Raw genomic sequence first — 57,671 nt, forward strand, 5'->3', positions numbered from 1 at the left:
TACGGGGATTCTCACGCTTACACCTTGTTAACGAAACGCCCCGTTCTCAGAGCCAGCCATCTTCTTCTGCTTCACCGTACACTTTCGAAAATCTACTTTTCTCCACTAAATTCCCATACAAACAAACGCTGTCACATCAACATCCCAGCAAATGACTCTCCTTTAATCTTCACGATTCTGTTAGGATCCGTTTCCTTAATCACTTCTGCCAATCTTCGCATCTCTTTCATCCCTGGCGTCTGTGTCTTCGGCAATTCATACTGCACATCCATTTTCCGATACGTATCTGTCCCTAATTTATGATACGGCAGAAGTTCGATATCCTTTACTTTTGTAAGAGGCTTTAAGAACTCCGCCGTTTTCCTGCCATTTTCCTCACTTAGATTTACGCCCGGAACAGTAGGAATACGAATATGAATATATCCCTGATATTCTTCTTGGAGTCTTAACAAGTTGCTCTTGATCAATTCATTTGACACTCCGGTATAATACTGATGCTTCTCATCATCATATACTTTAAAATCAACATACATCGTCGAGAGAAACGGAAGCAGTAGACGAATCTTCGTCTCATAGTCTCCATACAGACTTGTCTCAATCGCTGTCTGCATCCCTTCCAGCATACATTCTTTCAATATTTCTGCCGCAAATTCGCTCTGCATCAGTACTTCACCGCCGCTTATGGTCACCCCTCCTCCAGAATGGAAGAAAAAGATAGAATCTTTACAAACCTCTTTTACCACCTCTGATACGGTCATATCTTTTCCATATCCGGTTGCGCAATGGGAATAACGATACTGAGATTCTGGCGTAGAACACCATTTACATTTCAAAGGGCATCCTTTTAAAAATACAACTGCCCTTAACCCCTCTCCATCATGAATCGAAGTTTTCTCTATTCTCAAAACCTTTCCTGTCAGTTCGCTCATTCCCATTCCCTCCAGTTATATTAGCCACAGCTGCATCCATATAAGGATTTCTGCTCTGTTCTTCCAATGATTTCGTCCTGAACATCTTTTCCAAGTTCAGTAAAGTATGCTGTATATCCAGCCACCCGCACCAGTAGTCCACGATAATCCTTCGGATTCTTCTGAGCTGCAATCAGAGTCTCTCTATTGATTACATTAAACTGTACATGGAATACACCCAGTGAACACATACTCTTTAACAGTGCCATCATCTGCTGGATTCCATTCTCGCTGTTCAGCATCTCAGGTTCAACCTTCATATTCAAGAGTGTTCCCTGTACGAATCGATCGTGCGGAATCTTGGATACAGATTTTAATACCGCTCCCGGTCCTTGCGTATCCGTTCCGCCATTTGGCGATACACCATCTGCCAATGGTTTCCATGCATTTCTTCCATATGGGAGCGCTCCAACTTCAAGACCAAACGGTGTATTTCCGGAAACAGGAAGAATACCAGGTGTCATCGTTCCGAACTTACTCTTATAACTCTCTATCTCATCAGCAATGAATGTATACATTTCTCCGATCATCTCATCAACTGAATCATCATCATTTCCGTATTTCGGTGCATCCCTACACAACTGCTGAATAAATTCATAACCCTCAAAATCCGAATTCAATGCATCTACAAGCTGCTGCATTGTTATCTTCTTTTCGTCATAAACAAGATTCTTTACTGCTGCCATACTGTTGATCAGATCGGCAACGCCAATCAATATAATTCCATTACCTGTATTATATTTTGCACCACCCCATGCATAATCACTACAATTCTCAATACAATCACGGAATGACAGAGACAAAGCCGGCACAACACGATCCATGCACACATTGTCAATTACATGGCTTCCTTTTACCACTGCACGTACTGCGTAGCAAAGCTGCTTTTTTACTGCTTCTTTGAATTCTTCATAAGTCTTAAAACTTGTCGGATCGCCAGTCTCAACAGAAACTTTTCTTCCGCTCTTTCGATGAACGCCATTCGTCATTACGAATTCAATCATGCCACCAAGATTGATATCTGCAAGAGCTGTGTACTGGCGAAGTCTTCCTTCTAAGTTTGTCTCAACACATCCGCAAGGATTCCAATCCAGTGCATCGCGAAGTGGAATTCCTTTGTTCATCACCATACGGATACCAATATCATCATTGTGGAATGCCGGGAAGCCTGTGCCAAGACGAATCAGTTCCACAACTTTGCGCAGGAACTTATTGGGATTCTTTGCCAAGGAATACCTTACAGACAGAGACGGCTGATATAACTGCACATCCATCGTTGCCTGAAGGATCAGGTATGACAAATCGTTAACCGCATCCATTCCTGCAGTTGTTACTCCTCCAACGCAGACATTCTGGAACATCGGATAACCTGCAGCAAATTCTGCGGTAACAGCATCCTGGAACAGACACGGCTCCGAGAATTTGATCCACAGGCAGTCCAGAAGTTCCTGTGCCTCTTCTTCTGTCAAGATGCCTTTCTCGATGTCTGCCTTGTAATACGGATATAAATACTGATCCATACGGCCAGGATTGTAACTTGCAGCATTCTGCTCCATAAAGATACAAATCTGATAGATATACAGAGACTGTAATACTTCACGGAAAGAACGCGCCGGATATCTTGGAACACGGTGGCATGCCTCTGCAATATCCAAAAGTTCCTGTCTTCTCACCTCATCCTGTTCTTCCGCTGCAAGACGCTCTGCTTCCACCGCATATCTCTCTGCCAGTTCACAGATTCCTTCTGCGCTTATCAAAAGCGCATTCAGATAATCCTCTTTTTCAATATCACCTGGAACTGTTGCGTCAAGTGTTGCTTTTTTCTTACGGATTGTCTCACAGATGCTCTCGATCCCTTCCTCAATTATCTGGCGATAACCGGCAGTCGTCTCTCCCCAACCACGTACAGCCTTTCTGTTGATATACACCTGCCCAGTGTCTCGAAGATCACGGCAGTCATCCGGAATCTGTTTTAACCATGCTTCGTAAGTAGATCTTCCCTGCCAGAACGGCTTTATCTCCTTAAGAAACATCTGTCTGTCTTCTTCACGAAGTTTAAATGGATCATATTTACGGTCATTAATTGTATCAATCTCATCATCCAGGATGCTCCAGCATGTATCAACACAAAGAATACCTCCTCGCATTTTACTTCCGGAACATCCTACAATCAATTCCTTATCCCATATCTTGACTGTCTTTTCACGGCACTGCTTGCGGAATGCTTTTGCTTTCTGAATGCAAAGCGGTTCGCCAGTTGTCTCTCTAAAACTCTCTGTCATGATGCGTGCATTTTCCAGATCCATCTCCGGAATCGTATGTACCACACGGTCTTTCATAAACTGAATTCGATCCATAAAATTAGCGCCCATTATTAAACCTCCTACTATCAATTTCATTTCTTTATTGATATTAGTTTAACAATAAACGCTGTTCCCTGCTATAAAAGACTTAACCAAAACTATAATAATCTTAACATTTTTTATTGCGAAATTCATTGGGTGTCATTTTTGTCTTTTTCTTAAAATACTGGATAAAATGGCTGGTATCGTTGAATCCACACTGAAGAGCAATCTCCGTGACAGGCATTCCCGTGTAATTTAACATCTCCATCGCCCTCGAAATGCGGTATTCAAGAAGATATTGGTTCGGACTCTCTCGAATCAATTCTTTGAAACATCGGCAGCACTCACCTTCACTAACGTTCACTTCTGCTGCAATATCTTTCAGAAGTATGTTATTCATATAATTTTCATGAATGTAGGACAGCATCTTCTGCATACGCTCCTGCTTACGGACATATCCTTTTGAAGGGTTTTTTAACTGATCCTGTGCATTATTAATCAAGATCATCCAGATTGTAACCAGTTTCTGTGATACTTTATATTCATACATAGGCTCTCTCTTAAGGAGAATCTCCTGTAACTCCCAAAGTTCATCTAAGATTTTTTTCTGCCACTCAATTTCTTTCCGAAAAACAATTGCCGGAAATCGATAATTATTGGTATATGGCATTACATAATCTCTCTCCATACGGCTGCCCACAAAAAAACCAAGAAGTTTATCCGGAAAATTGATACTGATATATCTTCCATCCTCCGGCAGTTCACTAGTAATATGCAGCAGATTCCGATTGATGAATATCGCCTGCCCCTCTTCCAATATATACATCTTGCCATCTACCTGCATAACAACAGAGCCATTCGTTACAAGCGTGAACTGTAATTCTTCATGCCAGTGAAGATCCATATGTCCCCTGCCTTTCGGAACAATCTTATCCTTTGTAACAATATACATCCCCACAGGAAATGAAGTATCATCATAACGATTAATTTCATGTAATGGTTTAGTTTTCATAAAACTCCTGTCTTTAAAAGAACATCAAAAGTATTGAGTTCGTTCCATACACATTGTTCCCATTGTTAACACTCAAGCGCCCAATAATATATTAACAATGGATATCAAAAAAGAGTATAAGAAACTTAAGAAAAAAGCAGGAAACATACCGTTTCCTGCCTTTTTCTTAATGCGGAAGATGGGACTTGAACCCACACAAGCGCAATGCTTACAAGATCCTTAGTCTTGCTCGTCTGCCAGTTCCGACACTTCCGCATGACGTCTTTATCAACCGTCCGAAAATTATAATACTACATAGACCTACAAATGTCAACATCTATTTTTATTTTTTTAAAATTACTTTTTTTATGTAACGGAAGGTCTTCTCTTCTCCTTCTTCTGCCAGCATCTTAAGCAAAAAATGCAGAAGCCTGGCTGTCTCAGGATGTATCATCTTCCCCAGTTTTCCCGCACCCTTCTCATAATATTCCAGCGGATGCGTATCCTTATAATTACTTCCCTGGTAGGTCTTAGATGCTGCGACACGGTCCATGAACATCTCTATCACGTACTTCTTAGGCATCTTAAGCCCTATAATGCCCTCTTTTGGATTCACGCTGTAATCAATCCAATATTCATAATGATGCTTGTTCCTGCCCTTATGATGCAGCCACGCCTTCGAATATCCCGTAGCCTCACGCTCTGCATTATTAGGGCTTCTGGTTCCTTGATAATACTTACAGCCCACCAGGAACTCTGTGGGTGTATATTTTGACAGATCATGCAAGAGCCCCTGCTTATAAAGCCCAACCTTAAAACATTCTTTCATAACCAGTAATTTGTGATGATTAATCGTCTTCAAATGCTCTAACGCTTTCATAACCTTCTACTTCTCTTTCTCATAATTCTCTACATCAGACACCTGCTAATTCCATATAACACCAGCAGATGTGCCGGATAAAAAACGTAAAAGAAATACTTCATCCTTCTCCCGCGTTCTCCATTATACAATGCAATCGGAATCATAGCCAGCGCGCCATATCCCTGCACACTCCCATTCCAAAGCAGATTCCATACTGCTCCGCCTGCCATCTTGGGTAAAAAATACTGCCGGAATACATAGAAGACGCTAATCAGCAGAATCCCTTTGAAACTATAATCCGTCCGCAGCAGATTCGCAAGCCACATCACCAAAAGCACTTCTATCAACTTCTCCGGCCAGTCACCGCCCTTCTCCAGAACATACATCATAACAACGCCTAGCAGCAGTGTAAAAAAAACATTCTGATACTCGAATTCCAGAATCCTGCCGTGAAATGCCAGATCATAAGGTATCTCAGATATCACGGCAAAGATTCCAAGTCTCAGCATATACTGATAGATATCATGCGTATGAACAAAGCCTTCTACCAACAAAAAACAGAATATAGGAAAAGACAGCCTTCCAAGATAACGCCATATCATTTCTCCAGGGTAGATGATCGCGCCAGTATGGTCTATCACCATTGTAATAATCGCGATCCATTTTAACTGATACGATGTAAGACCCGCCCTCCGTAATACCTGTTCCATCTTCCTACCTGCCCACAATCACCATAATCGTTCTTGCCTTTACTTCTACGAGTCTCTGACTCTCAAGAAGTTCTTCTTCTTTCAGAACTCCTTCCTCCGTAGATGCAATCTTATACCACTTCTTTTTCTTAGACAATGCCGGCAAAGCGAATGTATGATCTACCCAATGCATATTGTAAGCCACAAAACAGTCTTCACCATCTACAGCCATCCCGCTGTAATAAACTCCCAACTGCCTGCTTGCAATCTCAGAAGGCACCCGCCATGCACTCTCACCATGATAAGATACATCCGGCACACCGCATTTCATCTGATTCATTCCCTGCATCTCTTCTTCTGGCCAGAAGACAGGATAGTTCTTCCTTATAGCGATCAGAGACTTCACAAACTCCCACTGTTCTTTTCTTCTGTCCAGTCTCCTCCAGTCAACCCATCCGGTAGGATTATCCTGGCAATAGACGTTATTATTGCCATCTTGCGTATTCGCGAATTCATCGCCTGCCAGAAGACACGGAGTCCCTTGTGCCAGAAGAAGCAAAAGGTAAGCATTGCGCATCTGCTGATTACGCAGTGCAACTACAGCCTTCTTTCTGGATGGACCTTCCGCCCCGCAATTCCAACTGAAATTATAATCAGGACCATCCTGATTGTTCTCGCCATTCGTCTCATTATGTTTCCCGTCATAGGACACCAGATCACAGAGCGTGAATCCATTTTGATTCGTGATATAATTAAATATTCCTTCCCTCCTGGAATTATGACGAAGCCAGTATATCACTTCGCCGATCATTCCTTCATCTCCCTTCAGGAAACGGCGCATAACCGTCTGGAATCCAGTCTGATGAACCATAAGTTTCGTCTTCTTCAGGATAGGATCTGCATAGATTCCATCCATCGGGGCAATCAGAGGATTCAGGATGAATCCATCGATATGATACTCCATCCGATAATACCTTAAACATTCCTCGATCATCTGTTTCGGAGTTTCTCCGGTAAACGGCATCTCAAGCACAACTTCTATCCCTGCCTGATGGCAGGATTTTACCATATCCTTTAGTTCTCTTACCGCATCTTTTGACTTCGCATAAGATGCTTTCGGCGCAAAAAAGTATCCTTCTCCATATCCCCAGTAATTCCGATACCTTAAGTTCTCTTCAAAATCATAAACCGGCATGCAGTGAATCTGGTTAATCCCCAGATCCTGAAGATACGTAAGTTTCTCTATCACTCCGCGAAACGTTCCTTTATTCCTTACTTTTGACGACGGATGTTTTGTAAAGCCACGGACATGCAGACTATACGCAATCACACTGTGATAAGGAAGTTCCAATGGCTTATCCCCTTCCCAGTCGTACTCCTTGTCATACAGAATTCCCCTTACTTCGGACTTTGATGCATCACGCTCTTCTCCCCAGATCTCCCGTCCTGTCAGCGCTTTCGCGTAAGGATCTATAACAATCTCATCGTCAATCTGATAGTTATACTCATAATCCGATGGCGTAATGTCTTCCAGTGTAAGATACCGCACCTCGCCAATCTCCTGTTTCATCTCATAAGTCATACACGGCTCATTCTCGCCTGCACGGTATAGTAATAACTGACATTCTTTTCTCTGTGGAACTGCAGTTGAAAAATTCACCACATTTCCTTCAATCGTAACTCCTAACGGTAAGGGCCGCCCCGCTCTTTCTCTCATGCCTTATCCTTCCTGTTGTCTGTATATTGTACACGTTACACCCTACATCCAACTATTCTGTTGTTCATATCTTATTGCCATCCGTCTACGCCATACATATCAACGTTGTCTTTATTAATCATGAATACTTCTTCATAAGTTTCTTTTTCGTAGTCCTTGCCATCTAACATATCCACCGCAACCTGCACCGCTGTCTTGCCTATATTAATCGGAGACTGCGCCGCCGTCCCGGCAATCTGGCACTCTGGCTTTCTTAACTCCTTCTTAATGTCCGGCGAACCATCCACCCCATAGATAATCACCTTGTCAAGTCCTTCCAGATTCACTGCCGTCTTAGCCGCAACCGCCAACTGGTCATTCCCGCACATAATCGCCATGACATCCGGGTACTTCTCTACAATTCCTTTGGCCGCCTCCAGCGCCTTCTCAAACTCTCCATTGGTATCCTCTCTTGCAACAACTTCAAACCCTTTTTCCGCCTTGGCAATCGCCTCTTCAAACCCTGTGATTCGCTCGTTGATAGAATTCTGCGTCGGACATTCAAGGATTGCCACCTTGCCACCTTCCGGGCATCTCTCTATTAAGTCTTCCCCACAGATGTATCCCGCATTCTCATTATCGGAACCAATATAGGCATCTACATAGTCCATCTCTTTTACCTGGGAATCGACATTGATAATCTTCACCTCTGCCTCCTTAAGTGCCTCCAGAGACGGAGTGATCGCCTCCCAGTCTACCGGGCATAAGAATATGGCATCTATTCCTTCCTCAATCAATTCCTGAATCTGCGTCGCCTGCAGTTCAGGATCAGAGGCCGGATCCTTAGTGATCAGCCTGTATTCATCCTTATCCAGCGCTTCCTTTATCGCTGCCTCTAATGTGATAAAATAAGGATTCTCCATATCCATTCCGCTGAATCCAAATACATATGTATCATCATCTTCTTCTGCGTCTTCGCCATCTTCTGATTCTTCTTTTACTGCATTATCCTCTGGTGTCCCTACATTCTTCTTGCAAGCAGACAATGCGAAAATACAGACAAACAGTAATGCTAATACCCTTAGCATTCTCTTTCTCATCATAATAGCCTTCCTCCTTATGCGCATATTTGCATACACATCTTTATTTTACAACATTTTTACGCATTTGGCTACTCTTTTCATTTTCCTGCCCATTCTATCAAAACATTCTTGCATTTTCCGGGGTCCTTTGGTACAGTTATTATATCTTGTATAATAAAGGAGATCAGTAATATGGATGAATACATGACAGTCGAACTGACACTCGACAATGATGAAGTTGTTGAATGCGCCATCCTCACTCTCTTCGAGGCAGACGGCAAAGAATACATCGCCCTGCTCCCTCTGAACGAGAATGGAGAGACAGAAGACGGCGATGTATACCTCTACCGCTACCTGGAGAATGAAGCGGGCGAACCTGAACTTGCCAACATTGATGATGATGACGAGTACGAGGTTGCCGCAGATGCATTCGATGAGTGGATGGATACCCAGGAATTCGAGGAGTTAGACGGCGAGGAATAATTCTTCAACAAAACGGGAAGGACTTAGGTCTTTTCCGTTTTTTTCTTTTACATAACTGATAATCAGCCTGCTCTTGGCTCTGGTCATCGCCACATAGAACAGACGCCGTTCCTCCTCTAACTCCTCCTCCGTCTTTGCTTTCTTATAAGGGATGCTTCCTTCGTTGCCTGCGATGATGAATACCAGTTCATACTCAAGCCCCTTTGCTCCATGTATAGTCATAAGTGCTACACCTTCTTTACTGCTGCTTCCTGCTTTCTGCTGCTCAAGCATAGCTTTATAATTCTCTACATGGACGAACCATTCTGCAATCGTCTGGTATTCTTTGGAATTCTGCTGAATCTCTTCTAACACTGCCATAAGCTCCTCTAGTGGAATCTTCCGGAACGCCGCATATTCTCTTAAGAATTCATCATACCCCATACTCTTTCTGATATACTGGATCGCCGCATAAGGCGTCTTATCCTTAATCATCTTCATATCCCATTCCAACTGATCGATCCTGTCCATCATCCAGTCCTTATCACAGTAAAAGTTGCGTAATGACTCATAGGATATCCTGCCATCTTTCATACTGTCACGGCTAATATATCTCTTCGGCCTGTTTGCAATCTGAAGAAAATATTTCCGCTCATACTCTCCCTGTGACAGATGAAAGTAACTGCTGATATCCGTTCCGATAAAATGGTCATAAATATTATTCAGATGCTCCTTCATGGTAAATGGAATCTGATATTCCGTCATCATCTCTGACAATGCTCTTGCATCCAGGTTCGTCCGGTACAATACCGCCATCTGCTCGTACGGGATACCACGGTCTGCATATTCCCGGACTGTCTCAAGGATATATTTACTTTCTTCTACCGGATCTCTGACTTCCTGTACGTGAATCGTCTCCCCCGGCTTCTTCTTCGCAACAATCTCTTTCTCATAGCGCTCCTGATTATGACTGATGACCCGCAGCGCACCGTTAACAATGTGTGCATTCGAACGGTAATTCACATTCAGAAGAATCTGTTTTGCCTGCGGATAATCCTTCGCGAATTCCATCATAATTCCGGGCTTCGCCCCACGGAATCCGTAGATGGACTGATCATCATCCCCAACAATAAAGAGATTATCCTGCGGTGCTGCCAGCATACGCACCACATCATACTGTGCCTGATTCACATCCTGGAATTCATCCACCAGAATATACCGGAATTTTTGCTGCCACTTTTCCAGGATATCCGATCTTCGTCTGAACAGATCCCTGCACATGATAAGCATATCTTCAAAATCAATCTTTCTTAATCTTCTTTTCTCTTCTTCATAAGTCTGGTACAGTTCCCGAAACCTGCCGGCCACGTAGCGAGTTGATTCATAATCTCCGATATCATAGCAATTATTCTTCACATTGCCAATCTCAATTGCCAGTTCCTGAAGATAATCTCTTTCATCATCAACTGACGGCAGTTCCTCCCAATCCATACGGGAGGCTGCCTGCTTAATGAGTCCGTATTTTTCTTCTTCTGACAACAGATTAGACTGATTCAGACTATATGCCCATTTCAAGATTCCATAATAGATCCCATGAAAAGTACCAAACGTCACGGGCAACCCCGCACGTCCCATAATCTGCCGGAATCTGTTCTTCATCTCATTCGCAGCATACTTTGTAAAGGTAATGACCAGAATCTCTTCTGGTCTTACCTTATACTTTGTAATCAGATATTCTATTCTTTTCGCTATGGTAAGAGTTTTCCCGGAACCGGGACCGGCAAGGACCATACAAGGTCCATCCTTGTGGGCGACTGCCTCAGCCTGAGCCTGATTTAAACCTACGAGACCTGCCACCGGCAGACCCTTACGGATGCTTTGGCAACTCATAAGATTCCCCTTATCTACTTAATAATTCAATACCTTTTCTGATTCTTCTAAGAGATTCCTCTTTGCCAAGGATCTCCATAATCTCTGTTGCGCCTCCAGGTGTGTTCTGCTTTCCTGACACAGCGGTTCTTACCGGCCACATCACATAACCAGTCTTGAATCCCTTCTCATCCACATAGCCCTTCAGCACGGCAAAAAGCGCATCATTGCTATAATCTTCCTGTGCCTCAAGAAGCGGCAATACATCTTTCAGAACCTCCAGGGACTTCTCCTCATTGGTCTTCATCTTCTTATGGCAATACATTGCTGTATCATACTCCGGCAGTTCCTCGAAGAAATCAATCTGCTCTGCGATATCCGGGAAAATCTCGATTCTGGTCTTCACTAATGCCGCAATCTTCTTAAGATCATAATTCTTCGTTACTACTTTCCGGATATACGGCTCCGCCATCTCGTAGAACTTGTCCGCATCCATTGCCTTAAAGTATTCTCCATTCATCCATTTTAACTTCACAATATCAAATACGGCCGGAGACTTACTCATATGACGGTAATCGAACTCTTTTACCAGTTCCTCTAAAGAGAAGATTTCCTGATTGCCAGTCGGGCACCAGCCCAGCAGTGCCACATAGTTTACAACTGCTTCCGTAATGAAGCCCTGATCAATCAGATCTTCGTAAGAAGAATGGCCGCAACGCTTGCTTAACTTCTTATGATTCTCATCTGTAATCAGAGGGCAGTGCACATAAGTTGGCACTTCCCACCCAAAAGCCTCATAGATCTTATTGTATTTCGGCGCAGAAGAAAGATACTCATTTCCACGCACCACATGGGTAATTCCCATCAAGTGATCATCGATTACATTGGCAAAATTATAAGTTGGGTATCCGTCGGATTTGATCAGGATCAGATCCTCCAACTCTGCATTCGGCACCGTAATATCTCCATAGATATCATCATGGAAGGTTGTAGTTCCTTCTGTCGGCATATTAAAGCGGATTACATACGGCTTGCCCGCTGCCAGATTCGCTTCAACCTCTTCTTTGCTCAGTCCCAGACAGTGCTTGTCGTAGACCACGATCTCCGTCTTGCCATCCTCAGAAACGCTGCTTCTTAAGGACTCCAGCCTCTCCTTATCACAGAAACAATAATAAGCATCCCCCTGCTCGATTAACTGCTTCGCATATTTCAGATAGAGGCCGGAAGCATTACGCTCACTCTGTACATATGGACCAACTCCGCCATCCTTGTCCGGTCCTTCATCATGAACCAATCCTGTTTCTTCTAATGTATGATAAATGATTTCTAATGCGCCTTCTACAAAACGTTCCTGATCTGTATCCTCAATTCTAAGCATAAAATCCCCATCTTCATGTTTCGCAACCAGATAGGCATAAAGCGCAGTTCTCAAGTTCCCCACATGCATTCTGCCGGTAGGACTTGGTGCAAATCTTGTTCTTACTTTACTCATGACTAATCTCCTACTTCCTTTCGTAATTTCTCTATTGCCAACTTATTGTAGCACAATCCATTTATTTCTATCAACCATTTCTGCTCTTTCTTAACTCTTATTCTTCTTAAGCCGCAGTCTTCTCAGATGATTCAGCCGGAATCGCTGCCTCCAGTACCGCAATTGGAAGAACTCTCTTGGAATTGATACGATGCATACAATTCCAAGTACAATCGCAAATGCAACCTTAACAGCACCCATTCCCCGCACGACCGCCTCTGACAACTGATTGGTCACCAGATAATATGCCGTATAGTATACTCCCGCTCCCGGCACCATCGGCAGGATGCCAGCCACAAGGAATATGGTAATCGGACATTTTAGCCGGACGGTCAGCATTCTGGATATGAGGACCACCACCAAGGTACCAAAGAAAGATGCTACCGCCGCCGAAGTATGTACTTCTGCCACACGATACACGAACCATCCGGCAGCACCGGTAAATCCGCAGCTAAGATAGAACCTTCTCGGTACATTGAACAGTATTGCATATCCCACCGTTCCCAGAAAAGCATAGACAATCTGCAGAAAAAGGCTCACAGTAAAGAAATCCGCTAACCGCTCCATCATAATACCAGACCTCCTCCCATATTATTATAGATGCTTAACGTCAGACCTACTCCGATGGCAATGTAGACGAACACAAGCAGTGCATCGATCATCCGGACTGTTCCGGACAGGAAATCACTGTCTGCAATATCCCGAATTGCATTGACGAATGCCAGTCCCGGTACCAGCGGCATGATCGCACCGACGATCATCCCCCCTAGTTGGATACCGTGAAGCCCCGGAATGCGCAGGATCACGATTGCCAAGGCAGTCATGATTGCACCACCTACAATATTAACGATCATCTTGGACATCTTGTGTCTCTGTGCGATCAGTACCCATATGTACAGAAAACATCCGATGAAGAATGCCATCACGCTTTCTAACAGATTCGCCCCCAGCAGATACCCATAACATCCACTGCTAAGCCCCGCCGCAAGAATCTGAAAATATCCTTTTTGCTGCGGCATCTTCTCAATCTCTTTTAATCTCTTGGATGCCTCTTCCATACTGATATGTCCTGCAGATATCTCTCTTGATAAATCATTCACTTCTGCTACGATTCCAAGATGCGAGCCGGATAAGGGAACTTGTTTTACCTTCGTATATGCTTTCTCCGTACCATGCTCTGCCGTAACAAAGATAGCATGACTTAACGTAAACGTATCCACATACTCTACATGGAAACGATTGCAGATTCTGGTAATCGTCTCCTCCACACGGAATATCTCGGCGCCGCTCTTCAAGAGTATTCTTCCTGCCTCCAGCGCAAAATCCACTACCTTCTTTATATCTACCTCTGATTCCAGATGTTTCTTCAGATAGATCATATCCCGAAGCCTGATTCCGTCCTCGTAGATCGGCTCTCTGTAATGATCCGTGAAAAAGTTTGCGACAATGTGTGAATTCACAAACCCACACTTCTCATAGAATTCAATCGTCTTCGTACAATTCCCTGTTCCCACATACATGATATCGCAACTGTTACTGTAATGCTCGCACAGATAATTGATCATATACTTTGCATAACCCTTTCCACGATCCTCCATTCGGGTTGCCAGGTTCTTTAGTTCACACTTACGATTGTTCAACAGCTTCACCACACAGATCGTTCTGATCTCACAGTCATCAATTAAGACAAACAGCTCGCCGTCATCCAGATAGCGCTCAATCATATCCTCCTGAGGGTCAGCTATTAGCAGCATATCCATATATTTTTGTTTGTTTTCTGTTATCTGTTGAATCTTCATATTCTATCCCTTCAAAGCCATAATCTTATTTATTATAACACCAGATTTTTCAAAATTATAGAGGCTTTGTAAAAATTTTGAGGACAGCACCTCGGATTTCCATCCAAAGCACTGTCCTCTTTTCGTAAATTCTCCTATTCATATTCCATGCCTGCCATCGGTCTCCCATTCGGATAGGCAAATATCCCGCCTGATTTGGTATATAAGATTCCATCGCGACTGCAATAGGACGGATTATCAGCAGCAACCTCGATATAAAACAAAGATACAAATCTATCGAATACGCCTGGCTCAATATCACTTATATTAGCCGGAATATAGATTTCTGTCGTCTCTTCACCCAGTCCATCCAACGCTCCCTTAACAATTCCAATACACTTCTCATCTGTAGGAATCACCAATATGCCATCCGTTGCCGAAACTTTATCTGTATAGCCTGTAATATATCCATCCGCATTGCATATGAATCCAGATATCTCCAACTGTTCTTCACCTGCTGCTCCTGCTTCGTCTGCTGCTCCCTCTGCTCCGACTGCGGCAGAAGCATCCTCATTCGGCAGCGCAATCATCTCATCCTTCCCCAGTTCTTCAAGTGAATCCGCTACTGCTCCTCCAGGTATATTCGCTGCCGCCAGTTCAGACACAGCCACTGACAGATGAATGCTTTCCTCTATCTTCTCCGACAATATATTCCGGGCATGATCAACTGTCATCTTCACTGAAGCACAGACATTCTTCATATGTATTCCGGCATTCGGTCTGGTCACGGGATGCTTTGATGTAATACTTGTTGGCACTTCTTCATAACTGTTTACTTGATTCAGACCATAGACATATAGTCCCAGGCAACATACCGCTAAAAGAATTCCACTTAAGATCCTCCTCCATGGCACAACAATTTCTATGTCTATCATTGGCATTTTTAACACTTCATCCATAACCATCCCCCATTTCTCAGCCCATTATATAGTTCCCCTTAGGCAAAACAAAGTGGCATCATGACACCCGATACCACCTTCTAATCCCCTATGAAATCTAACAATAATCTGACATGCTTCTTTCCACCTGAACCGCAGCAATCGCTCCGTCAGCCGTTGCTGTCACCACCTGTCTCAGGCTCTTTACGCGGATATCGCCAGCCGCATACACCCCTGCAATATTCGTATGCATATCTTCATCCGTCAGAATATATCCTCTCTCATCCATCTCAACTATGCCTTCGAAGAGCCGTGAATTCGGAATACTTCCAATGAACCCAAACACTCCGAATATGCCGTCCTTCGCATCTGCCTCGATCTGTCTGGTCTCACCTGTCTTAACATTCTTAACAACCATTCCTTTAAGAAGCCCCTCTCCATAGAGTTCTTCTACCACGGTGTCCCACAAGAACTCAATCTTAGGATTCGCGAATGCCTTCTCCTGTATTGATCTTGCAGCACGCAGTTCATCACGCCTATGGATGATCGTCACCTTCCTTGCGAATCTGGTAAGATACAATGCCTCTTCCACTGCCGAATCTCCACCGCCAACCACATATACCTCAAGACCTCTGAAGAAATTCGCATCACAGGTTGCACAATAAGAGACACCCCTGCCTACGAATTCTGCTTCTCCTTTGCATCCGATTGGTCTTGCATGCGCGCCTGTTGCTATGATCACATTTTTTGCCCTGTATTCTTCTTTCTCCCCAACCAGTACTTTTATCTCATCCTCAAGATGTACTTCTTTGATCGAATCAACAACACGTTTTGCCCCAAACCTTTCCGCCTGTTGTACCATCCGGGCAACCAGAGACGGTCCCGTCTCATCCTCTAACATCTGTCCCGGATAATTCTCAAGTTCTGCTGTAGATGCAATCTGCCCTCCGGTCTGTCCTTTTTCAATCATCAGTACAGACAGCCTGCTCCTTCCGGCATATAGCCCAGCCGTCAATCCTGCCGGACCTGTCCCAAGTACAATCACATCATATAGTTCCGCCATCTGCCTACCTCCTTATGCCATACACTTTAATAAGGACAATATGGCACACTGGCGTGTGCCTATCGTCCTTTTTATTCTATACATTAATCTCTGCTTTTACACCTAAGATATCTTTTTGTTCTTCTAACATTGGATAGACTACATTCTTCAGATATGCGTCTACCTGTACCGCTGCACGTCCTGTGTACTTGGATGGATCCATAGTCTTCTGAAGTTCTTCCTCAGTTAAGTTAAACGCAGGATCATTCGCAATCAATTCTAACAAATTATTGTCCAATCCCTTCTCTTTTACATTACGTCCGGCTTCCATAGACAGTTCACGGATTCTCTCATGAAGTTCCTGCCGGTCTCCACCAGCCTTCACTGCATCCATCATGATATTCTCAGTTGCCATAAACGGAAGTTCTGACATGAGACGTTTCTCAATAACCTTCGGATATACAACCAGGCCATCTACTACATTCAGGCACAGATCCAGGATACCATCGATTGCCAGGAATCCTTCCGGTACGCTGAGGCGCTTATTCGCAGAATCATCCAGCGTTCTCTCGAACCACTGGGTTGCAGAAGTAATCGCAGGATTTAGCGCATCGATCATCACATATCTGGACAAAGATGCTATACGCTCACTTCTCATCGGATTTCTCTTATATGCCATTGCAGAAGATCCGATCTGGCTCTTCTCGAATGGTTCTTCCACTTCTTTCAGATGCTGAAGGAGACGGATATCGTTCGAAAACTTATGAGCGCTTGCCGCAATTCCCGCAAGCACATTCAATACTCTCGTGTCTACTTTACGGGAATAGGTCTGTCCGGATACCGGATAGCATGCTTTGAATCCCATCTTCTCGGCAATCATCGGATCAATCTTATCAATCGTCTCCTGGTCACCATCGAATAATTCCAGGAAACTTGCCTGTGTTCCTGTTGTTCCTTTAGATCCAAGCAGTTTCAGGCTTCCTTTCACATATTCCAGATCTTCCAGATCCATCATGAATTCCTGCATCCAAAGCGTTGCACGCTTTCCAACTGTTGTAGGTTGTGCCGGCTGGAAATGTGTGAACGCAAGCGTTGGAAGATTCTTATGCTCGTCTGCGAATTTCGCCAGTTCTGCGATAACGTTGATCAGTTTCTTTCTTACAATCTCTAATGCCTCAGACATCAGGATCATATCCGTATTATCTCCTACATAGCAGGAAGTTGCGCCGAGATGAATGATTCCCTTGGCTTTCGGACACTGCTGTCCATACGCATATACATGAGACATAACGTCATGGCGCACCTGTTTTTCTCTTTCTTTTGCAACCTCATAGTTAATGTCGTCTGCATGTGCCTTTAACTCTTCAATCTGCTCATCTGTAATTGGCAGCCCTAATTCTTTCTCTGTCTCCGCAAGAGCAATCCACAATCTTCTCCAGGTACGGAACTTCTTGTCCGGTGAAAAGATATACTGCATCTCCTTACTTGCATAGCGCTCGGAAAGAGGGCTCTGGTATCTGTCATTTGTCATATTTATTTCTCCTTTTTTTATTTTTAAAGTAGCAAGTGTTCTATTCGAAGGCCTGGGATACGTCTTTTCCGGGAACCTTGGTTGGATACTCTCCCGTGAAACATGCATCGCAATATCCCAGATCTCCCACCATGTCCTTCAACTTCTCAACTTCCATATATCCCAGAGAATCCGCGCCGATCATCTTGCGTATCTCCTCCGTTGTATGTGAATGGGCAATCAGCTGCTCATTCGAAGGCACATCCGTTCCAAAATAGCACGGATACAAGAACGGTGGCGAACTGATTCTTACATGTACTTCTTTGGCTCCCGCTTTCTTCAGCATCTTAATGATATTCGCACAGGTAGTTCCGCGTACAATCGAATCATCCACCATAACGATTCTCTTATCCTTCACCACTTCATCAATTACATTCAGCTTAATCTTAACGCTGCTCTCCCTCTGGCTCTGCTTCGGCTTAATAAATGTTCTTCCCACATAACTGTTCTTATGGAACGCCATACCGTAAGGAATGCCCGACTGCTCAGAGTATCCTTTTGCCGCGACCAGACCGGAATCCGGCACGCCTACCACCAAATCTGCCTCCACAGGATAGGATTCTGCCAATGCCTTTCCCGCGATGATTCTGGAATGATATACATTCACATTATCAAGCGTACTGTCGGTTCTCGCAAAATAAATATATTCAAAGATACATCTTGCCTGCTTCTTCGGGCTGATCGCCATCGAAAGATCTGACTTGATTCCATGCTTTGTAATGCTTACAATCTCACCCGGCTCTACATCACGGATGAATTCTCCATCTACGGCTGCAATCGCGCAACTCTCTGACGCAAGGAAATACGTATTGCCTCTCTTACCGATACATAACGGCTTGAACCCATAAGGATCTCTTGCCCCGATCAGTTTTCTAGGCGAACTTACAACCAACGCGTAGGCGCCTTTAATCTTCTTCATCGCGTTCTTCACTGCATCTTCTGCCTTCTTCGCATTCAGACGTTCTCTTGCAATATGATAAGCAATCACCTCTGAATCAATCGTTGTCTGGAAAATCGCACCAGTATATTCTAATTCCCTGCGAAGTTCAATTGCATTGGTAAGGTTCCCGTTATGCGCAATCGCCAGTGTTCCTTTTACATAATTGATTACCAATGGCATCGCATTCTCCACTCTGGTACCTCCGGCAGTTGAATACCGTACATGTCCAACGCCAAGATTCCCCTGCAATGTCTGCAGTGCCTCTTCATCAAAAACTTCATTCACCAGTCCAAGTCCTTTCTTAGACCGCACTTTTCTCTCGCCATAAGTGTCTGTCACTGCAATACCGCAACTTTCCTGTCCTCTGTGCTGTAACGCAAAAAGCCCATAATATATTGACGGAGCAACATCGCCCCCATCCATATCATAGGCTCCAAACACGCCGCACTCTTCTCCCATACCCGTTGTCACTTTCTCTAATCTGCTCATGAATGCAACTCCTTACTGAATACTAATTCTTCTGGGCTCTATTCTTTTTAAATACTTTTTTACTTCGCTATAAGTATAATACAGGGCAGAAGGAAAAGCAATAATCATTTCTTGTCAAGTCTGCGATACTCCTTCTTCCACTGTTCCAGGTATTCCTCCGGTATATCGACATCTACCTCCTGACGCACACTCTTAACCTCTTCCTTCAAAACGGAATCTACACTTAAGTATACCGGATTACCGGACAGCATCTTCACATACTGCTCTCCCGGCAGATAACGATAACAACAGTACAGATACGCTTTCAGCATATCCGTATCCTCGCAGATCCGATATGCCTCCAGATACATATGTGCCGCCTCTTCATATAAGAACAGCCGGCCATAGGCAGCCCCCAGGCAAGCGTAGATCTTGCCGTAGAAGGACTTATGCACCGAATCATCCCATTCCCTGTTAATGATAGACTGATATACCAGGATTGCCGTCTCATACTCTCCACTGTTCTGCAGGCTGTCCGCCTTATACTTCATCCGCTCTACATCTTTCTGATTCTGAAGATGCTCAAGGATGTTCTGTATCTTATTAATATCAGCCGTCGCATAGATGGTTGATTCTCTTAAAATTGTAAGTACGAACTGTTCCATAGAACAATTCTGCCTTAATTCCTCCCGCAGACGTTCTGCGAGTTCTTTCAATTCCAGTTCCCGATCGATCCAGTTACATAACTGCCGGTTGATAATCGTATAATCAATCAGATAGAGGTTATTGCATATATAATAACATAACTCCTCTATCGTATAGATCCGCATATGAACCCTGGATATCTCATAAGGCTGTTTTGCCCGTTTTCTATGACATAGAATTAAACTGCCCATTGATTCCTCCTAAATGTAATACCTTTTCCACCTGAAAACCTGTTGACGGGAAGAATTCTCCAAATCCCACATCTCTAAATGTCAGTTTACAAGTACGCTCATCCAGGAACATCGCTTCTATCTGCACCCGAAGCGAATAATCCCGCCTCTCCGGAAGTCCCTGCAAGGATACCGTCTCCACCTGCAAGTCCTCACCCGCCAGCGTCTCCACATGAATCTCAATATCTGAAGTATCCTCTAAGATAACTTCCCACTGCCCGTCAGATTCATACCAATGGGTTCCCCACGCAACGATCGGATACCAGCCCTCATGTCCGTTCACACGCATCCGCAGACAGATCTGTTCTGTCATCTTCGTCTCATCCAGATAAATTGGTCCTTCATCATAGTCCCTGCATTTGCGAATCGACGCATAACATGCACCCTTGCTGTATAGGTTATTCCCGAGAAATGCTCTTCTTCCGTTACACAATACCTTCAGAGAATTCGGATACCAGTTATTCTCGAATCCCTCGCCTGTCAGATATACTGACGATACTACCTTCTTCTCGAAAACACTCTGGATAAACGTCTTAAACCTCTCATCCGCATCCTTCGCCTTATCCACATTCAATACAGGATAGATGGCTGCCAATTCCTTCATCCGCGCATTCGCCACTTCATCCACCGTTACGAACATATCTTTTCCTCTGCCGCTGATCGCATTCAGCCGCCTTAACATATATGCCTGTATCTCCTGCGCATCACAATAGAACAAGGCAGATTCATACTGCCATAATTCCTTCGGCTGATAGAACATATAGTGACAAAAACTTTCCTTATAGTCCTGCACGCACACGCACTCTTTTGATATGCCCAGATACTGCCCGATTCCTTTGAGCATCTTAGACATGTCAATATTCGTAAACGGAACAGAAAACGTAATATATTCAATGTCTTTAAATCCTTCCAGCGTCAGGCTTATGAACTTCGCCAACAGCCAGACAGCATCATGATTCTTCGCACCGACTCTGACCTTCTCCCGGCGCATAGCCCTGTGAAAAAGATCTGTCACCGTGCATCCCTCATTAATCGTCGCCAGTCTCTTCGCCTCTTTTCCGAATACCCAGCGCTCCTTATAATATCCAAGCATCAGAGGAATCTGATAATTATCCACTGCAACTTCTAATGTCTCCGGCTCATCCTTCGCCTCATCGTAATAACTGATCTGACAGTATTTCTCATTCAGATCATATCCCAGTATACTGCCTCTCTTCATTATCATCTCCTCCTTCCCGCTAATAGATCTTGAATAACTCTTTTGCCATGATCTCTTCTTCCTGATATTCCATCATCGCCTGTTTGCGTGATGCCGACGGCATGCCAATCATGCGATTCAGCCTTCCGTATTTGCCCGATTCGGATATCTCTCTTTCATTCTTAAGCAGGGTTTTCTCTGTTGCAACATCTTCTTTGCCTTTGCTCTCTACAAAATAATAGTTCACCGCCTCATCCTGATACAGAACGAACTGTTTCACATAGAGATTCTCATATACAGGCATCAGCACCTCGCTCTGATAGCCTAATTCTTCCCGATTGCCACGCCTCATCTTATGGTATAGTGTAACCCGGCTGCCCTGTCTAGACTGATATGAGATCATAGTTTTATCATATAACTGTAACTCTCTAAGCCATTCTTCTTTATACTTCAAATAATATGGGAACACGATCTGCTTCTCGCACATCTCTCTTAACACTTGATGCAGAACAGCCTCCATGGAAGCCGTATAATCCTGTCCCGAATAATATTTCAGAAGCGCAATCTTACAGATGTCTGCAAGATCCTCTTTCTGATCACATTCATGTGCAATCATGTCGAATACGTTAGAATCCAGTTTTCTGCCATACACCACATATTCTCTGGACACGTAGGCAAGATATGCCTGCTTCAACCGGAAATATACATTATCCGACAGATAATAATCTTCGAATATCTTCTCCTCCTCGAACAAGTTCTCAGAGAACAGCATCTGTGTAATGATACGCTCACTTACTTTATAAGATGGGATGCCGTATTCCTTAAGCACCTTCCAGAGTCTCTTCATATCCCCGGTTGCGCCGCAGTAATAATTGGCAAGGTACATCAACGTCACCTTATCATATTGCTGTCTCTTGAACAATTCAAAACACAGATAGTTCAGGAATTCATCCTCTTCGTAATTATCTTCCCTGATTCGCTTGCTGCACAGGCGGAAGACATCCTTCTCATCAAATGCATTGATTCCCTTTACCTGAATACCTTCGAACGTAGGATCTTCCCTCTCATTCTCTTGCTTCCAGACACCGGTGGATGCCGCATACTTACGGCACATATCCAAGAACCGCGGTTCATAGAAGAGTCGTCTCGTCTCATATACAATAGAATCTGTGTAATGGCGTCCCTCTATAGACTCCCATACGATTCTGGACTCTTTATCATAGAGATAGATAATGGTTCCCTCTGCCGGATCATAAGGGATTCTCTGCCGTATGCTTCCATCCTTCTCAATCACCAGAACGCAATTCATATTCGGAACCTTTGTAGATATCTCATAGGAATAACAGATATCACGCATGGCCTCCATACGCTCTGCCGTCATCTCATCCTCCTGGCAGAATCTCTTATACAGAATCCGAAGCGACTCTGTAATGTGCCTCTTCATCAACTGTTTCCAGGTAAATGCAACCATCTGCTCACGATAATTCAGGTACAGATCACCAGCCTGCTCCTCATAAGTCACCAGATTCGCATACAGAAAAGCCGCCTTCTTATAATTCAGGGAATTGCCATGCATAAAATACAAGAGTATCACCTTCGGCAATGGTCCGCGGGAGTTATCCTCATCAATCGTCATCATATAATACTCATAGAGCTGGGCAATCTTAAGTTCAGCCTCTACCGCCCTCTGATACCATACAAAATAACGCTTCTGAGTCTTATTTCCCTTGATCAGCAGCGTACAGATGGTGTTCAGAATCATAGGCTCACTGTACATCTTGTAGATGCGCTCTAAGATACGGAACATGGAATGACTGTAATTCTTCTGTTGGCTTGCAAAATTCGATACATACAACGCCAGTTCCTTCGTCATCAGACGATATTTGGACGCAAAATTCAAAACCTGCATCTCGAAAGGTCCTAACTTCTTCAAGAGTGTCGGCTTCTCCTGATAACAGAGATAAGATTGCAGATAAAACAGCACTCCATGAATGTCATACTGAAACTGCTGTTCCAGCACTTCAATTCTCTTATAAGCATTCTTATATCTTGGGTCCAGATCCAGAATCATGCTCAAAAGCGCCCAGGAATCCTGGTGGCGCATGTAAGTCTTGCCAATCTCATCCAGCACACGATCCACATGATTTCCTTTTCCACGAACCAGCGCAGTCAGATACAGATAATAGCAGTTGGTTACTGGATCTTTTCCGATAGCAAATCTATTATAATTGTAATTTTCAAGAATCCACTTCGCTTCTTCCACTTTTTTGCCTACCATATAGATATGGGCTTGCATTAACTGGTACATCTCGCTCTGTGGTTCCAATTTCCTCAGTGCCGTCATCTTCTCAACAGCACTTTCTACCCAATTGTTAAGTTCGATTCTTCCAGCAGTATAGCCGATATATTCCTTCAATATCTGGGCGATCAGAAGTTCCGGCACATGATGATTCTCATCATATTCCTGATTCTGAAGCACTTCAATCTCATAGGTCAGCGTCTCATACGGCGTGACAAACTTAAGCGCGCCGTAATTACGTCCGCCATGAAGATTCTCCGGACGAACCACATATTCAATCTCATGAACATTTCCTACGAAATCTTCCGTACTAATCTCCGGACGGGAGACTCTTAAAAATACGCCTTCTGTCTCAATCCGAATCGGCATATATCCCCAGGTATTCTTCAGTATCGTCAGCGTTCCCTTGGTCGGCTCAGAGATATCCTCAAAGAGCATTCCTTCTCCTGGCAACGTCAGGAAGATGCATTCTTTCTGCTTGATTCCTACCAGGAACTCTTCCATTGCCTGATCGCCAAGAGACCATTTACGCATATTGTCATATAGATAGAATGTACGCTCATTCTCGTATTTTAAGATCTCATAGAACTCTCTGGAGCGGAACAGCCTTCCTGCCTCTGAGAAATCCTTGATCGCTAATTTTCTGAAATCATCCGTACTCTGGACTTTGCCATAAGAGGTCATAACGTATGGCTTCTCAATGATAGCCGTAAAAGCCAGTTCGTATTCTCCGCCACTGCACACCACAGTAAACTTGCCCTGTTCTACATGTCCCGGACGCAAGCCTCTTCCGTCATACGTGAATTCTACTTTTGCAGGATTCCCCTCGAATCCCTGGTCTTTAAAATGAACACGAAAAGAAGACGGGTAGACCAGCCCCCGTATCGTTCCTTCGCTGTTTGTCTTGATTGTAAAACTTCCCCGATATACTTCCCCTTCTCCTATAATGAGAACCAGATTTGTTTCATCAAATATGACATCAGGTTGTGATAACTGAAAGTCTCCTTTGGAAAATTTCTGGATTTTATTTTTCAAGTCTGACACCTGCTTCTTTCGTTGCTTTTTTCTTAAAACATACTATAATGAATTATAGCATTGTTTGATTGGGAAAGGCAATGCTGTAAACGAAAATATTGTTATAATTTGTTTTTTTGAAATGAATGTAAAGATACATGTACAAATTATCAACGAAGATGATTAATATGGATAAAACCAAGAAAGGATAGATGATTATGGGAAAGAAACCGGAATTTCATGGGAGTGACTTGGAGAAGATTGCAGAATATTATCATATTTCTACGGAAGGAATTGTCAAGTTTGGGGCAAATGTGAATCCGTTGGGGCTGTCCGAGAAGGTGAAGGATGACCTGGCCAGGCATCTGGATGTGATCAGCAGTTATCCTGACAGAAATTATACGAGTCTTAAGGAAACAATAGGGGCGTATTGCCACACTTCGCCTGAGTATATTGTGGTAGGAAATGGGTCAACGGAATTGATTTCACTTTTAATTAGCCAGCGTGCTCCTAAAAAGGCTCTGGTGCTCGGACCGACTTATTCGGAATATGCAAGGGAACTGTCGTTGGTTGGCGGAACTATTTCCTATTATAATCTGAAAGAATCTAATGATTTTATTCTGGATGTGCCTGATTTTATCGGTGCTTTGACGAAGGATGTGGAACTGGTGATTCTCTGCAATCCGAATAATCCGACTTCTTCAGCAATCTGCCGAAATGATATTGAGCAGATTCTGAAAGTTTGCAAAGAGAAAGGTATCTTTGTGATGATTGATGAAACTTACGTGGAATTCGCTCCTGACATCGATAAGATTACAGCGGTGCCACTGGTAACTGAATATGATAACTTTATGGTAATCCGCGGGGTTTCTAAGTTCTTTGCTGCGCCGGGGCTTCGTTTTGGATACGGAATTACCAGTAATCAAGAATTTCTCACCACCCTTCTTACACATCAGAATCCTTGGAGTCTGAACAGTGTCGGGGCCTATGCCGGGGAATTGATGTTGAGGGATCAGGAATATATTCAAAAGACCTGGAAACTGATCGACTCTGAACGAACACGAATCTATCAGGAGTTATGTGATATAGACGGATTGAAAGCATATCGTGCTTATGGGAACTTTATGTTGGTTCGGATATTGAAAGAAGGGATCACTTCTTTTGATGTGTTCGAGGCCGCGATTAAAGATAAAATGATGATCCGGGATTGTTCTTCTTTTGAGAGCCTTGATGGGGAATATGTGAGATTCTGCTTTATGATGCCGGAAGATAACGAACGTTTGGTAAAGTGCTTGCGCCAATCTCTTAAGTAGAGTATTGATTCAGGATTTTCATTTGCAGATCGCATTTACAAAACAGGCTTGCATAGATATTGGATTGATTTTATACCACTATCTGTGCAAGCCTGCACTGCAACACATTATTTCTTTAAAATCATAGCCACAAAAGACAGATCCTCTGTTCCTGTGTTCTTAAGTCCGTGTCCATCGCCATCTTTGCAGAAGAATACATCCCCTAGCTCTGCCGGGATTGCCTTGCCGTTATCGTCATACATGCCCGTTCCCGTCAGAATGTAATAAGTCTCAGTCTCTCCATGATGCTCATGGTGTCCCAGTTCACAGTTCGGCGGCAGAGTTACTTTGCTAAACATCTTACAGTGCTCCCCCAACTCTTCCGGTCCAATCAACGCTTCTTTCATAATATAGCCCGCGCCTCCATTTACGCGCTCTACCTTTACAACTTCTCTTTCTCCAGCCTTTGTCATTTTACATTTCCTCCTGTTATACACTGTTTATAGGGGACGGGGTTGTTGCAATTTCCTCCGTCCCCTGTCTTCTATATTAACAATACATCGAAAGAAGCGTAACTGTCAATAAGCAGTTGGGTACACCCCATTTTACAATTTGGGACGTAATAAAATACACTTTTACTACATCCCCAGTTAATTAATTCACAATCTTGTAGTACTCTCTTGCGGTCAATATAAACACAATTCCGTAGAATACTGCGAATACCGTCACCGTCGCTATTGTACATCCAAGGAACAACGGCACATTCACAAGATTCAGTACCGCCAGCAACTTCGTCACTACCTTGAATGCCACCGTAATGTGAATCACAGCCACCACTAACGGCAGGAAGAATACAGTAAGCACCTGGCTTCGAATGGAGCGTTTGACTTCTCGCTTGCTCATTCCCACCTTCTGCATAATCTGGTAGCGTTCTTTATCGTCATAGCCTTCGGAGATCTGCTTATAGTAGATGATAAGCACGGTCGCCATCAGGAACATAATGCCCAGATAAATACCGATGAACAACAAGCCTCCATACAGACTGTAGAATCCTTCTCGATTTAGTTCCCTGCCTTCACAGAAGCCAGCCTCCACTTCGTTCTCAATTCTGTTCTTCATAGTATCCATCACTTTCAGACAGTCTTCTTCTTTGCCTTCCAAGTCAAAAGTCTCTTTGTAGGTAATTCCCGTCATCTGCGCCACCCAGTCTTCTTGCATATCACTGTCAGCATAAGTATCATTTAATATCTCCTGTATTTGTGCGCGGTCCGGAAAGATTACGTAATAACTATTAACCACACTCGAATTATTCTTTGGCTCCAGTTTAAGACTATCTAATTCCTTTACCACCTGATAATTCTTTTCCCCGATACAAACTATATCTTTTCCATAAGCCTCGCCTGTACAATACACATAAACTTCATCTTCTCCCAAGACTGCGCTCTTCCCCTCAATCTGATTATAATCTTCCACTGGAATCATATATAATTCGCAAACATCCGTATTAGAATAATCTCCATTTTCTTCCAGACTAAATCCATCCTCTTTCTTGACTGCAGTCACAACTCCCTGATGATATTCCAAACGGTTCTTCGTTTTCACACCAGCCTTCTTAATCTCTTCCTCTATAATCTGATGAACCTTCTTCTCTGACTCCGGCGTTGCTATATTAGTCTTAGCGACAAATTCCTGCGGAAATCTTGTATACAGCACATCATTCATTCCCACATACAGCGATATCGTCGTAGATATCATCACCAACACCATCGTACTTAAGATACAGATATTCGCAAGCCCCACCGCATTCTGCTTCATACGGTAGATCATACCGGATACAGAGGTAAAATGTTTCGTCTTATAATAGTAATTCTTATTCTTTCGAAGCCCCTTAAGAAGGGCAATGCTCCCCGCAACGAACAAGGCATAAGTTCCTAATATAACACAGATCACTGCCACAAAAAAGTTCGTGATCGCAGACAGCGGCGCTTCTGTTGTAAGGGCAATATAATAGCCAACGCCAAGGGCAGCCACACCAAAAATCGTCAACACCCATTTGGTCTTCGGTTCTTTTTCGCCCTGACTGCCTCCATGCAGAAGTTCAATCGGATTGGCAAGTTTAATCTGAAGCAGATTATAAATCAATGTCAGAACGAAGATGCCAACAAACAGAATCAATGTATATCCCAATGAAGCAACTGATATCTCAAACTTCATCCCTACATCATAATGCAGAAGTTTCAGCAAGATCAAATACATCAGTTTACTGAACACAATACCTCCGCCTATTCCGACACCAATGCTCACCACCGCCGTAATCAGCGTCTCAATCAAAAGCATCTTTGCAATATGCCGTTTCCCCATACCAAGGATATTATATACCCCAATCTCTTTCTTCCTTCTCTTAATCAGAAAACTGTTCGTATAGAATAAGAAAATCACTGCAAATACTATAATCACGCCTACGGCACATAATAAGACTGATTTCAGATTCCCATCTCCTACACTGGCATTCCTGGAGAGCGCATCCATAATGTAATACATCATCACCGTCAAAATCGCTGTAAGAATGTATGGAACGTAGGTCTTCCGGTTGTTCTTCAAATTCGTCACTGCAAGTCTTGAATAAATAGAACTACTCACCCCCGTCACCTCCCGTAGTCAGCACCGTCAGCGTATCCGAGATTTTCTGATACATCTGCTCATTGGTAAGGTTGCCTCTATATAATTGATGAAATACTTCCCCGTCTTTGATAAATAATACCCGTTTCGCATTGCTTGCCGCTTTCACGCTATGCGTAACCATCAGAATCGTCTGTCCTTCTGCATTAATCGTGGTAAATAGATTCAAAAGTCCATCTGCCGCCCTGGAATCCAGCGCCCCCGTAGGCTCATCTGCCAGGATCAGCTGAGGCTTGGTAATCAGCGCTCTCGCCACTGCCGCGCGCTGCTTCTGTCCTCCGGACACTTCGTATGGATATTTCTCCAGAAGTTCCAGGATTCCCAGTTTCTCTGCAATCGGCTTTATCTTCGCTTCCATCTCTTCGTATTTCTTTCCGGAAAGCACCAGCGGAAGGAAGATATTATCCTTAAGAGAAAACGTATCCAGAAGATTAAAGTCCTGAAACACGAACCCCAGGTTCTGCCGCCGGAAAGCAGCAATCTCCTTTTCTTTCACCGCACTTAAGTCCTTTCCTTTCAGGTACACTTTACCTCCGGTCGGCTTATCTAGTGCCGCCAGAATATTAAGCAGTGTCGTCTTCCCGGAACCTGACTCTCCCATGATCGCCACATATTCCCGCGGCTCCACGGAGAAATTCACATTGCGAAGCGCCTCTACCTGATTACCGCCGAATCTGGTCGTGTATATTTTCTTTACATTTTTTACTTCTAATAGTGCCATGTAACATTCCGTCCTTTCATTCGCTGTCTCTGTTGTATCTTTTTTACAAGTCATATTATATGAAATGAGGAAATGTCTTTCCATTGATTCAGGTGACATTTCCTCTTCTTAATCTTACATTTTTGAAATATTCCGTTCAAGCGCCAGATACACTTTTGTTCCCCTGCCGACCTCAGATTCGATCCAGATCTTATGCCGTAATTTATCCAGCACAGACTTGCACAGATACAAACCGATCCCGGTTGATTTCTTATCCTTTCGCCCGTTATATCCGGTGAAGCCTTTTTCAAATACTCTTGGCAGGTCTTCCGGCTGTATGCCGATTCCGGTATCTTCTATTATAAGCAGTTCTCTCCCTTGATAAGCATTCTCTCCCTCTTCCAGATAAATGGATATGCTGCCCTTCTTCGTATATTTCAACGCATTAGAGAGAATCTGCTCAATAACGAAGACCAGCCACTTCTCATCCGTCAGAACCATTTTCTCCAAAGGGCTATAATTCAACTTAATCTTCTGTAAGATGAACATCTGGGAATACTTGCGGACAGCCTGCTTCACGATCGAATCCAGTGAGTATTGCTCGAAAGACAGATCCGACGACAGTTCTTCCATGCGCAAATACGCAAGCACCATCTCCACATACTGTTCCACCTTGAACAACTCCATCTTCATATCTTTGGAATAAGACTGTTCCTCTGGATGTTCTTCGTCATACGTCTGAATCAGTACATGCATCGCCGCAATCGGCGTCTTAATCTGATGCACCCACATACTATAATAATCGGTCATTGCCTGTCTGGATATGCGATTAGAAGATTCCATCTCCAGTTTCGTTTCATAGAGAGTTACCACCATCCTCTGATACTCCTCCTCCAAAAGAGTCGCAGGATTGCCCAGAGACTCCAGCCCTGAACTCAGTTGCCGTTCTGCTTCCAGCAGTTTATTGTAACGTCTCACGTAGCGGATAAAATCCACTACACCATATAGAACCAGCCATATCACAGACAAAAGGAACGCATAATTCACAGCATCCGTACGGATATCATATAAGAAGAAAATCACGAAAAACACGCCTATGAACCCTGCATAGAGACAGATATCTTTCATATGTTCTTTTAAAAATGCCTTTACAATCCGCATAATTCCACCATATATCCAATTCCTTTTTTCGTCCGAACCATAGAGCCAAGCCCCATAAGTTCCAACTTTTTCCGAAGTCTTGCAACATTCACCGTCAAAGTATTATCATCAATGAACTCGTCACTCTCCCAGAGTCTTGTAATAATTGCATCTCGGGATACAATCTTTCCTGCATTTTCCATCAGTATCTGCAAGATCCTGAACTCATTCTTAGTCAGTTCCATCTTCTGACCATGATACGCTACCGTTGCATCGCTTAAATTCAGCACTACGCCATGATACTCCATCACATTCATCGTTCCCTGGAACGAATAAGCCCGTCTTAAGATTGCCTGCACCTTGGCGGTCACCACATTCAGATCAAACGGCTTCTCAATGAATTCATCACCGCCCATGTTCATTGCCATAACAATATTCATATTGTCATTCGCAGAAGACAAGAAGATAATCGGAATCTTGGACACCTTTCTGATCTCCTGGCACCAGTGGAAACCATTAAAAAACGGAAGCACAATATCCAGAAGTACCAATTGCGGATCATATTCCAGGAATTGTTCCAGTATATTCTTGAAATCTTCTATACATCTCGTCTCATAATTCCATTTTTCCAGATGTGAAGCAAGGGCATTGGCAATGGTTGCATCATCCTCAATAATCAATATCTTATGCATAATCTTCTCCTTGGCTTTTTCAAATACAGTGTACAAGATTTTTACATTTATGTGTACTATTTTTGATATTTCTTCAGAAAATTTCAGAAATTCTTAACAGATCGGGGACGGGGTTTTTTTCAATTTCCCCCGTCCCCGATTCGATTTGCCGTGTCCCTTTTTGAATTCTAATGAAAATAATGATCTCCTATCTTCATTCCATATCCGCCCTTATCAAAATACAGGCATCCTCCCACAGGATTCGCTCCTGCAAGTGCATCGGCTGCCGCCTGCATGGCTGTCGCCGTATATCCGCCGGAATTCCTTACCTTGTCCAGCCATCCGGTAGATGCCGGGCCAAACTGCCCGTTCTGATAGATCACTTCTTCAATACTATTCGGATAGACTCCGCTGTTCACACGATTCATAACTACCGCGCCAACTGCAACCTGACCTTCATATGGCTGGTTTCCCGCCTCGCAGAAGATGATGGATGCAAGAAGTGCCTGCTGCTGTTCTCTTAATGCCTGTGCCTCTCGTTCTGCCTGTTCCCTTGCAGCCTGCTCCTTTGCTTCCTGCTCTCTTCTTGCTGCTTCCTCTGCTGCTTTCTGCTGACTTGCTTCTACTGTCTCTACTGCTGTCGCTACGAATTCCACCGGTGCAGTCTGCAAAGCATTCATCTGTTCGTCAGTTGCTGCAACTTCCGCACTGCTGACAATACTTGTTACCTCCTGAGTTTCCGGCTGCAAAGAGGCTGCCTGGCTGGTGAATCCCGCCGCCATCAGAGAACATGCCGAAAAAAACATGAACATCGAATTCAGTCTCTTATTTTTTATCATCAATTTTATACCCTCCTATAATTGCAATGTTTAACATTGTTTTAATAAAGTATATTCAACTTTTTTCAACTTTATTACAATTATTACGAATTTGTTACAATTCACAACGAAGGGTATCTTAACATACCTTTTTAAGTCTGTCAACAAAAAAGTTGCTTTTATTTACGTTTTTAAATTGCTTCACGCTTACAATATGCTCTTACCGTCAGCCACAGGAATACAGGAACTTCAACCAATTCTGCCGCTACCATCAGATAAGGAGTCCAGATAACTTCCGATTCTGTCCGTGCATATCCCATCTCCTGATACTCCAAATCTTCCATTTCTTCTTCCGGCAAGACATCCTTTCGCTTCCTCCACATGTCCGCACATGTATTTGCTGCCACTATATATAAGAATGCCCGGAATCTTCCCTGGTTCTGATACCTGGGAAAATACCTGAATACCTTCAGAAATGTCTCCTGTACTGCATCCTTTGCCGTCTCTTTATCAGGGCAATGATAAATGCAGAATCTGAAAATATCACTGTAATACATAGATACCAGTTCCTCGAATCCGGAAGCATCTCCCTTCTTTATCTGTTTCAATAGTTCCTTTTCGCGCGTCAAGATTCTTCCTCCTAAGTCTCTCTAAAGGGCGTCCCCTATATAAGATAACGCATTATGAGGGTGAAATGATTAAAATATGGGAATTTAGTTCTTGAAGAGTATATGTGGAGTGTACGGCAGAAAGGGACAGTATGGCAGTTCATATCCGACTCCAATCGCCTACAATTCGTAGGTTCAAAAGAGGTCTGGAATCAGGAATCGAATGTAATCGTCGGAGAAAATCTGAAAGATTTTTCCGACTCAGACATTCTTGAATTCTGTGCTTGTGGCACAGAATTCATCCTGATTTCAGACCTCTTTTTTACCAACGGATTGTACGGTTCTTCTACGGATATGAACTGCCATACTACCCCTCTCTGCCTGACATTCTTATGTGTAACTCTTCATGAACGGAGAGGATTCCTGGCGGGGATGTGGGAGGAAGGGTATGGGATGGGTAACAGATTAGGAGTGGAACGGATTTATATTCATGAAGTAAACAGGAATTTCGTGTTTAAGACACAGATTAATGAAGGTAATATGCTTTGTCTGCAATTTTTTGTCATTGTATATAGCAGATGTACTTTTCTAAATTAGTTGACAGGTATGCGCATAGACCGGCTTATGATCTGCACTATATTACATACCGTAAGGCGAGTTTTTCTACGCTAAGGTATGTAAATCCACTTTTCCATATAGATACCAGCCAACACCGTTCCACACCCATCCTCACCAGGAATCCCCCACAGTTTATAAAGAGTTCCCCCCAAAGAATGTCAGGCATAGAGGGCAGATGGGACGGTTCCATGCCTCTCTTGAACTTACGGCTTGTAGGCGACTGATCCCGGTGTGGAACCACCCCATCTGCCCTCTGTGCCGTCCACTCTTCATCCAACTCTTACTAAACTAAATTCCCCTATATCGTCGCAATATCAATCAACGCCAATTTCTTAATATCCGTATTCTCCAGACTGGTAATCAATGCCTCTGCCGTATCAATCGCTGTCAGCACATTCACACCCGTCTCGATCGCATTTCTGCGGATCACGAATCCATCTCTGGATCTGTCTGCTCCCTGCGGCGGCGTATCAATAACCAGATCAATCTTATGACCAAGGATCAGATCCATAAGATTCGGAGATTCCTGCTCGATCTTATTAACCGCATTTGCCTTCACTCCGCCTGCCTTCAGTGCCTCTGCCGTACCCTTTGTCGCAAAAATACGATAGCCGATCTTCTCGAATCTACGCCCAATCTCTACTGCCTCTTCCTTATCCTCATCACGTACAGTCATAATCATATTCTTGTACTTTGGAAGTTTGATACCTGCACCAAGGAAAGCTTTATAAAGCGCCTCGTCGAACGTTTTAGCGATACCCAGACATTCTCCCGTAGACTTCATCTCTGGTCCAAGGCTGATATCTGCGCCACGGATCTTCTCGAAGGAGAATACCGGCATCTTTACAGCAAAATAATCTGCCTCTGGCTGCAATCCCGGCGTGTATCCCAAGTCTTTGATCTTGCTTCCAATAATTACCTTCGTTGCCAGCGGTACAATCGGGATTCCCGTCACCTTGCTGATGTATGGAACCGTACGGCTGGAACGCGGATTCACTTCGATGACGTATACATCTTCTCCACACACGATAAACTGAATATTGATCAGTCCGATTACATGCAGTGACTGAGCCAGTTTCTTCGTATAATCCTCAATCGTACGCTTCGTCTTCTCAGAGATACTCTGTGCCGGATATACGGAGATACTGTCACCAGAATGGATTCCGGCACGCTCAATATGCTCCATAATGCCAGGAATCAAGATATCCTCGCCGTCACATACGGCATCTACTTCAATCTCTTTCCCCTGCAGATACTTATCTACCAGAATCGGATGATCCTGTGCAATCCGATTAATGATACCGATAAATTCATCAATATCGTGGTCATTAATTGCAATCTGCATTCCCTGGCCTCCAAGCACGTAAGAAGGCCGAACCAGTACCGGATATCCCAGTCTGTTCGCAACTTCTTTCGCCTCTTCTGCGGTAAATACGGTGCCTCCGGTCGGTCTTGGGATTCCACATTTCTCCAGAATCTCATCGAACAGCTCACGGTCCTCTGCCGCATCAACATTCTCTGCAGAAGTTCCAAGGATCGGCACCCCCATCTTCATCAGAGACTCTGTCAGTTTGATCGCCGTCTGTCCGCCGAACTGCACAACTGCTCCATCCGGCTTCTCCAGATCCACGATGCTCTCCACATCTTCCGGTGTCAGCGGCTCAAAATACAATTTATCCGCAATATCGAAGTCAGTACTAACCGTCTCCGGGTTATTATTTACAATAATCGTCTCGTATCCTTCTTTGGCAAATGCCCATGTACAATGTACGGAACAAAAGTCGAACTCGATTCCCTGCCCGATACGGATCGGTCCTGAACCAAGCACCAGCACCTTCTTCTTGCCAGAAGTCTCTGCCACCTCATTCTCACTTCCAAATACAGAATAATAATAAGGTGTCTCGGCTGCGAATTCTGCCGCACAAGTATCAACCATCTTATAAGAAGCCGTAATTCCATACTCATGTCTTAAGTCATGAACCTTACGCTCATCAAGACCAGTCAGTCTCGCGATTACATTGTCCGGGAACTCCAGACGCTTCGCTTCTTTCAAAAGTTCCTTATCAAGTCCAACATTACCTGCTGCAACCTTCGGCGCGCATGCCTTCAGGGACTGCTCCATCTCTACCAGAATCGCAATCTTATCAATGAACCATTTATCAATCTTCGTAATCTCGTGAATCTGATCATAGGAGATGCCGCGGCGGATTGCCTCCGCAATCTTCCAGATTCTCTGGTCATCTACTACTGCCAGTTCCTCTAACAAATCCTCTCTTGATAAATGAGAGAAATCATAAGACAATAGGCTATCCACATGCTGCTCCAGAGAACGAATGGCTTTCATAAGAGCCCCTTCAAAATTATCACAGATACTCATAACCTCTCCGGTCGCTTTCATCTGCGTGGTCAGCGTACGCTTCGCGCTGATGAACTTATCGAACGGAAGTCTTGGTATCTTTACAACGCAGTAATCCAGCATCGGCTCAAAACTTGCATACGTCTTCTTAGTAACTGCATTCTTGATCTCATCCAGCGTATATCCAAGTGCAATCTTAGCAGCAACCTTGGCAATCGGATATCCCGTCGCCTTAGAGGCCAGCGCAGAAGAACGGCTGACACGAGGGTTCACTTCGATCACACAATATTCGAATGTCTCCGGGTGCAGCGCATACTGAACATTACACCCACCAGTAATATTCAACTCACTGATGATATTCAGCGCAGAAGTACGCAGCATCTGATACTCCTTATCCCCAAGAGTCTGTGAAGGTGCAACAACGATACTGTCACCAGTGTGCACACCAACCGGGTCAATATTCTCCATATTACATACGGTAATGCAGTTGCCATTGCTGTCACGCATCACCTCATACTCAATCTCTTTCCATCCGGCGATACAACGCTCCACCAACACCTGTCCAACACGGGACAGACGAAGTCCATTCTCCAGAATCTCCACCAACTGAGTTCTGTCATGGGCGATACCGCCGCCGCTCCCGCCCAAAGTATATGCCGGACGAAGCACAACCGGGAATCCAATCTCCTCTGCAAATCTGATACCATCTTCCACAGTCTCAACCACCAGAGATGCCGCACAAGGCTCACCGATCTTCTCCATAGTCGTCTTAAATTCCAGACGGTCTTCCGCCTTCTTAATTGTCTCAGAAGTCGTTCCGATCAGACGCACATTATTACGCTTCAGGAAGCCATTTTCCTCAAGTTCCATAGCAAGGTTCAAAGCGGCCTGTCCGCCCAGGGTTGGGAGGACGCTGTCCGGCTTCTCTTTTAAGATCAACTGTTCTACCACTTCCACCGTCAGAGGCTCAATATATACGCGGTCTGCAATATCCTTATCCGTCATAATCGTTGCCGGATTGGAATTCAGAAGAACAACTTCAAGCCCTTCTTCTTTCAGGGAACGACAAGCCTGCGTTCCTGCGTAGTCAAACTCTGCTGCCTGTCCAATGACAATAGGACCGGAGCCAATTACCAATACTTTTTTAATATCTTTATTTCTAGGCATTTATCTCGCTCCTTTCATCATATCCATAAAACGATCGAACAAGTAACCGGAATCCTGCGGTCCCGGGCATGCTTCCGGATGGAACTGCACGGTGAAGATGTTCTTTCCTTTATATGCCATTCCTTCATTGGTTCCATCATTGACATTCACGAATGCTGCTTCTGCAATCTCCGGATCAATCGTAGATGCATCCACTGCATAGCCATGATTCTGTGAAGAAATATATACACGGTTATTGCTTAAGTCCTTCACCGGGTGGTTGCCTCCGCGGTGTCCGTATTTTAATTTATAAGTCTTTCCACCATTTGCAAGAGCCATCAACTGATGTCCCAGGCAGATCGCAAAAATCGGAATATCTGTATGGTATAACTTCTTGATTTCTTCAATAATAGATACGCAGGTTGACGGATCGCCAGGTCCATTGGAGAGCATGATTCCGTCCGGATTAGATTCAATGATTTCTTCAGCAGATGTAAAAGCCGGATAGACCGTCACTTCACATCCTCTCTGATTCAGAGACTTGGCAATATTATTCTTCGCTCCGAAGTCCATCAATGCAACCTTCGGGCCACTGCCTTCTAAGACATATTTCTTATCACAGGTAACTTTAGAGACTACATCCCCCACCACATAAGATTTCAGTTTCGGAAGAATCTCTTCAAGATCGTAATTCTCATTCGTAGTAATCATTCCGTTCATCGTACCCTTCTCGCGAAGAATCTTGGTCAGCGCGCGGGTATCAATTCCGGCTATTCCCGGAATATCCTGTTCTTTCAGGAAATCCTGAATACTGCCTTCACAACGGAAATTACTTGGCATTCTGGATAATTCTCTTACGATATAGCCATCCGGCCATGCCTTCTTCGATTCCATATCCGGCGTAATTCCATAATTGCCAATCAATGGATAGGTCATCACAACGGCCTGTCCGGCGTAAGAAGGGTCAGTTAATACCTCAAGATAACCTGTCATTGAAGTATTAAACACAATCTCGCTAATCATATCTCGTGTCGAACCTATACTGGTTCCCGTAAAGACGGTTCCGTCTTCCAATATAAGAAATGCTTTCATATATTCACCTATTCCCTTCCTGATTATTCAAGACCAGGTATCTTCCCCGTAAAAAAGGCAGTATGTGCATGCACAACTGCCCCCTTCTTATCATACATGTTTTAAGACACCCTCGTCTCCACAAATTGTAAAGATTATACTACAAAATCTTTCTTTTTTCAACTATGCATTTACACAACTTTTTCTACTCTTTTCGGAAATTTTCAGACATTTTCTTTTTTACTCATACTGCCAATAAATTGTAATCTTATTGAGTTCCGGCTCATCCATATACTGATACTTTACTTCCGTAAGTCCATACCACTCCGCAAGATTCTGCGCCGCACTCTTCACTACGTTCTGAAACACGTCATCATGTGCCTGCCCATAGACTCCACCGTCTGAGAACTTCAACACCACCGGATTCCCTTTTGCCGCAATCACCTCATTCATCCTCTGAAGCACCGTATAACTGTCATAAGTATCATAATACATACCATTCATTACATAGTAGTTTCTATCTGATTTCGTACATGCCGGAAGTTCCACATCTGCATCCGGCGTATGATTCTTAAGAAGTTCCGCATCATTACAACACATATAATCATAACTGATATTCTGCAGACGGTTCACCTCTTCTCCCTCTGCTGCCTGGAAGACCGGATCTCCCCATGTTGTATCCACATAATAATAGTCTCCATCACACATAACCAGATTCCATGCATGATTCTGTCCGCCGCTGGTCGTTCCGGTTACATACGTACAGAATATGCCAAGCCGTTCCAACAGATACTGCGTTGCCTTCGAATACCCCGCACAGACGGAACGATGATTGCCAAAAACACTATAGATATTCTGATTATCCGAAGCATCCAGATCATAATCTACCGTATTCACAATATATTCATAGACATACAGAATCTTCTGATACTCTGTATCTTCTGCCGATATACCAGCCAGGCATTCTGATACGGATACCTCAATCTCATCTTGCATTGCCGCCCTTGCCACCTCATCATATGCATAGACAGGCTTCAACACCGTATACGGCTCATCCCCTTCATACGAAGTGGCTGTTGCCGTGCCATCGCACCAGAAAACCTCCGGAAAATCCTTCAGCACATACTGAAGCAGTCCATTAGCCCTATCGGCATCCGAAGCATGGATATATATCTCTGATACATACTCCTGTACTCCCTGAAGAATCTCCTGATATGCCTGCCGATCTTCTTCTCCTAACTTCTGATAATAATATTTGCCGGCAAATACTTCCTCCGCAATTACTGTCTTCTGATAGGGAATCTCCTGCGGTTTCTTAAGCTCATCTTCAATTCCCCGAACCATCCCCGATCCCAGACCAGTGGTATGCAGCAATACAAGTGCTGACATTCCAATGCATATCACACACACCAATACTATAATCGTATGTATACAGCCTCTTCGTCTTCTCTTTCTCTTCATGAACGCTCCTTTATTATACAATCTTAGTAACGCTTTCTTTACATTATCATATCATAACTGTAAGAGAGTTTCTATGAGGTACTTCTATGAATGATATGAAAGCAAGTCAGTCAGATACCCCTGATAAGGGCAGACTGCAGATCAATATTACTTCCGAAGTCAATGCATACCCGGTAGCAGATGCCACGATATCCATCTCATACACCGGCGTTCCCGACAGCCAGCTAGAACAGCTTACCACTGATTCCTCCGGTCAGACGGAGGCCATCGAACTGGATGCTCCTCCTTTGGACTACAGCCTGAATCCTGACATCGAAGAACAGCCCTACTCAGAATATACACTCCAGATAGAAGCCCCGGGATTCGAACCTGTCAGCATTGCCGGCGCGGAGATCCTTCCTACCGTCACTGCCATCCAGAACATAGCCCTCAGACCTATGGATACCACGCGTCCCTCTGAGGAAGTATTCGTTATCCCTGCACATACATTATATGGAACCTATCCGCCGAAAATACCGGAAGATGAGATTAAGCCAGTAAGCGAGACAGGCGAGATCGTTCTAAGCCGCGTAGTGGTCCCGGAATACATTGTCGTCCATGACGGAAGTCCACGGGATTCCACTGCTCAGAATTATTATGTCAAATATAAAGACTATATCAAGAATGTGGCATCCAGCGAGATCTATGCCACCTGGCCCGCGAATACGATTCGGGCGAATGTGCTTGCGATTATGTCATTTACTTTGAACCGGGTATATACGGAGTGGTATCGGAATCAAGGATATGATTTTACCATTACCTCTTCTACTGCATTCGACCACAAATGGATTCCGGAACGTAATATATTCAATACAATCTCTGTTATCGTAGACGAACTTTTTGCTGATTATCTCTCACGCCCGAACGTACGCCAGCCAATCCTGACACAGTATTGCGACGGCAGACAGGTGCAATGTCCAAACTGGATGACACAGTGGGGATCCTGTTCCCTAGGCGAGCAAGGCTACTCCGCCATCGAGATCCTGCGCTACTATTACGGCGAAGACATGTATATCAATACCGCAGAAGCCATCTCCGGCATCCCCTCTTCCTGGCCGGGATATAATCTGACCAAAGGCTCTTCCGGTGACAAAGTAAGGCAAATGCAGGAACAGCTTGCCGTTATCTCCAGTGCATATCCTGCGATACCAAGAGTTACTGCAGATGGAATCTTTGGTCCTGCAACGGAAGCAGCCGTTAAAAAATTCCAGTCCGTATTCGGTCTTCCTGCAACTGGGATCGTAGACTATTCAACCTGGTTTAAAATTTCCGAGGTATACGTGGGGGTGTCAAGAATCGCGGAACTTGTTTAGCACATTTCATCCATAACCTACAGGATCTGCCACGTGCGGTTCCCTTCGGATGCTATGGCAACTACTACGGGCGAAGGAACTTCCGTTTCTCCGCCCGCTAATACAATTATACGCTTCTGCAAATCACAAATTTTCTAACTTCCTTTTCGCATTCTTGCTTCCATGCTCTGCCGCTATCTTAAGCCAATACATACCCTTTTCAGGATCACTCTGTGGGGTCGCCTCATCCATATACAGAACACTGCACAGATACGCAGATTCAACATGCCCTCTCTTTGCCGCCCGCAGAAACCAGCGCAACGCTTCTGATTCATCCCTTTGGGTTCCTTTCCCGATTTCATACATACAGCCGCATTCAAACTGGGATTCCGCATGTCCCTGTGCTGCTGCTTTCAGGAACCATTTCAATGCTTCTGCATCATCCACGGCAGTCCCCTGTCCTGCCTGGTACATCGTCGCCACACCATACTGTGCCTCCATATAACCGCCCTCTGCAGCTATAAGCAAAGATTCAAATGCCTTCTTAAACTTTCTCTTTTTATACAACTCCAATCCTTCGCGGTACTCATCCTCAACAATGACCTTAATACTTTCGAGTTGTCCGATATATCTCACTGCTTGCATGCGCTCCTCTTCTGTTTCCTCACGTCTTTGTACCATGCGAATATATCCGTACTTGCTATTCACATTTCCGTTTTCAGCAGAGAATAAATAATATCGAAGCGCCATATCCAGATTTTCCTCAACTCCCTTGCCCTCCTCATACATCCAACCCAAAGCATTCTGTGCATCTGCATATTTCTTTTCTTTAGGAGAAATATGATCACATACATACTTCAGCAGTGGAAATGCCTGATCATATTCAAAAAGCATGTACAGATCCATTCCCTGCACATAACATTCATTCAGATTTAATTGCTGCTCCTTTTCTTTACTTTCCACCTTCTTACTTATTCCCGGCTCTTGCTCTGTCTGCACTTCCTTCTTCGGTTTCGGTTTTGCTTCCTTTTTTGGCTCTGGTTTTACTTCCTCTTTTGGCTCTGGTTTTACTTCCTTTTTTGGTTTCGACTTCGCCTCCTTTTTTGGCTCTGGCTTCACTTCCTCTTTTGGCTCTGGCTTTACTTCCCTCTTTGGTTCCGGCTTTACTTCTTTCTTTGGCTCAGGTTTTTGCCTTGGCTTCCGTTTCTTCTTGGAATTTACAGCCACACTTTCTTTGTTTTTTTCCTGCTCGGCTGCCTTATTATTGATAGCAATAACGCCATCTAATACTCCCTGTATCGCTGCCATATATACACGCCCGACGTATATGACAAGTTCCTTCGCATCCTAATACGCAGCAGTGATAAACGCATCTTTCACGCCACTTTGACGAACACCACATAATCCCTTAAATGGGACTTTCTTCACTTTACTGCTGCGTAATTTATCAAAATCCGAGCCATATAATCCGTCTATTGCCAGAATATATCCCCCTTTTCCACTTCCCATAAGAGTCGTATCCCATATGCCAACAATATCGCTTCTGCTGCATACACTGCCATAAGATGCTAATGCGTTTTTAATCACCTTTTCGCTCAACTGAACCTCTGGTTTAAACCTGGCACCATTCTCTGCCGATACTTTCTTCATTAATTCAGATAACTGTTCCCTCATTGTCTTCCTCCTTTTCATTTTACTCTTCTCTCTATCACTTCTCCCCACGGTTCACCATCACAATCCCGATACATACCAAGAGAAGCGCCACTAACCCCTTAAGTGTAAATGCTTGGTTCTTTTCCCCAAGCAACAAAGCCGAGAGGATCACGCCAATAATCGGATTGGCGAATCCGAATACCGCCACTTTCCCCACCGGATTGTACTTTAGCAAAATGCTCCATAGTGAATAGGCTACCGCCGAGATCAGTCCCATATAGATCAGCAGAAGCGTCGATACCCCTGTAAATCCAGTCACCCTTCCTCCGCAGATCCATCCAATCATAGACAGGACAATCCCGCCAAAGAAGAATTGATATCCACAAAGCGTGAACGTATCCTCCCGGCTGGAATACCCCTTTATCATCACCGAAGAAAGTGCCGATGCAAATGCCGACACAAGCATGGAACCTTCTCCTGCCAAAGACAGATTCATATCCATCTTCCCTCCGGTCAGATTAATGAGAATTACTCCCGCAAATCCAACAAGGCAGCCTAAGAATTTCCCGACAGATAATCTTTCCCGAAATACCAAAACTGACAAAAATATAGCCAGGAATACGTTAGACGCCGTAATAATCGAAGATTTTACCCCTGTCGTATGTGCCAGTCCCATATAAAAGAAAACATATTGGAATATCGTCTGCACTGCCCCCAGTTTGATTACCATGAACCACGAAGATGATTTCGGTCTCATAAAACTTTTCTTTAGAAAACTGCCAATCAGGATCACCATCACACCTGCCAGTGTAAACCTGTATCCCGCGAACAGCATCTGGGACATCGTATCCTCTCCCTGAATGCCAAAAAGCCTGTATCCAATCTTGATACTTGGAAACGCGCTTCCCCACAATGTGCAGCACAAAAGCGCAACCGCACAGACAACCAGCGGTTTTTTTAATATATGCGTATCTTTCTTCATCTTATAAAGCCATCCTTATTGTTATTTTGCATAGAGTCCTCCGGCTGCTCATCCGCTTCCTTTTCAGGCGGAATCACTTGGATTCCCTCCACCTCGAATGTACTGATCCACGGATATTCCATATAACGAACCACAATCTGCTCCTCTGTCCGTACACCTTGAGCAGGATAATACACCTTCCCCATCACACTCTCATCACAATGATATCCCCGGCTAATATAATACTCCTTCTTCTTATCAGTAAAACCTACTGATACCTCCGTACGCGGAGGCGCACATCAACTGGTATACAATGTCGCGTCCAGAACAATATCTGCAAATCCCAGTCTTTTCATATAGGCAATCGCATTTTCATTCAACTCGATCATAAGGCTTTCATCCTTTCCCCCACATAACGGGTCGCAATTTCTACCAGCAGGAAACCAAATGCAATCGCAATACAAGTCTGTCCCAATAAGATGGTCTGCTGTTTCGCTAATGCATAATCTGCCTGCACAACTCCATGCATCATGTAAAACAATGTCGCTCCCGGAATCACCGGCATGATCGCAGTCGTCAGAAAAATCGTCGATGGTGCCTTGTGGAATCTTGACATCGCATACGCATATGCCGCTACAAAAGTCGCGCCTGCCATAACTGCGGTAAAACTGTTCCCATTAAAATGCTGTACAAGCAGATAACAGCCGCAGTTAATCAGCCCGCCAATCCCTGCATAGACGGAATGCAGAACCGACGCCTTAAACATCATTGCGAATCCCATGCTCGCCACACCGCAAGTAACCAACTGCACAATAATACTCGGTGCAATATACATCTCATACATATCTCCCTCGAACAGAACCATAGCAAGACCCGTACCACACGCAATCGCTATTGCACCCAGACATGCATTGGCTACATTCAATATCCCTGACAGATAAGCCCGATTCAAGATATCTCTGATTCCATTCGTTACGCCCAGCCCGCTTATCAGTACCATGTTAAGTCCCAGTACGATCCGATCCGGGTGATGTCCAAGTCCCAACTTAGCAACTAAGAATACCGCCGCCGAGGACAAAAAGGCGATGATAATGTTATACACTACAAGGTTCTGCTCTTTCTTTTCAAGCATACTGCCAAAATATACTTCTATCAACGCGCATATGAGAATTCCGACAATGGTATCTGCCAGATCACAGCCAAAATACACGCCGAACCCAACGCCGCCCAGGATTGCCGACAAGTATTTCTGATACATAGGCTGCGGCTTACGGTTCATGACTTCCTCATATTTCTCACGGATCTCTTCCACTGATGGAGTATTCCTGCATATGTATCTGGACAGATTATTCAGATAGTCCAGTCTGTCATAATGAAATCCCGTCCTGTGTACTCTCCTGACCTGCGTGATATAATGCCCGCCTGTCGGTCTGATCGTCGCCTGAATGTTGCTCTGTATTACGAATACACTGCACTGCTCCACATCATAACTTTCAATCATCCGATAGATACTGTCCTCTGCACGATCCGTCTCCGCACCGCTTTTTACCATCTCTTTTCCGATGTTCAGAATTTCATTTAATAATAATTCATAATCCATGCCACATATAGGTTCCGATATCCTCAAAACGTTCCCCCCTTCGCATTCCCAATATTAACAGATCGATAATCCTGTCCTTCCCAGAAAACTCTATATTGTCCATATCGGAACAATATAATTCTCCGCTCCCCTTCGGCTTTTTTTATTGCACTTCCATATTAGCCGAATTCTTCTGTTATCGCAACTAGTTTTAGGCTGTTTCATTATATTTTTCCAGTATCAACTCCCTAATCTTTAATCTGGGCAAGCATGAAAAACGATGGTGCAGTCACTACCATTATGGGACTCGACCGTTCCATCCGCTGGTGAAATAACACCGTGCTTCTGTTTATGATGATATAGTCATCCTCTTCTTGTAGAGTGCAAAAATAGTCGAATTTTGATAGTTTTTGCACTTCAGTGCATAAACTTCAAAAAGCGCGTTAGGTGGCACCCGCAAACAGGTCTTTGATAAAACAGGGGAACATTATGAGCTTCGTGAGGTTTTCGATGCTTATATGCGATTTGGAGGAATGCCGGGTATTGCCGATGTAGGATTAGACCAAGAAAAAGCATGGGTGTTACTTGAGGGCATCTACTCTACCGTAATTATAAGAGATATTCTTGAACGGGAAAATCGCAGAGGACAAAAAAGAATCACAGACTCTGTTCTCTTGAAAAAGATTGTCATGTTTCTTGCAGATAACATCGGAAGCAGTATATCTGTCTCCTCTATTGGAAACACTCTGTTGAACGAAGGACTGCTCGAAGATGGCAATCGAAAAGGAACACCTCGTGCTCATACAGTTCAAGCCTATGTAAATGCACTGCTGGAAGCATATGAGAAGATAGTTCTTTCCATGAATACCGGAATGGATTCTTCCTATGATGGTATAAAATCCATCAATTTAATTGACTGGCTGATTTCAGAATAAATACTATATCTTTATGTTAACATTGGGGCTGTCTTACAGATGATAATTCTGTAAGGCAGCCCTTCCACATGTCTGTATGATTAATCACTATAACACGTTAGCCGGATTCTCTTCCACCAACTCCTCGAATCTCACCACTCTCGTACATATCCTCTCTGCCAGTTCCATACGATGTGTCACAACCAGAAGCCCCAGTTTCCTTCGCTCTGCCATCTTAAGCATTACATCCCAGATCTGTGCCTGCGTGATCACATCCAGCATCGCAGTCATCTCATCCGCAATCACGCATCTGGTCTTAGGACTCATAGCCCTTGCGATACAGAACCGCTGCAACTCTCCTCCCGATAATTCTGCCGGGTATCTGGACAGCCACTCCTTCTCAATTCCCATCCACTTAAGCAGTTCCTCCTGCGGCTCCCAGCCTTCCGTCAGTGTCCGACTCAGTTTCCATCTGGGATTCACCGCTTTCTCCGGATGCTGATAGATGAGTTGTACCGGACAATACCCTTTCCTTGGAAGTGGTTTTCCCTCGAATAAGATGGTTCCGCTCTCAGGCTTTAAGTAACCCGCCAGGATCTGAGCCAGTGTACTCTTGCCGCATCCGGACGGTCCTACAAGCGCAACCCGTTCTCCTGCATCCATCGTGAAGTCCACATGTTCCAGTATGCTTCGATTCTTCCTATAAGAAAAACAAATATCCTTTGCCTCAATCAGCATGAATACAGCACACCTCCCCTCCGCGCAAAGTACGCATCGGAATCTCCCCCAGACATTCCTCCGTCTTATACAGACATCGGGGCGCAAACAGACAGCCACCCGGAATAGAACCTGCATATGGCTGTGTACCTGGAATCGGCTTGAATCCGTTCTGTGGAAGTGCCTCCCACAATGCCTTCGAATAGGGATGCCGAAGTGCTTCCGGTCCTCTGCCAAAATCCTCTGCCAAAGCCGTCTCCACCGTCGTTCCTGCATAGAATATCGCAATCCGGTCTGCATACTCAAACGCAAGATCAATATCGTGTGTGATCAGAATGATTCCCTTCCCCTCATCTGCCAGCGTCCGAAAATTGCTCATGGCTTCTTCTGCCATAGCCTTACTCATCCCGGGTGTCGGCTCATCTGCAACAATCAGTTTCGCATCCCCGATTACCGCCGTAGAGACAAGAACCCTTCGCGCCATGCCTCCGGACAGTTGGAAAGGATACAGTTCTTCCACTTCTCTTTGAAGCCCATAACGCTTGAATGCAAGCCTCTGTTTTTCCTTCGTTCCTCTTACTCCGACCACCTGCTTTCCCGTCTTCATCAGTGGGTCAAGATACTCCACAGACTGAGGTACCAACGCAATCTCCCGTCCCCGAAGCCGCTGCTGCAATTCTATCGTCATCGGCTGTCCATAATAACGCATATCGCCCGTTACCGATGCATTCTTAGGAAGAATTCCCAAGACAGTGCTTGCCAGCAGACTTTTCCCAGAACCGGAAGAACCCACGATCGCCAGGATCTCTCCCTCATCCACATGGATATTCAGATTACTGATTACTTTTAAGTCTTTCTGCTCCAATCCTTTCTCATACATACGAAAAGATACGGACAGATTCTTAATATCCAATATAGGTTCCTTATGTTCCATCTCTTCCTCCTACTCCTGCGCGCTCATCGGATCAATCAATAACTTGATATCATCGCCCAATTTATCGAACAGCATCACCACCATAACTAACAGCATTCCCGGGAAAAATACCAGCCACCACATCCCTGTAGAGATATGCTTCAGCGCCTCTGATAAGATAATCCCAATCGCCGGCGTATCCACACCCAGACCGAATCCCAGGAAAGTGACTCCCGCCTCATGCAGGATCGCGTGAGGGAATAACAGAATCAGACCTACAATGAACTGCGGAATCACATGTGGTATGATATGCTCACATGCGATCTGCACCTTCGTCCTCCCGAATCTCTCGGCTGCTTTTACATACTGCATATTCTTAATCTGCAGCACCTCCGCGCGAATTACTCTGGTAAGATTCGGCCAGTGAGTCAGCGCAATTCCGATAATCACACCTTTTAGCCCCTTTCCCAAAGCAAATGATATCAGCATCAGAAGTACCAGGTGCGGAATTCCCATAAACAGATCCACCAGATAGGAGATCATCTTATCAATCACGCCTCCAACCGTAGCAGATAAAATTCCGAAGACCAGCGCTATCACCGCACTGACGCCCGCTGCCAAAGTTCCAAGCAAAATACTGGTGGACAGTCCCTTTATCGTCCGACAGAACATATCCCGTCCCAGATAATCCGTTCCGAACCAGTGTGCCGCCGACGGCGGCAGTTTTTTTGCAGCATAGTCAGGTGCATAACTCTCTGGATTCATCACCAGGCCAGAGGCTGCAATTCCCAATAATATCACACAGATCATCCCTATAAGAAGCAGTGTTTTCGTTCTTCGATTCACATTCCTCATACTCTGCCACCCTCCCTGATCTCAGGATTCAGAAGCCCATACAGGAGATTCGCAATGAAATTTCCTACGAATACAAAGACAACCGAGAACATCGCCACTCCAAGCAGCATCGGCACATCCCCCTTAAGCCCCGCAATCGTCGCAGCATTGCCAAGCCCCGGATAGGAAAATACCTGTTCAGCCAGCACACTGCCGCCAAATAACTCGCTGAATGACGCAAACTGCAAGGTAATCGCAGGAATCGCAATATTACGCAATCCATGACGCTTTACAATCTGCCAGCGGCTCTCTCCCCTGGCTCTGGCAAATAATACATATTCACTCTTCATAACATCCATCATCTTCTGCCTTGTATGAAGGGCAATATTCGATACACCGGTAATACTCAGCGTCAATGCAGGCAATACCAGATGATGGATTCTCTCCCAGATGGTCACTTCACTCGCCGCCTTTCCCACCGGAACCGAGAACCCTACCGGGAACCAGCCCAGGTGAACTGCGAATACAACCAGCAACAATAGCCCAATCCAGAATGCCGGCGTAGATGACATCACAAAACAGAAGGTCTTGAGCACCCGATCTGCCAGACTATCCGAGAAAGTTCCCGCCACAACTCCAAGCATGAACCCCAGCACACCGGATATCACCCATGCCGTAAGCATCAATGCCGCCGAAGTAATAAATCGCTCTTCCAGCACCTGCACTACCGGCTTCTTGAATGCAATCGATGTTCCCATATCCCCATGCAGAAGATTCCTGATCCACGTAAGATATCGCTGAACCGGGGGATCATTCAGTCCCCAGTATTCAGCGATCACATCCTTCTGCTCCTGAGATATATTCGATTCCGAGCCCACATACGCTTCCACCGGATCAATCGGAGAAGATACGACCAGAATAAAACTGACCAGAGATACTCCCACAAGCAGCAGAAGCATCCGAAACAGTGTGCCCGCTATATATTTCATCATATTCATCATCACGATTCATTCCTTTACTCGGCAATATATTTCCACTCATTCATATTCTGAATGATCGGAAGTCCGTGTCCATGAGGGTGGATCATCTGTGTTCCTACATCCAGTCCATCTCTGATAAAGTATGTATGGTCAATATTCACCAGCCAGATATAGGGATAATCCACATTCGGTCCTGTCTCCCCGTCATACTGCGCCTTCTTTAGATATTCGACAGCCTCTTCTTCTGTCGTAGCCGCAAGTGCCTGCTCAAGATATCCATCCACCGTCTCATTCATATACATTGCGGCATTGCTCAGACTCACACTCAATGGATCTGCGAACTCCGAAGCAAATGCATTGTACACATCAATAAAATTATAATCTCCCGTACCGATACAGGTAGGATTCCTTCTTCCTTCCTCCTTACAGGTCGTCCAATCCTTCGCTTCTGCCGTAATCTTGATTCCAAGTTTCTCTGCATTCTCTGCAAACGCTACCGCAAGATTATATCTCTGCAGATCATCGGTACGTCCGGTAATCGTCAGTTTGCACTCTCTGCCATCCTTTTCACGGACACCATCACCATCCGTATCTACCCATCCTGCTTCTTCCAGAAGTTTGCACGCCTCTTCCACCTGTCCGTCTTCCAGTCCCGGTTCTTCATTTGCCCACGGCAGGTTCTCGAACCTTACCCAGGAAGGCGTCCCGATTCCATTGAGCGCATTTTCAATAATCTCTTCCCTGTCGATTCCGATATTCAGCGCCTTTCTCACTGCCACATCGCAGGTTGCATTATTCCCCACAATGGTTCCATCCTCTGTCTTCGTCTCAGGAATACAAGGGAGCGCGAATCCCCGGTTATCCGATGTTGCATACGTCTCCAGATGCATTCCATCTACTTCCTCATAGGCATATTCCGGATTGATCTTAACCACATCCAGAGTACCTGCCTGTGCATAAGACAACGCCGTCTCTTCATCGATATTTAGAAATGTAATCTGTGTAAACTCCGACTGCTCCCCATCATAATATTCATTCGGTTCCACGATCAACTGCTGTCCCACATCCAACTGCTTCACTTTGAACGGTCCGCTTGCAACCGGATTCGCAGCATAGTCATCCCCATATGCATGTTCGGCAACGATTCCCTGTAAAGCCACTGTCCTTATGAATGGCGAATACGCTTTATTCAGTGTAAACTGAACCGTTGTATCATCTAACGCTTCTACTTTATCCATCATAGTCAGATCCACACTCGCCCCGGTCTCCTTCGCAGTCTCATAAGTAAATACCACATCTTCTGCCGTAACAATTTCCCCATCCGAGAACTTGACATCATCCCGAAGATGGAATGTATAGATCATCCCATCTTCGCTAATCTGATAATCCTTTGCCAGATCTCCTTCCGTCTCAATCTCTTTATTAATCTTCAGAAGTGAAGAATAGAAGATATTCGTGCCATACATGGTATATCCCTGACAGGCATCATAGTCTCCTTCTGTCATATCTCCTACTGCAACTACTAACTCATCTTTCTTATCTTCTTCGACATGATCCTCCTTTGCTGTATCAGAAGAGCCACATGCACTTAGCATACTAATTGCCATGATTCCTGTTAACAATCGTGTAAATACATTCCTTTTCATCAGCCAATCCCTCCACACATCACTTTCACGAAAGTATTACGAATTCTATCTATATGTTAAAAAAACACGGAATCTTCCGCAAGCCCCGTAGGGGGATGTTTGACAGAAAAATCACATACGATTTTCATCTTGACATTTTCAATCATATTTTAGTATGATATCTATGTATTAGGCACAGCCTTGATCCACGTTTGTTAGGGAAAATCTTCCTGGCAAACGTGTTTTTTATTATTCAGGAAATAATCGAAGGGAGAATATTATGAATACAAGAAGACCATTTTATCAGACACTGTCATCTCTGTTCGCCGTAGTATTAGGCAATGCTCTATATGCACTGACAGTCAAGTTATTCCTGCTGCCGTCAGGCCTAGTAACAGGCGGTACCACCGGTATCGCACTTACCGTGAACCATCTGTTCCATATCAAGGTCTCAGCATTCGTCCTGGTTTTTAACATCACCATGCTTATCCTGGGATATATTTCATTAGGGAAATCTTTCGCTATCACGACTCTGGCAAGCACATTCCTATACCCAATGGCACTGGAACTCTTTGAACAATTCATAGGGGATTATGTGCTGACGCAGGATATATTATTGTGTACCCTGTTCTCCGGATTCGGTATCGGAATCGCCCTTGGAATCGTAATCCGCTCCGGAGCCTCCACCGGGGGAATGGATATCCCTCCGCTGCTGCTTCAAAAGACCTTGCGGATACCCGTTTCCATCAGCATGTATGCTTTTGACGTATGCATTCTTCTGTCTCAGGCGCTATTCAGACCTGCCGAGAACATCCTGTACGGCGTGGTACTGGTTCTAATCTATACCATGGTATTGGATAAGATGCTTCTGATGGGTACGAATAGAACTGAGGTGAAAGTAATCAGCGACAGATCCGATGAGATCCGCGAAGCAATTCTGACACGAATTGACCGAGGTGTTACGCTTCTGGAAGCCGAGAGTGGTTATCTGCATAAGAAATCATCCGTTGTCTTAAGCGTGATCTCCAACCGCGAACTTCCAAAAGTAGAGAAACTGATCCACGAGATTGATCCTGAGAGTTTTATGATTGTAAGCCGGGTATGCGAAGTCAGGGGACGCGGCTTCTCTTTGAATAAACGCTATCAATAGGGGAACTATTTCTTCCGCAAGGAAGAATAGACTGCAACTCCCATGATTACCGCTCCCCCGATCAGTTCCCGCACAGACGGAATCTCTCCAAGCAGTACCAATGCATAGAGGATGCCATAGACTGTCTCCATCCCGGAGATCAGCCCCGCCGTCTGTGCTTTCACTCCTCTCTGCGCTGATACATATAATGTATATGCGAATGCAGTGCAGATGAATCCGACAAAGGCAACGCCAAGCACATCCGCAGTCCGCCAATGTACCTCTATAAAAAGCAGGGTGGGAAGCAACACAACCGCTGCCGTTCCCTGCTCATAGAAACATACCAGTTTTCCCTCATATTTCCCGGAAAAGTACCGGTTCGCCAGGGTCAGGACCGCATAAGTCACACTGCTTACCATTCCCCATATAATTCCTATTGTCATCTGATTTTCCAACGAAAACTCTGGAATCGTGATAAAAACTCCTATCATAAGAAGAATCGCGCTAATTATACTCTGCCTGCTGAATTTCTCATGAAATACAAGCGGTTCAAGAAAAGTCAAAAACAGCGGAAATGTAGAGAACGTAATGGTTCCTATCGCCACGGATGATACCTGTATCGACTGAAAGAATGTAGACCAATGCACAGCCAGGACAATTCCCGTCATCATAATCCCTACGTAATCTTTCTTATCTGCCAGTTTCAGAGATTCTTTCTTCACCAGTATCATGCATAATAGCAAGATGGAAGAACACGTCACCCTTCCCATAGCCACTGTAATTGACGGCACTTCTACGAATTGTGCTGCCACGCCTGACAGACTAAATAGCATGACCGCAATATGCAGATACAGAATATTCTTTTTATTCGTTTCCATTATTATTTCCTCTAATCATATTATGATAATTGTCATCTTTTTAATCAACAACATTTATATAGTAATACTTCACTATGATTATTTCAATATTGATCTGAATCTTTCATAATACAATAATAGGAATTATCCGCCATGTTTCTGCACAGATAATTCCTATCTCTATATACTCTTCTATTTTTACAAATACTGATTCTTTATAATGCATATAATAAAGACGGATGCCAATTCTACTAATTCGCATCCGCCTTTATCTTGATTCATTGTCCATTGGATAATACCTCTTTCTTTTAACTCCGATTATTTTTAATCTACGTTCTTGGTGGTCCGTACCTTCCTTTCATAAATTCTCTTTCCCGATACTTAGCGCCTTATGTTCTCAGGAACTTTTCAACACTTATGTTGACGATAATAACAACCAATTTGTTTACAGCTCGCGTCTGTCTTACAATTTCGATTTGTTATTTTATGGTTATATAATATCAGCATAGTTTTTATTTGTCAATATATTTTTGCATTTTATTCCCATTTTTTTATTATTCTATTTTCCAAACTATATTTTCAGATTTTTCTACTATTCTTTTTTGTCATCTTGCATAAAACAACTCGCTTTTATATAGTTCAATCACGTCATTTGTTTGTTAATAAACATACAATTCTGTTAAATAAACTACTTTCGCCATATTTATTGTACAATTCTATTATTTGTGATAACATTCATACATCAAAAATGTATAGGAGATGCATATTATGGGATTTTTAACAGGGAAAACTGCTATTATTACAGGTGCCGGAAGGGCTGTTTTAAGTGATGGAAGATGTGGATCTATCGGATATGGTATCGCTACTGCTTATGCAAAGGAAGGTGCTAATCTAGTAATCACAGGACGTAATGTCCAGAAACTTACCGCCGCCAAAGAAGAGTTAGAAAGCCGTCATGGGATCAAAGTCCTCACAGTTCAGGCAGATGTCAATGCCGGGGCTGACAATGAAGCTGTTGTTGCCAATGTGGTAAAACAAGCCATCGACACCTTCGGACGCATCGATGTATTGATCAACAATGCGCAGGCTTCTGCATCCGGTGTTCCATTGGCAGAACATACGACAGATCAATTCAATCTGGCACTTTACTCCGGGCTTTATGCTGCATTCTACTACATGAAGGCTTGCTATCCTTATCTTAAGGAAACGAAAGGATCTGTTATCAACTTTGCATCAGGAGCCGGGCTGTTCGGTAATTACGGACAAAGTGCTTACGCTGCTGCCAAAGAAGGAATCCGCGGTCTTACCAGAGTTGCCGCTACGGAATGGGGACCTGACGGAATTAATGTTAACATCATCTGTCCGCTGGCATGGACTGCACAATTAGAGAATTTCGAAAAAGCATATCCGGATGCATTCAAAGCTAATGTAAAGATGCCACCAGCAGGACATTACGGTGATGCAGAACTGGAGATCGGACGTGTATGTGTTCAACTGGCCCATCCGGACTTCAAGTATATGAGCGGCGAGACCATTACACTGGAAGGCGGCATGGGCTTAAGACCGTAAGATCATATCGTAGGGATAACGCAAGGGCAGATACCGAAGCATCTGCCCTTTCTGCCAGTATATATTTCTTATAAATTTTTTTCTTAGAAGAATACTCTTCTGATATCATTATACATCACAAATACCATCAGAACCATCAGAAGCGCAATTCCGATCATATGCACATATCCTTCCTTCTCCGGCGGTATTCGTTTTCTTCTTATGGCTTCTACGAACAGGAATACCAGACGCCCGCCGTCCAGTGCCGGCAGCGGCAGCAGATTCATAACTCCTAAATTTGCTGATATAAGAATTGCGATATATAACATCTGTGCCAGCACCACATATACTCCATACGACCTGCTCTGCTCATAGGCATCATCCACTACATCTACGATTCCGACAGGTCCCGACATCTGATCCATGCCAACCTGACCGGTCACCAGCATCTTCAGACTCTCTATCGTCGTACTGATCCAATACTTTACTTCATATGCTCCATACTGAAGTGCAGTCAGCGGATTCGCTTTCGTATAACCGGAACTTGCGATTCCAAGCCGCGCATATCCCAGTTCCTCATCCATCTTCGGAGTCAGTGTAACCGTCTTCTTCTCTCCGTCATGGATATAGGTTACTTCCACCGTCTCGCCTTGATGAAACTGATTGTATATGCTGACCTCCCGGAAGATATGAACCCTCTTATCCCCCATCTTCACAATGGTATCGCCTGCCTGCATCCCCGCTTCTGCCGCCGGATATCCCTCTTCGACTCCACTCAATACCGGCTTATCATAACCGATCATCGCAATTAAGATAACGGAGAATATAAATGCCAGTATAAAGTTGAAGATAGGCCCTGCCGCAATTACGGATATTCTCGCCCAGACCGACTTATTATTAAAATTATTCGGCGAATCTGTCGCCTCCTCATCTTCCCCCATCGCACAGAATCCGCCAATCGGGAAGAGCCGGACCGCATATTTCGTCCCCTTGTATTCCCGGGAATAGATTGACGGTCCCATTCCTAATGCGAATTCCTCTACATCAATCCCATTCTTTTTTGCCAGTAGAAAATGTCCCAGTTCGTGAAAGAACACGATGAAACTAAAGATAATGATCGCTAATATAATACCCAAGTTGCAAGTTACCTCCTGCTGTTAATTCTGTCATAAGTTGCTGCTTCTGTCTCTAATATCTGTTCAAGCGTCGGATTCTCAATATTCTTATGCGCACGCATACAGTCATCAATAATCTCCATGATCTCCAGATATTTGATCTGACGCTTCAGGAACTGACTAACTGCCAACTCATTGGCTGCATTGAATACTGTCGGAAGGGAGCCTCCTCTTCTTCCGGCTTCATATGCCATCTGCAGACCATAGAATGTATCCATATCCGGCTTCTCGAATTCCAGTTTTCCTAAGTTCCAGAAGTCCACTCTGTCTCCGGGAAGATATCTTCGCTCCGGATAATAAAGAGCATACTGAATCGGCAGCTTCATATCCGGAGTTCCAAGTTCCGCCATGATTGCCCCATCTACGTACTCAACCATCGAATGAATAATACTCTGTGGCTGTACCACAACCTGTACCTGATCCACATCAACACCAAACAGCCATTTCGCTTCAATGACTTCCAGTCCCTTATTCACCATCGTAGATGAATCTATGGTAATCTTCTGTCCCATAGACCAGTTTGGATGCTTCAGAGCATCCTTAGGTCCAATCTCCAGTAAATCCTCCTGTCTCTTCCCACGGAACGGTCCACCGGAAGCCGTCAGCAGAATCTTATGAATCGCCTTATGCTCATTTCCCTGCAAGGACTGGAAGATTGCGCTATGTTCGCTATCCACCGGAAGAATAGATACACCATTCTCAGCCGCCAATGGCATGATGATATGCCCCGCCGTTACTAAGGTCTCCTTGTTCGCAAGCGCAATATCTTTTTCAGCCTTGATTGCTTCAATTGTAGGACGGATGCCAATCATTCCTACAATCGCTGTCACCAATATCTCAGTCTCTTCCATAACGGATACTTCAATCAGTCCATCCATGCCCGATACGACCTTGGTGTCCGTATCTGCAATGCGTCCCTTAAGTTCCTTTGCTTTCTCTTCTGACCATACAGCCGCCAGACGTGGGTGGAATTCCCGGATCTGTTCTTCCAGCAGTGCTATGTTGCTTCCGGCCGCCAGCCCCAGAACCTCGATATCCCCATTCTCTCTGACAACTTCCAAAGTCTGAGTTCCTATGGAACCTGTAGATCCCAATATGGCTATTTTCTTCATACAATACCTCTCTTCTATAATATGTGGGAAAATCTTTCAAATATCCTTCCCACCTACGCCCTGCCACCGGCAGTTCCCTCCGGATGCCTGGCAACCTTAGATATTACCGGCAAGCAATGTAGCCAGATAATAGATAATCGGTGCTGTGAATATTACACTGTCAAACCGATCCAGGATTCCGCCATGTCCCGGAATTAATTTTCCATAGTCCTTAATATCATGGTTACGCTTAATTGCTGACGCTGCCAGATCACCTACCTGAGAGATCATACCGCCAACACCACAGATAATTGCATAATGCAGTGGATTCGCCTCCGCTCCTCCCCACTGGTTCATAGCAAGCGCGAAGAGAATTCCAAGCAGTGCCGCACCCACAACTCCGCCGATTCCACCTTCTACAGACTTCTTTGGGCTGAGTTTTGGAGCCATCTTATGCTTGCCGATCAGCATTCCCACACAATAAGCACAAGTATCGCATCCCCAGGAACTTAAGAAGATCAGCCATACCACTACGCCGCCGTCCGGAAGCATCCTGGTCTGATATACGTAGGACAGCATAACTGCCACATAGAACAGCCCAAAGAATACAGTCATAACCTGCTCTGCCCTGAAAGTTGGATATGCAAACACATATACCGCCATTACCAAAACCAGGAACAGAATCGTAAGCATCGTCACATATTCCATATGACCTGTCAAGAGGATTCCATAATAAGCGACCGCTGCCACGTAGCCAACGCCTCCTAATACTTTATTATGCACATCAACAACCTTATATAATTCAGACATTCCGATCAAACTGATAATTCCAAGGAATGCAAATAACAGATTCCCGCCGAAGCCTACTGTCACAATCAGTATGACCACCAATACGATTCCGCTTAACAGCCTTGTCTTAAACATCTTATCTCTATTCCTCCTTCACTCCACCATAACGCCGGTCTCTGGCATTGTACTGCTCGATTGCCCTTGTCAACTCTTCCTTCGTAAAGTCCGGCCATGGAACATCTGTAAAATAAAATTCTGTATATGCAAGCTGCCACAACAGATAATTGGAAAGCCTCAGTTCCCCGCTGGTACGGATCAGCAGATCCGGATCAGGAATA

Annotated in this window: 50 protein-coding genes and 1 tRNA gene (1 of these 51 running past the window's edge); 7 read left to right on the forward strand and 44 right to left on the reverse strand. The window is 44.3% G+C overall.

From position 1 onward, the window contains the following. Window positions 1-131 precede the first annotated feature (131 nt). The 8 genes from ACQRBN_RS08495 to ACQRBN_RS08530 all read right to left on the reverse strand — a co-directional run bounded on the left by ACQRBN_RS08495 (window position 132) and on the right by ACQRBN_RS08530 (window position 8,654). On the reverse strand, window positions 132-929 hold the full coding sequence (locus tag ACQRBN_RS08495) for a glycyl-radical enzyme activating protein (RefSeq protein ID WP_427738574.1): 798 nt from the start codon (window positions 927-929) through the stop codon (window positions 132-134). Window positions 930-949: 20 nt separating this feature from the next. Then, window positions 950-3,340, reverse strand: coding sequence for a glycyl radical protein (locus ACQRBN_RS08500; protein WP_427738575.1), 2,391 nt, complete (start codon window positions 3,338-3,340; stop codon window positions 950-952). A gap of 100 nt (window positions 3,341-3,440) precedes the next feature. Next, entirely contained in the window at window positions 3,441-4,325 is an 885-nt protein-coding gene (locus ACQRBN_RS08505) for a helix-turn-helix domain-containing protein (protein ID WP_427738576.1), read from the reverse strand. A 170-nt stretch (window positions 4,326-4,495) separates the two neighbouring features. Next, a tRNA-Leu gene (locus ACQRBN_RS08510) sits at window positions 4,496-4,580 on the reverse strand. A gap of 67 nt (window positions 4,581-4,647) precedes the next feature. Then, window positions 4,648-5,184: a DUF5662 family protein gene (locus tag ACQRBN_RS08515; protein WP_427738577.1), complete on the reverse strand. Its 537-nt coding sequence runs from the start codon at window positions 5,182-5,184 to the stop codon at window positions 4,648-4,650. A 29-nt stretch (window positions 5,185-5,213) separates the two neighbouring features. Continuing rightward, window positions 5,214-5,876, reverse strand: coding sequence for a TraX family protein (locus tag ACQRBN_RS08520; protein WP_427738578.1), 663 nt, complete (start codon window positions 5,874-5,876; stop codon window positions 5,214-5,216). Between the two features lie 4 nt (window positions 5,877-5,880). Further along, window positions 5,881-7,572: an alpha-amylase family glycosyl hydrolase gene (locus tag ACQRBN_RS08525; protein WP_427738579.1), complete on the reverse strand. Its 1,692-nt coding sequence runs from the start codon at window positions 7,570-7,572 to the stop codon at window positions 5,881-5,883. A gap of 71 nt (window positions 7,573-7,643) precedes the next feature. Continuing rightward, window positions 7,644-8,654 carry a sugar ABC transporter substrate-binding protein gene (locus ACQRBN_RS08530; protein ID WP_427738580.1) on the reverse strand — a complete coding sequence of 337 codons (1,011 nt, stop codon included), beginning with the start codon at window positions 8,652-8,654 and terminating at the stop codon, window positions 7,644-7,646. Window positions 8,655-8,825: 171 nt separating this feature from the next. On the opposite strand from ACQRBN_RS08530, the gene ACQRBN_RS08535 reads away from it, so the two are divergent. After that, window positions 8,826-9,116 carry a DUF1292 domain-containing protein gene (locus ACQRBN_RS08535; protein WP_427738581.1) on the forward strand — a complete coding sequence of 97 codons (291 nt, stop codon included), beginning with the start codon at window positions 8,826-8,828 and terminating at the stop codon, window positions 9,114-9,116. Here ACQRBN_RS08535 and ACQRBN_RS08540 read toward each other — a convergent pair. The 11 genes from ACQRBN_RS08540 to ACQRBN_RS08590 all read right to left on the reverse strand — a co-directional run bounded on the left by ACQRBN_RS08540 (window position 9,099) and on the right by ACQRBN_RS08590 (window position 24,698). Further along, window positions 9,099-10,985, reverse strand: a complete 1,887-nt coding sequence (locus tag ACQRBN_RS08540) for an ATP-dependent helicase (protein ID WP_427738582.1) — start codon at window positions 10,983-10,985, stop codon at window positions 9,099-9,101. The two genes, ACQRBN_RS08535 and ACQRBN_RS08540, sit on opposite strands and share 18 nt — an antisense overlap. Before the next feature lie 10 nt (window positions 10,986-10,995). Further along, entirely contained in the window at window positions 10,996-12,456 is a 1,461-nt protein-coding gene (gene gltX / locus ACQRBN_RS08545) for a glutamate--tRNA ligase (protein ID WP_427738583.1), read from the reverse strand. A gap of 90 nt (window positions 12,457-12,546) precedes the next feature. Further along, on the reverse strand, window positions 12,547-13,065 hold the full coding sequence (locus ACQRBN_RS08550) for a threonine/serine exporter family protein (protein WP_427738584.1): 519 nt from the start codon (window positions 13,063-13,065) through the stop codon (window positions 12,547-12,549). Beyond that, a complete protein-coding gene (locus tag ACQRBN_RS08555; protein WP_427738586.1) occupies window positions 13,062-14,294 on the reverse strand; it encodes a GNAT family N-acetyltransferase in 1,233 nt (410 codons plus the stop codon). The genes ACQRBN_RS08550 and ACQRBN_RS08555 overlap by 4 nt, the downstream gene beginning before the upstream one ends. A gap of 134 nt (window positions 14,295-14,428) precedes the next feature. Then, window positions 14,429-15,232 (reverse strand): hypothetical protein, encoded by an 804-nt coding sequence (locus ACQRBN_RS08560; RefSeq protein ID WP_427738587.1) that lies wholly within the window; start codon window positions 15,230-15,232, stop codon window positions 14,429-14,431. A 97-nt stretch (window positions 15,233-15,329) separates the two neighbouring features. After that, entirely contained in the window at window positions 15,330-16,274 is a 945-nt protein-coding gene (gene trxB, locus ACQRBN_RS08565; protein ID WP_427738588.1) for a thioredoxin-disulfide reductase, read from the reverse strand. Window positions 16,275-16,350: 76 nt separating this feature from the next. Then, window positions 16,351-17,784 (reverse strand): adenylosuccinate lyase, encoded by a 1,434-nt coding sequence (purB, locus tag ACQRBN_RS08570; protein ID WP_427738589.1) that lies wholly within the window; start codon window positions 17,782-17,784, stop codon window positions 16,351-16,353. Between the two features lie 40 nt (window positions 17,785-17,824). After that, complete coding sequence (gene purF, locus ACQRBN_RS08575) at window positions 17,825-19,252, reverse strand: amidophosphoribosyltransferase (RefSeq protein WP_427738590.1); 1,428 nt, start codon at window positions 19,250-19,252, stop codon at window positions 17,825-17,827. Window positions 19,253-19,356: 104 nt separating this feature from the next. Next, window positions 19,357-20,127 carry a hypothetical protein gene (locus ACQRBN_RS08580; RefSeq protein WP_427738591.1) on the reverse strand — a complete coding sequence of 257 codons (771 nt, stop codon included), beginning with the start codon at window positions 20,125-20,127 and terminating at the stop codon, window positions 19,357-19,359. Then, window positions 20,102-21,385 (reverse strand): DUF5716 family protein, encoded by a 1,284-nt coding sequence (locus ACQRBN_RS08585; protein ID WP_427738592.1) that lies wholly within the window; start codon window positions 21,383-21,385, stop codon window positions 20,102-20,104. Before ACQRBN_RS08585 ends, ACQRBN_RS08580 begins: the two co-directional genes overlap by 26 nt. 19 nt (window positions 21,386-21,404) lie before the next feature. Beyond that, window positions 21,405-24,698: a DUF5717 family protein gene (locus ACQRBN_RS08590; protein ID WP_427738593.1), complete on the reverse strand. Its 3,294-nt coding sequence runs from the start codon at window positions 24,696-24,698 to the stop codon at window positions 21,405-21,407. A 197-nt stretch (window positions 24,699-24,895) separates the two neighbouring features. Here ACQRBN_RS08590 and ACQRBN_RS08595 point away from each other — a divergent pair, with 197 nt between their 5' ends. Beyond that, the gene (locus ACQRBN_RS08595; RefSeq protein ID WP_427738594.1) at window positions 24,896-25,990 is read left to right on the forward strand and encodes a pyridoxal phosphate-dependent aminotransferase; all 1,095 of its coding nucleotides are present in this window, start codon (window positions 24,896-24,898) and stop codon (window positions 25,988-25,990) included. A 107-nt stretch (window positions 25,991-26,097) separates the two neighbouring features. On the opposite strand, the gene ACQRBN_RS08600 is transcribed toward ACQRBN_RS08595, so the two are convergent. From ACQRBN_RS08600 to ACQRBN_RS08630, 7 genes are all read right to left on the reverse strand, one after another. After that, the gene (locus ACQRBN_RS08600) at window positions 26,098-26,442 is read right to left on the reverse strand and encodes a cupin domain-containing protein (protein WP_427738595.1); all 345 of its coding nucleotides are present in this window, start codon (window positions 26,440-26,442) and stop codon (window positions 26,098-26,100) included. Window positions 26,443-26,623: 181 nt separating this feature from the next. Beyond that, a complete protein-coding gene (locus ACQRBN_RS08605) occupies window positions 26,624-28,609 on the reverse strand; it encodes an FtsX-like permease family protein (RefSeq protein WP_427738596.1) in 1,986 nt (661 codons plus the stop codon). Beyond that, entirely contained in the window at window positions 28,602-29,369 is a 768-nt protein-coding gene (locus tag ACQRBN_RS08610; protein ID WP_427738597.1) for an ABC transporter ATP-binding protein, read from the reverse strand. The genes ACQRBN_RS08605 and ACQRBN_RS08610 overlap by 8 nt, the downstream gene beginning before the upstream one ends. 114 nt (window positions 29,370-29,483) lie before the next feature. After that, a complete protein-coding gene (locus tag ACQRBN_RS08615) occupies window positions 29,484-30,509 on the reverse strand; it encodes a sensor histidine kinase (protein WP_427738598.1) in 1,026 nt (341 codons plus the stop codon). After that, window positions 30,497-31,180, reverse strand: a complete 684-nt coding sequence (locus tag ACQRBN_RS08620; RefSeq protein ID WP_427738599.1) for a response regulator transcription factor — start codon at window positions 31,178-31,180, stop codon at window positions 30,497-30,499. Before ACQRBN_RS08620 ends, ACQRBN_RS08615 begins: the two co-directional genes overlap by 13 nt. 167 nt (window positions 31,181-31,347) lie before the next feature. After that, complete coding sequence (locus ACQRBN_RS08625; RefSeq protein ID WP_427738600.1) at window positions 31,348-31,998, reverse strand: cell wall hydrolase; 651 nt, start codon at window positions 31,996-31,998, stop codon at window positions 31,348-31,350. A 170-nt stretch (window positions 31,999-32,168) separates the two neighbouring features. Continuing rightward, window positions 32,169-32,606, reverse strand: a complete 438-nt coding sequence (locus tag ACQRBN_RS08630; RefSeq protein WP_427738601.1) for an RNA polymerase sigma factor — start codon at window positions 32,604-32,606, stop codon at window positions 32,169-32,171. 102 nt (window positions 32,607-32,708) lie between these two features. On the opposite strand from ACQRBN_RS08630, the gene ACQRBN_RS08635 reads away from it, so the two are divergent. Beyond that, the gene (locus ACQRBN_RS08635) at window positions 32,709-33,182 is read left to right on the forward strand and encodes a hypothetical protein (RefSeq protein ID WP_427738602.1); all 474 of its coding nucleotides are present in this window, start codon (window positions 32,709-32,711) and stop codon (window positions 33,180-33,182) included. 319 nt (window positions 33,183-33,501) lie between these two features. Here ACQRBN_RS08635 and carB read toward each other — a convergent pair whose 3' ends face one another. The 3 genes from carB to ACQRBN_RS08650 form a co-directional block, all read right to left on the reverse strand. Beyond that, a complete protein-coding gene (gene carB / locus ACQRBN_RS08640; RefSeq protein ID WP_427738603.1) occupies window positions 33,502-36,726 on the reverse strand; it encodes a carbamoyl-phosphate synthase large subunit in 3,225 nt (1,074 codons plus the stop codon). Beyond that, window positions 36,727-37,797 (reverse strand): carbamoyl phosphate synthase small subunit, encoded by a 1,071-nt coding sequence (locus ACQRBN_RS08645; protein WP_427738604.1) that lies wholly within the window; start codon window positions 37,795-37,797, stop codon window positions 36,727-36,729. A gap of 219 nt (window positions 37,798-38,016) precedes the next feature. Continuing rightward, the gene (locus ACQRBN_RS08650; RefSeq protein ID WP_427738605.1) at window positions 38,017-39,237 is read right to left on the reverse strand and encodes a transglutaminase domain-containing protein; all 1,221 of its coding nucleotides are present in this window, start codon (window positions 39,235-39,237) and stop codon (window positions 38,017-38,019) included. Between the two features lie 86 nt (window positions 39,238-39,323). On the opposite strand from ACQRBN_RS08650, the gene ACQRBN_RS08655 reads away from it, so the two are divergent. Beyond that, on the forward strand, window positions 39,324-40,589 hold the full coding sequence (locus ACQRBN_RS08655; protein ID WP_427738606.1) for a peptidoglycan-binding protein: 1,266 nt from the start codon (window positions 39,324-39,326) through the stop codon (window positions 40,587-40,589). 123 nt (window positions 40,590-40,712) lie between these two features. Here ACQRBN_RS08655 and ACQRBN_RS08660 read toward each other — a convergent pair whose 3' ends face one another. From ACQRBN_RS08660 to ACQRBN_RS08680, 5 genes are all read right to left on the reverse strand, one after another. Then, entirely contained in the window at window positions 40,713-41,876 is a 1,164-nt protein-coding gene (locus ACQRBN_RS08660) for a hypothetical protein (RefSeq protein WP_427738607.1), read from the reverse strand. A 39-nt stretch (window positions 41,877-41,915) separates the two neighbouring features. Continuing rightward, window positions 41,916-42,242, reverse strand: coding sequence for a hypothetical protein (locus ACQRBN_RS08665; RefSeq protein ID WP_427738608.1), 327 nt, complete (start codon window positions 42,240-42,242; stop codon window positions 41,916-41,918). Between the two features lie 34 nt (window positions 42,243-42,276). After that, complete coding sequence (locus ACQRBN_RS08670) at window positions 42,277-43,203, reverse strand: DMT family transporter (RefSeq protein WP_427738609.1); 927 nt, start codon at window positions 43,201-43,203, stop codon at window positions 42,277-42,279. Next, window positions 43,200-43,388 (reverse strand): hypothetical protein, encoded by a 189-nt coding sequence (locus ACQRBN_RS08675; RefSeq protein ID WP_427738610.1) that lies wholly within the window; start codon window positions 43,386-43,388, stop codon window positions 43,200-43,202. The genes ACQRBN_RS08670 and ACQRBN_RS08675 overlap by 4 nt, the downstream gene beginning before the upstream one ends. A gap of 179 nt (window positions 43,389-43,567) precedes the next feature. Next, complete coding sequence (locus tag ACQRBN_RS08680; protein WP_427738611.1) at window positions 43,568-44,809, reverse strand: threonine/serine ThrE exporter family protein; 1,242 nt, start codon at window positions 44,807-44,809, stop codon at window positions 43,568-43,570. Between the two features lie 470 nt (window positions 44,810-45,279). Between ACQRBN_RS08680 and ACQRBN_RS08685 the strand changes: the two genes are divergently transcribed. Beyond that, window positions 45,280-45,696: a hypothetical protein gene (locus ACQRBN_RS08685; RefSeq protein ID WP_427738612.1), complete on the forward strand. Its 417-nt coding sequence runs from the start codon at window positions 45,280-45,282 to the stop codon at window positions 45,694-45,696. Between the two features lie 87 nt (window positions 45,697-45,783). Here ACQRBN_RS08685 and ACQRBN_RS08690 read toward each other — a convergent pair whose 3' ends face one another. Genes ACQRBN_RS08690 through ACQRBN_RS08710 form a run of 5 tightly spaced genes read right to left on the reverse strand, consistent with a single transcriptional unit; the run spans window position 45,784 to window position 50,765 of the window. Beyond that, window positions 45,784-46,413, reverse strand: a complete 630-nt coding sequence (locus ACQRBN_RS08690) for an ABC transporter ATP-binding protein (protein WP_427738613.1) — start codon at window positions 46,411-46,413, stop codon at window positions 45,784-45,786. Further along, window positions 46,403-47,326, reverse strand: a complete 924-nt coding sequence (locus ACQRBN_RS08695) for an oligopeptide/dipeptide ABC transporter ATP-binding protein (RefSeq protein WP_427738614.1) — start codon at window positions 47,324-47,326, stop codon at window positions 46,403-46,405. The genes ACQRBN_RS08690 and ACQRBN_RS08695 overlap by 11 nt, the downstream gene beginning before the upstream one ends. A 9-nt stretch (window positions 47,327-47,335) precedes the next feature. Further along, complete coding sequence (locus ACQRBN_RS08700) at window positions 47,336-48,160, reverse strand: ABC transporter permease (RefSeq protein WP_427738615.1); 825 nt, start codon at window positions 48,158-48,160, stop codon at window positions 47,336-47,338. Next, window positions 48,157-49,140, reverse strand: a complete 984-nt coding sequence (locus tag ACQRBN_RS08705; protein WP_427738616.1) for an ABC transporter permease — start codon at window positions 49,138-49,140, stop codon at window positions 48,157-48,159. Before ACQRBN_RS08705 ends, ACQRBN_RS08700 begins: the two co-directional genes overlap by 4 nt. A gap of 14 nt (window positions 49,141-49,154) precedes the next feature. After that, on the reverse strand, window positions 49,155-50,765 hold the full coding sequence (locus tag ACQRBN_RS08710) for an ABC transporter substrate-binding protein (RefSeq protein WP_427738617.1): 1,611 nt from the start codon (window positions 50,763-50,765) through the stop codon (window positions 49,155-49,157). A 259-nt stretch (window positions 50,766-51,024) separates the two neighbouring features. Here ACQRBN_RS08710 and ACQRBN_RS08715 point away from each other — a divergent pair, with 259 nt between their 5' ends. Further along, window positions 51,025-51,894: a YitT family protein gene (locus ACQRBN_RS08715; protein ID WP_427738618.1), complete on the forward strand. Its 870-nt coding sequence runs from the start codon at window positions 51,025-51,027 to the stop codon at window positions 51,892-51,894. 5 nt (window positions 51,895-51,899) lie between these two features. Here the strand turns inward: ACQRBN_RS08715 and ACQRBN_RS08720 are convergent, their stop codons facing one another. Further along, window positions 51,900-52,751: a DMT family transporter gene (locus ACQRBN_RS08720; RefSeq protein WP_427738619.1), complete on the reverse strand. Its 852-nt coding sequence runs from the start codon at window positions 52,749-52,751 to the stop codon at window positions 51,900-51,902. A gap of 747 nt (window positions 52,752-53,498) precedes the next feature. Here ACQRBN_RS08720 and ACQRBN_RS08725 point away from each other — a divergent pair. Beyond that, window positions 53,499-54,299 carry an SDR family NAD(P)-dependent oxidoreductase gene (locus ACQRBN_RS08725; protein WP_427738621.1) on the forward strand — a complete coding sequence of 267 codons (801 nt, stop codon included), beginning with the start codon at window positions 53,499-53,501 and terminating at the stop codon, window positions 54,297-54,299. An 83-nt stretch (window positions 54,300-54,382) separates the two neighbouring features. Here ACQRBN_RS08725 and rseP read toward each other — a convergent pair whose 3' ends face one another. The 4 genes from rseP to ACQRBN_RS08745 all read right to left on the reverse strand — a co-directional run. Next, window positions 54,383-55,414, reverse strand: coding sequence for an RIP metalloprotease RseP (rseP, locus tag ACQRBN_RS08730; RefSeq protein WP_427738622.1), 1,032 nt, complete (start codon window positions 55,412-55,414; stop codon window positions 54,383-54,385). Between the two features lie 8 nt (window positions 55,415-55,422). After that, window positions 55,423-56,565, reverse strand: coding sequence for a 1-deoxy-D-xylulose-5-phosphate reductoisomerase (locus ACQRBN_RS08735; RefSeq protein WP_427738623.1), 1,143 nt, complete (start codon window positions 56,563-56,565; stop codon window positions 55,423-55,425). Between the two features lie 96 nt (window positions 56,566-56,661). After that, window positions 56,662-57,468: a phosphatidate cytidylyltransferase gene (locus ACQRBN_RS08740; RefSeq protein ID WP_427738624.1), complete on the reverse strand. Its 807-nt coding sequence runs from the start codon at window positions 57,466-57,468 to the stop codon at window positions 56,662-56,664. 7 nt (window positions 57,469-57,475) lie between these two features. Then, window positions 57,476-57,671: the final stretch of an isoprenyl transferase gene (locus ACQRBN_RS08745; protein ID WP_427738639.1), read on the reverse strand. The gene runs 521 nt beyond the window's last position; 196 of the gene's 717 nt are visible here — the last part of the coding sequence; the start codon falls outside the window, past its right edge; the stop codon is at window positions 57,476-57,478.

Source organism: Bariatricus sp. SGI.154, from assembly GCF_050313795.1.
Taxonomy (GTDB): Bacteria; Bacillota; Clostridia; order Lachnospirales; family Lachnospiraceae; genus CAMBRQ01.

Coding starts and splice junctions, on each gene's coding strand:
- ACQRBN_RS08585 (WP_427738592.1), bottom strand. CDS start 21,385: ATGAAGAGAGGCAGTATACTGGGATATGATCTGAATGAGAAATACTGT.
- trxB (WP_427738588.1), bottom strand. CDS start 16,274: ATGGCGGAACTATATGATGTGATTGTACTTGGGACAGGTCCGGCAGGA.
- ACQRBN_RS08695 (WP_427738614.1), bottom strand. CDS start 47,326: ATGGAACATAAGGAACCTATATTGGATATTAAGAATCTGTCCGTATCT.
- ACQRBN_RS08525 (WP_427738579.1), bottom strand. CDS start 7,572: ATGAGAGAAAGAGCGGGGCGGCCCTTACCGTTAGGAGTTACGATTGAA.
- ACQRBN_RS08625 (WP_427738600.1), bottom strand. CDS start 31,998: ATGATAAAAAATAAGAGACTGAATTCGATGTTCATGTTTTTTTCGGCA.
- ACQRBN_RS08670 (WP_427738609.1), bottom strand. CDS start 43,203: ATGAAGAAAGATACGCATATATTAAAAAAACCGCTGGTTGTCTGTGCG.
- purB (WP_427738589.1), bottom strand. CDS start 17,784: ATGACAAATGACAGATACCAGAGCCCTCTTTCCGAGCGCTATGCAAGT.
- ACQRBN_RS08505 (WP_427738576.1), bottom strand. CDS start 4,325: ATGAAAACTAAACCATTACATGAAATTAATCGTTATGATGATACTTCA.
- ACQRBN_RS08710 (WP_427738617.1), bottom strand. CDS start 50,765: ATGAAAAGGAATGTATTTACACGATTGTTAACAGGAATCATGGCAATT.
- ACQRBN_RS08705 (WP_427738616.1), bottom strand. CDS start 49,140: ATGATGAATATGATGAAATATATAGCGGGCACACTGTTTCGGATGCTT.
- ACQRBN_RS08520 (WP_427738578.1), bottom strand. CDS start 5,876: ATGGAACAGGTATTACGGAGGGCGGGTCTTACATCGTATCAGTTAAAA.
- ACQRBN_RS08600 (WP_427738595.1), bottom strand. CDS start 26,442: ATGACAAAGGCTGGAGAAAGAGAAGTTGTAAAGGTAGAGCGCGTAAAT.
- ACQRBN_RS08550 (WP_427738584.1), bottom strand. CDS start 13,065: ATGATGGAGCGGTTAGCGGATTTCTTTACTGTGAGCCTTTTTCTGCAG.
- ACQRBN_RS08535 (WP_427738581.1), top strand. CDS start 8,826: ATGGATGAATACATGACAGTCGAACTGACACTCGACAATGATGAAGTT.
- gltX (WP_427738583.1), bottom strand. CDS start 12,456: ATGAGTAAAGTAAGAACAAGATTTGCACCAAGTCCTACCGGCAGAATG.
- ACQRBN_RS08725 (WP_427738621.1), top strand. CDS start 53,499: ATGGGATTTTTAACAGGGAAAACTGCTATTATTACAGGTGCCGGAAGG.
- ACQRBN_RS08555 (WP_427738586.1), bottom strand. CDS start 14,294: ATGAAGATTCAACAGATAACAGAAAACAAACAAAAATATATGGATATG.
- ACQRBN_RS08615 (WP_427738598.1), bottom strand. CDS start 30,509: ATGCGGATTGTAAAGGCATTTTTAAAAGAACATATGAAAGATATCTGT.
- ACQRBN_RS08610 (WP_427738597.1), bottom strand. CDS start 29,369: ATGGCACTATTAGAAGTAAAAAATGTAAAGAAAATATACACGACCAGA.
- ACQRBN_RS08635 (WP_427738602.1), top strand. CDS start 32,709: ATGTGGAGTGTACGGCAGAAAGGGACAGTATGGCAGTTCATATCCGAC.
- ACQRBN_RS08735 (WP_427738623.1), bottom strand. CDS start 56,565: ATGAAGAAAATAGCCATATTGGGATCTACAGGTTCCATAGGAACTCAG.
- ACQRBN_RS08665 (WP_427738608.1), bottom strand. CDS start 42,242: ATGAGGGAACAGTTATCTGAATTAATGAAGAAAGTATCGGCAGAGAAT.
- ACQRBN_RS08655 (WP_427738606.1), top strand. CDS start 39,324: ATGAATGATATGAAAGCAAGTCAGTCAGATACCCCTGATAAGGGCAGA.
- ACQRBN_RS08740 (WP_427738624.1), bottom strand. CDS start 57,468: ATGTTTAAGACAAGGCTGTTAAGCGGAATCGTATTGGTGGTCATACTG.
- ACQRBN_RS08660 (WP_427738607.1), bottom strand. CDS start 41,876: ATGGCAGCGATACAGGGAGTATTAGATGGCGTTATTGCTATCAATAAT.
- ACQRBN_RS08720 (WP_427738619.1), bottom strand. CDS start 52,751: ATGGAAACGAATAAAAAGAATATTCTGTATCTGCATATTGCGGTCATG.
- ACQRBN_RS08700 (WP_427738615.1), bottom strand. CDS start 48,160: ATGAGGAATGTGAATCGAAGAACGAAAACACTGCTTCTTATAGGGATG.
- ACQRBN_RS08500 (WP_427738575.1), bottom strand. CDS start 3,340: ATGGGCGCTAATTTTATGGATCGAATTCAGTTTATGAAAGACCGTGTG.
- purF (WP_427738590.1), bottom strand. CDS start 19,252: ATGAGCAGATTAGAGAAAGTGACAACGGGTATGGGAGAAGAGTGCGGC.
- ACQRBN_RS08595 (WP_427738594.1), top strand. CDS start 24,896: ATGGGAAAGAAACCGGAATTTCATGGGAGTGACTTGGAGAAGATTGCA.
- ACQRBN_RS08650 (WP_427738605.1), bottom strand. CDS start 39,237: ATGAAGAGAAAGAGAAGACGAAGAGGCTGTATACATACGATTATAGTA.
- ACQRBN_RS08515 (WP_427738577.1), bottom strand. CDS start 5,184: ATGAAAGCGTTAGAGCATTTGAAGACGATTAATCATCACAAATTACTG.
- ACQRBN_RS08620 (WP_427738599.1), bottom strand. CDS start 31,180: ATGCATAAGATATTGATTATTGAGGATGATGCAACCATTGCCAATGCC.
- ACQRBN_RS08580 (WP_427738591.1), bottom strand. CDS start 20,127: ATGGGCAGTTTAATTCTATGTCATAGAAAACGGGCAAAACAGCCTTAT.
- ACQRBN_RS08645 (WP_427738604.1), bottom strand. CDS start 37,797: ATGAAAGCATTTCTTATATTGGAAGACGGAACCGTCTTTACGGGAACC.
- ACQRBN_RS08715 (WP_427738618.1), top strand. CDS start 51,025: ATGAATACAAGAAGACCATTTTATCAGACACTGTCATCTCTGTTCGCC.
- ACQRBN_RS08495 (WP_427738574.1), bottom strand. CDS start 929: ATGAGCGAACTGACAGGAAAGGTTTTGAGAATAGAGAAAACTTCGATT.
- ACQRBN_RS08675 (WP_427738610.1), bottom strand. CDS start 43,388: ATGGGGAAGGTGTATTATCCTGCTCAAGGTGTACGGACAGAGGAGCAG.
- ACQRBN_RS08540 (WP_427738582.1), bottom strand. CDS start 10,985: ATGAGTTGCCAAAGCATCCGTAAGGGTCTGCCGGTGGCAGGTCTCGTA.
- ACQRBN_RS08530 (WP_427738580.1), bottom strand. CDS start 8,654: ATGATGAGAAAGAGAATGCTAAGGGTATTAGCATTACTGTTTGTCTGT.
- ACQRBN_RS08685 (WP_427738612.1), top strand. CDS start 45,280: ATGCGATTTGGAGGAATGCCGGGTATTGCCGATGTAGGATTAGACCAA.
- ACQRBN_RS08690 (WP_427738613.1), bottom strand. CDS start 46,413: ATGCTGATTGAGGCAAAGGATATTTGTTTTTCTTATAGGAAGAATCGA.
- ACQRBN_RS08560 (WP_427738587.1), bottom strand. CDS start 15,232: ATGGATGAAGTGTTAAAAATGCCAATGATAGACATAGAAATTGTTGTG.
- carB (WP_427738603.1), bottom strand. CDS start 36,726: ATGCCTAGAAATAAAGATATTAAAAAAGTATTGGTAATTGGCTCCGGT.